General features: G+C 69.1%; 55 protein-coding genes (1 of these 55 running past the window's edge). 46 read left to right on the top strand and 9 right to left on the bottom strand.

What is annotated here, in order from left to right:
- The 8 genes from ilvB to HYZ11_15355 form a co-directional block, all read right to left on the bottom strand.
- Nucleotides 1–47, bottom strand: partial view of a biosynthetic-type acetolactate synthase large subunit gene (gene ilvB / locus HYZ11_15390; protein ID MBI3128989.1) — the beginning only. It extends 1738 nt beyond the left edge of the window; 47 of the gene's 1785 nt are visible here — the first part of the coding sequence; it begins with the start codon at nt 45–47; its stop codon lies beyond the left edge, outside the window.
- A gap of 297 nt (nt 48–344) precedes the next feature.
- Nucleotides 345–545, bottom strand: coding sequence for a YdcH family protein (locus HYZ11_15385; GenBank protein MBI3128988.1), 201 nt, complete (start codon nt 543–545; stop codon nt 345–347).
- Between the two features lie 105 nt (nt 546–650).
- Nucleotides 651–1418 carry a tRNA (adenosine(37)-N6)-threonylcarbamoyltransferase complex dimerization subunit type 1 TsaB gene (gene tsaB, locus HYZ11_15380; protein ID MBI3128987.1) on the bottom strand — a complete coding sequence of 256 codons (768 nt, stop codon included), beginning with the start codon at nt 1416–1418 and terminating at the stop codon, nt 651–653.
- Entirely contained in the window at nt 1415–2356 is a 942-nt protein-coding gene (locus tag HYZ11_15375; GenBank protein ID MBI3128986.1) for a redox-sensing transcriptional repressor Rex, read from the bottom strand. The genes tsaB and HYZ11_15375 overlap by 4 nt, the downstream gene beginning before the upstream one ends.
- A gap of 66 nt (nt 2357–2422) precedes the next feature.
- Nucleotides 2423–2746 carry an ATP synthase F0 subunit C gene (locus tag HYZ11_15370; protein MBI3128985.1) on the bottom strand — a complete coding sequence of 108 codons (324 nt, stop codon included), beginning with the start codon at nt 2744–2746 and terminating at the stop codon, nt 2423–2425.
- Between the two features lie 43 nt (nt 2747–2789).
- Complete coding sequence (gene atpB, locus HYZ11_15365; GenBank protein ID MBI3128984.1) at nt 2790–3506, bottom strand: F0F1 ATP synthase subunit A; 717 nt, start codon at nt 3504–3506, stop codon at nt 2790–2792.
- A 3-nt stretch (nt 3507–3509) separates the two neighbouring features.
- The gene (locus HYZ11_15360) at nt 3510–3917 is read right to left on the bottom strand and encodes a hypothetical protein (GenBank protein ID MBI3128983.1); all 408 of its coding nucleotides are present in this window, start codon (nt 3915–3917) and stop codon (nt 3510–3512) included.
- Nucleotides 3918–3919: 2 nt separating this feature from the next.
- The gene (locus HYZ11_15355; protein MBI3128982.1) at nt 3920–4180 is read right to left on the bottom strand and encodes an AtpZ/AtpI family protein; all 261 of its coding nucleotides are present in this window, start codon (nt 4178–4180) and stop codon (nt 3920–3922) included.
- A gap of 750 nt (nt 4181–4930) precedes the next feature.
- On the opposite strand from HYZ11_15355, the gene HYZ11_15350 reads away from it, so the two are divergent.
- The 44 genes from HYZ11_15350 (at nt 4931) to HYZ11_15135 (ending at nt 52114) form a co-directional block, all read left to right on the top strand.
- A complete protein-coding gene (locus HYZ11_15350; protein ID MBI3128981.1) occupies nt 4931–6115 on the top strand; it encodes a sigma-54-dependent Fis family transcriptional regulator in 1185 nt (394 codons plus the stop codon).
- A 19-nt stretch (nt 6116–6134) separates the two neighbouring features.
- Entirely contained in the window at nt 6135–8315 is a 2181-nt protein-coding gene (locus HYZ11_15345; GenBank protein MBI3128980.1) for a tetratricopeptide repeat protein, read from the top strand.
- 126 nt (nt 8316–8441) lie between these two features.
- Nucleotides 8442–9860: a sigma-54-dependent Fis family transcriptional regulator gene (locus HYZ11_15340; GenBank protein MBI3128979.1), complete on the top strand. Its 1419-nt coding sequence runs from the start codon at nt 8442–8444 to the stop codon at nt 9858–9860.
- A gap of 230 nt (nt 9861–10090) precedes the next feature.
- A complete protein-coding gene (flgB, locus tag HYZ11_15335; protein MBI3128978.1) occupies nt 10091–10519 on the top strand; it encodes a flagellar basal body rod protein FlgB in 429 nt (142 codons plus the stop codon).
- Nucleotides 10519–10974 carry a flagellar basal body rod protein FlgC gene (gene flgC / locus HYZ11_15330; protein ID MBI3128977.1) on the top strand — a complete coding sequence of 152 codons (456 nt, stop codon included), beginning with the start codon at nt 10519–10521 and terminating at the stop codon, nt 10972–10974. The genes flgB and flgC overlap by 1 nt, the downstream gene beginning before the upstream one ends.
- A gap of 64 nt (nt 10975–11038) precedes the next feature.
- Nucleotides 11039–11326 (top strand): flagellar hook-basal body complex protein FliE, encoded by a 288-nt coding sequence (gene fliE, locus HYZ11_15325; protein ID MBI3128976.1) that lies wholly within the window; start codon nt 11039–11041, stop codon nt 11324–11326.
- A 33-nt stretch (nt 11327–11359) separates the two neighbouring features.
- Nucleotides 11360–13012: a flagellar M-ring protein FliF gene (fliF, locus tag HYZ11_15320; protein ID MBI3128975.1), complete on the top strand. Its 1653-nt coding sequence runs from the start codon at nt 11360–11362 to the stop codon at nt 13010–13012.
- Between the two features lie 65 nt (nt 13013–13077).
- Nucleotides 13078–14103, top strand: coding sequence for a flagellar motor switch protein FliG (fliG, locus tag HYZ11_15315; protein ID MBI3128974.1), 1026 nt, complete (start codon nt 13078–13080; stop codon nt 14101–14103).
- A gap of 15 nt (nt 14104–14118) precedes the next feature.
- Nucleotides 14119–15399: a hypothetical protein gene (locus HYZ11_15310; protein MBI3128973.1), complete on the top strand. Its 1281-nt coding sequence runs from the start codon at nt 14119–14121 to the stop codon at nt 15397–15399.
- Nucleotides 15396–16799: a FliI/YscN family ATPase gene (locus HYZ11_15305; GenBank protein ID MBI3128972.1), complete on the top strand. Its 1404-nt coding sequence runs from the start codon at nt 15396–15398 to the stop codon at nt 16797–16799. The genes HYZ11_15310 and HYZ11_15305 overlap by 4 nt, the downstream gene beginning before the upstream one ends.
- A 3-nt stretch (nt 16800–16802) precedes the next feature.
- Entirely contained in the window at nt 16803–17267 is a 465-nt protein-coding gene (gene fliJ, locus HYZ11_15300) for a flagellar export protein FliJ (protein ID MBI3128971.1), read from the top strand.
- Nucleotides 17260–17817: a hypothetical protein gene (locus tag HYZ11_15295; GenBank protein MBI3128970.1), complete on the top strand. Its 558-nt coding sequence runs from the start codon at nt 17260–17262 to the stop codon at nt 17815–17817. Before fliJ ends, HYZ11_15295 begins: the two co-directional genes overlap by 8 nt.
- Nucleotides 17818–18327: 510 nt before the next feature.
- The gene (locus HYZ11_15290) at nt 18328–19986 is read left to right on the top strand and encodes a flagellar hook-length control protein FliK (GenBank protein MBI3128969.1); all 1659 of its coding nucleotides are present in this window, start codon (nt 18328–18330) and stop codon (nt 19984–19986) included.
- Nucleotides 19987–19998: 12 nt separating this feature from the next.
- A complete protein-coding gene (locus HYZ11_15285; GenBank protein ID MBI3128968.1) occupies nt 19999–20742 on the top strand; it encodes a hypothetical protein in 744 nt (247 codons plus the stop codon).
- Nucleotides 20743–20755: 13 nt separating this feature from the next.
- Entirely contained in the window at nt 20756–21208 is a 453-nt protein-coding gene (locus HYZ11_15280; protein ID MBI3128967.1) for a hypothetical protein, read from the top strand.
- A 30-nt stretch (nt 21209–21238) separates the two neighbouring features.
- The gene (locus tag HYZ11_15275; protein MBI3128966.1) at nt 21239–23764 is read left to right on the top strand and encodes a flagellar hook-basal body complex protein; all 2526 of its coding nucleotides are present in this window, start codon (nt 21239–21241) and stop codon (nt 23762–23764) included.
- Between the two features lie 967 nt (nt 23765–24731).
- Nucleotides 24732–25277 carry a flagellar basal body-associated FliL family protein gene (locus tag HYZ11_15270; protein MBI3128965.1) on the top strand — a complete coding sequence of 182 codons (546 nt, stop codon included), beginning with the start codon at nt 24732–24734 and terminating at the stop codon, nt 25275–25277.
- Between the two features lie 31 nt (nt 25278–25308).
- Nucleotides 25309–26295 (top strand): flagellar motor switch protein FliM, encoded by a 987-nt coding sequence (fliM, locus tag HYZ11_15265; protein ID MBI3128964.1) that lies wholly within the window; start codon nt 25309–25311, stop codon nt 26293–26295.
- A gap of 21 nt (nt 26296–26316) precedes the next feature.
- Nucleotides 26317–26673, top strand: a complete 357-nt coding sequence (gene fliN / locus HYZ11_15260) for a flagellar motor switch protein FliN (protein MBI3128963.1) — start codon at nt 26317–26319, stop codon at nt 26671–26673.
- A 70-nt stretch (nt 26674–26743) separates the two neighbouring features.
- The gene (gene fliN, locus HYZ11_15255) at nt 26744–27175 is read left to right on the top strand and encodes a flagellar motor switch protein FliN (GenBank protein MBI3128962.1); all 432 of its coding nucleotides are present in this window, start codon (nt 26744–26746) and stop codon (nt 27173–27175) included.
- A 369-nt stretch (nt 27176–27544) separates the two neighbouring features.
- Nucleotides 27545–28927, top strand: a complete 1383-nt coding sequence (locus HYZ11_15250) for a flagellar biosynthetic protein FliO (GenBank protein MBI3128961.1) — start codon at nt 27545–27547, stop codon at nt 28925–28927.
- A gap of 32 nt (nt 28928–28959) precedes the next feature.
- Nucleotides 28960–29688, top strand: coding sequence for a flagellar type III secretion system pore protein FliP (gene fliP, locus HYZ11_15245; GenBank protein ID MBI3128960.1), 729 nt, complete (start codon nt 28960–28962; stop codon nt 29686–29688).
- Nucleotides 29689–29704: 16 nt separating this feature from the next.
- Nucleotides 29705–29974, top strand: a complete 270-nt coding sequence (gene fliQ / locus HYZ11_15240) for a flagellar biosynthesis protein FliQ (GenBank protein MBI3128959.1) — start codon at nt 29705–29707, stop codon at nt 29972–29974.
- Between the two features lie 9 nt (nt 29975–29983).
- Nucleotides 29984–30760, top strand: a complete 777-nt coding sequence (gene fliR, locus HYZ11_15235) for a flagellar biosynthetic protein FliR (protein ID MBI3128958.1) — start codon at nt 29984–29986, stop codon at nt 30758–30760.
- A 9-nt stretch (nt 30761–30769) separates the two neighbouring features.
- A complete protein-coding gene (flhB, locus tag HYZ11_15230) occupies nt 30770–31834 on the top strand; it encodes a flagellar biosynthesis protein FlhB (protein MBI3128957.1) in 1065 nt (354 codons plus the stop codon).
- Nucleotides 31835–32058: 224 nt separating this feature from the next.
- Entirely contained in the window at nt 32059–34146 is a 2088-nt protein-coding gene (gene flhA / locus HYZ11_15225; GenBank protein ID MBI3128956.1) for a flagellar biosynthesis protein FlhA, read from the top strand.
- Nucleotides 34143–35255 carry a hypothetical protein gene (locus HYZ11_15220; protein ID MBI3128955.1) on the top strand — a complete coding sequence of 371 codons (1113 nt, stop codon included), beginning with the start codon at nt 34143–34145 and terminating at the stop codon, nt 35253–35255. The genes flhA and HYZ11_15220 overlap by 4 nt, the downstream gene beginning before the upstream one ends.
- A 17-nt stretch (nt 35256–35272) precedes the next feature.
- A complete protein-coding gene (locus HYZ11_15215; protein MBI3128954.1) occupies nt 35273–36100 on the top strand; it encodes a MinD/ParA family protein in 828 nt (275 codons plus the stop codon).
- A 9-nt stretch (nt 36101–36109) separates the two neighbouring features.
- Nucleotides 36110–36316, top strand: a complete 207-nt coding sequence (locus HYZ11_15210; protein MBI3128953.1) for a hypothetical protein — start codon at nt 36110–36112, stop codon at nt 36314–36316.
- Nucleotides 36317–36329: 13 nt separating this feature from the next.
- Entirely contained in the window at nt 36330–37073 is a 744-nt protein-coding gene (locus HYZ11_15205) for a FliA/WhiG family RNA polymerase sigma factor (GenBank protein MBI3128952.1), read from the top strand.
- Nucleotides 37074–37433: 360 nt separating this feature from the next.
- Nucleotides 37434–37760, top strand: coding sequence for a hypothetical protein (locus HYZ11_15200; protein MBI3128951.1), 327 nt, complete (start codon nt 37434–37436; stop codon nt 37758–37760).
- 18 nt (nt 37761–37778) lie between these two features.
- Nucleotides 37779–39614, top strand: a complete 1836-nt coding sequence (locus HYZ11_15195) for a flagellar hook-length control protein FliK (protein MBI3128950.1) — start codon at nt 37779–37781, stop codon at nt 39612–39614.
- Between the two features lie 207 nt (nt 39615–39821).
- Nucleotides 39822–40124, top strand: a complete 303-nt coding sequence (locus HYZ11_15190) for an EscU/YscU/HrcU family type III secretion system export apparatus switch protein (GenBank protein MBI3128949.1) — start codon at nt 39822–39824, stop codon at nt 40122–40124.
- Between the two features lie 225 nt (nt 40125–40349).
- Nucleotides 40350–41105 carry a flagellar hook-basal body protein gene (locus tag HYZ11_15185; protein MBI3128948.1) on the top strand — a complete coding sequence of 252 codons (756 nt, stop codon included), beginning with the start codon at nt 40350–40352 and terminating at the stop codon, nt 41103–41105.
- A 25-nt stretch (nt 41106–41130) separates the two neighbouring features.
- Nucleotides 41131–41919: a flagellar basal-body rod protein FlgG gene (flgG, locus tag HYZ11_15180; GenBank protein MBI3128947.1), complete on the top strand. Its 789-nt coding sequence runs from the start codon at nt 41131–41133 to the stop codon at nt 41917–41919.
- Between the two features lie 10 nt (nt 41920–41929).
- Complete coding sequence (flgA, locus tag HYZ11_15175; GenBank protein ID MBI3128946.1) at nt 41930–42652, top strand: flagellar basal body P-ring formation protein FlgA; 723 nt, start codon at nt 41930–41932, stop codon at nt 42650–42652.
- Nucleotides 42653–42664: 12 nt separating this feature from the next.
- Complete coding sequence (locus tag HYZ11_15170; protein MBI3128945.1) at nt 42665–43447, top strand: flagellar basal body L-ring protein FlgH; 783 nt, start codon at nt 42665–42667, stop codon at nt 43445–43447.
- 11 nt (nt 43448–43458) lie between these two features.
- The gene (locus tag HYZ11_15165; GenBank protein ID MBI3128944.1) at nt 43459–44583 is read left to right on the top strand and encodes a flagellar basal body P-ring protein FlgI; all 1125 of its coding nucleotides are present in this window, start codon (nt 43459–43461) and stop codon (nt 44581–44583) included.
- Nucleotides 44584–44598: 15 nt separating this feature from the next.
- Complete coding sequence (locus tag HYZ11_15160; protein MBI3128943.1) at nt 44599–45015, top strand: rod-binding protein; 417 nt, start codon at nt 44599–44601, stop codon at nt 45013–45015.
- The gene (locus tag HYZ11_15155; protein MBI3128942.1) at nt 45012–45518 is read left to right on the top strand and encodes a flagellar protein FlgN; all 507 of its coding nucleotides are present in this window, start codon (nt 45012–45014) and stop codon (nt 45516–45518) included. Before HYZ11_15160 ends, HYZ11_15155 begins: the two co-directional genes overlap by 4 nt.
- A gap of 222 nt (nt 45519–45740) precedes the next feature.
- A complete protein-coding gene (gene flgK, locus HYZ11_15150; protein MBI3128941.1) occupies nt 45741–47516 on the top strand; it encodes a flagellar hook-associated protein FlgK in 1776 nt (591 codons plus the stop codon).
- A 21-nt stretch (nt 47517–47537) separates the two neighbouring features.
- Nucleotides 47538–51221: a hypothetical protein gene (locus tag HYZ11_15145; protein ID MBI3128940.1), complete on the top strand. Its 3684-nt coding sequence runs from the start codon at nt 47538–47540 to the stop codon at nt 51219–51221.
- A 208-nt stretch (nt 51222–51429) separates the two neighbouring features.
- Complete coding sequence (gene csrA, locus HYZ11_15140; protein MBI3128939.1) at nt 51430–51687, top strand: carbon storage regulator CsrA; 258 nt, start codon at nt 51430–51432, stop codon at nt 51685–51687.
- On the top strand, nt 51677–52114 hold the full coding sequence (locus HYZ11_15135) for a flagellar assembly protein FliW (GenBank protein MBI3128938.1): 438 nt from the start codon (nt 51677–51679) through the stop codon (nt 52112–52114). The genes csrA and HYZ11_15135 overlap by 11 nt, the downstream gene beginning before the upstream one ends.
- Before the next feature lie 170 nt (nt 52115–52284).
- On the opposite strand, the gene HYZ11_15130 is transcribed toward HYZ11_15135, so the two are convergent.
- A complete protein-coding gene (locus HYZ11_15130) occupies nt 52285–54240 on the bottom strand; it encodes a tetratricopeptide repeat protein (protein ID MBI3128937.1) in 1956 nt (651 codons plus the stop codon).
- Between the two features lie 553 nt (nt 54241–54793).
- On the opposite strand from HYZ11_15130, the gene HYZ11_15125 reads away from it, so the two are divergent.
- Nucleotides 54794–57154 carry a hypothetical protein gene (locus HYZ11_15125; protein ID MBI3128936.1) on the top strand — a complete coding sequence of 787 codons (2361 nt, stop codon included), beginning with the start codon at nt 54794–54796 and terminating at the stop codon, nt 57152–57154.
- 104 nt (nt 57155–57258) lie between these two features.
- The gene (locus HYZ11_15120) at nt 57259–57630 is read left to right on the top strand and encodes a flagellar protein FlaG (protein ID MBI3128935.1); all 372 of its coding nucleotides are present in this window, start codon (nt 57259–57261) and stop codon (nt 57628–57630) included.
- The last annotated feature ends 41 nt before the right edge of the window (nt 57631–57671 follow it).

The following is a 57671-nucleotide window of genomic DNA, read 5'->3' as shown; positions in this document are numbered from 1 at the left end:
GGTTGCTTCGCTTTGGTGCTCAAGGCCTTTCCTCCACGCCAGGGCATCTGGTGGCCGCGGGCGATGGGGTGAATCCGGGAAACCGGTTTCGATGCGCTAGGGGATGATCAGGGGACGGAGCACACGGGCGCTCCATCCCCTCCCTACGATAGACTCCCTAACCCTCGAAACGGCCCTCGGATCCATCTGGCCTTGATCCTTATGGGAGGAGAAATCCGCCAAGAGGGTAGCTCCTCAATGCCCCCCCCAGGGCGGTGACGGCAACCGCGGAAGTCTACTGAATGGAGGGTTCGCGGTCAAGCGCCCTCATTCCAATGGCTTGTCGGCCCGCCGGGTTCCGGACTTTAGGTCTTTGCCAGGCACTCGATCCGGTCCTTCAGGGACAGCTTCTGTTTCTTGAGCTCCTTGATCTCCCGCTCTTCCTCGGGGGTAGGGAATCGAACGCTTTCGAGGCGGGCAATCTTCTCGTCCAGATCGTGGTGCTCGTTCTTCAGGCGGCTGAGTTCGTCGGCGGATGATGCTTTGCATTGCCCGGAAGCCTGCATCTGCCCGGTCTGCATGGCGCGCCCTCCCTGCTAGGAAGACAGTCTGCGCGGCGGAACCGCTGAGCCGCCGCTAAGAAAGGGGTTTTCGGTACTCCATGTCTGAAACTAGGCCAAAGTGCGCCCGGGGTCAATACCCGGCGGAGGCCCCCATTGAGTCATGGCGCGGGGCAACCGCCCATAGCGCGGCTCGAGGCCCGGCGGGGCGGGCGGATCCCCCCGCCGCAGCGCCTCCCGGGCCAGCCGGGCCGCCGCCGGGGCGGCCGTCGAGAACGCCGCGTGCCGGACCCGGGCATCCTCCCACGCCGACGGGAACGGCGCATCCGACCCCGCCGCCAGGATGGGGCCCCCAGCGGGGAGCGGGATTTTCGGGGGCGCATCCACGCCGTCCTCGCTCTCGCGGCGGGGGAGGCGGTCCGGCCGGGCCGGCGCGGCGAACAACGCCCAAAAGAGCTCCCCTTGCCGGGCGTCCCGGAAAGCGAGTATCCAGCGCGGAGCTTCCCCCTCCGGCGCGCCCCTCCATTCGAGCCAGGCCTCGAGCGCGAGCGCATCGAGAGAGGGGACGCCGTAGAGCGGAATCCCCAAGCCCAGCGCGAGCCCCTTGGCGGTGGAGAGGCCGATCCGCAGGCCGGTGAAGGTCCCGGGCCCGATCGCCGCGCCGATGGCGGCCAAATCCTCCCGGCGGACACCGGCTTCGCGGAGGAGCGCGTCGAGCGCCGGGAGAAGGGCCCGCGCCCCGCGCGCGCGCGTCTCGAGCTGCCGCGCGGCGAGCCTCTCTCCCTCCACGGCGAGCAGGGCGAGCCCCCCGGCCGCCCCGGAGGTGTCGATCCCCAGGATCCAGGAGCGGGCGGGGGAGGCCACGGCGTCCTCTCTCAATGGGCCCCCGGCTCCTGGGAGACGTAGAAGGCCAGCCGCTCGAGCTCGCTGCCGAGCTCGACCGTCTGCACCTTGATGTGGGGCGGCGCGGTGATCTGCGTGGGGGCGAAGTTGAGGATGCCCTTCACCCCCGCCTCGACGAGCTGGTTCGCCACCGTCTGGGCGCTCTCGCTCGGCACGGCAACGATGCCGATGCGGATGCCCGTCTCGCGGATCACCTTCGCCAGCTCCTCCATCGGGCGCACGGCCGGCCAGCCCGGCTTGAGCGGCGCGACCTGGTCCGGGAACTTGTCGAACACGGCATCGATGGTGAAGCCGTGGGCGAGGAACCCCCGATAGGAGAGCAGCGCCAGCCCCAGGTTGCCCGCCCCGACGAGCGCCACCTTCCAGACCCGGGTGACGCCCAGGATGCTGCGCAGGTTGGCCTTCAGGTCGCGCACCTCGTAGCCCTTGCCGCGCACCCCGAACTCGCCGAAGTAGGCCAGGTCCTTGCGGATCTGGGCGGGGTTCAGGCCGCAGCGGCGGGCGAGCTCGGCCGAGGAGACGACGCGGCTTCCTTCCTCCTCGATGCGGTTCAGCACCCGGGCGTAGGTGGAGAGCCGCCCCACGGTGACGCCGGGTATCCGGGACCTCGGCTCGCGGAGGCGCCCCAGCCGCTCCTGGAGCTGCCGGAGGGGGATACCCCCCTTGCGCCCGGCCGCGGCCGGGGAATAGCCCAGGTCATCGAGGAACCGCTCCACGCGGACGCCCGCGCGGCGGGCGACCTCGGCGGGGAGGGCGCGGGCGGAGGCGTCTTTCGCGAGGGCGCGCAGAGCCGAGGCGTAGGCGGCGAGGCGCTGATGGAGGTCGCGGGAGGGCTTCGGCGGGCCCTTGGGGCGCGCGGAGGGCGCTCCCCGGCCCCGCCGGGCCGGGCTCGCCTTCTTCCGCTTGCCTGCCATGGGGGCGCCGCCGGCGGGAGGCCGGGGGGAGGCGGCGGCGCCTCCCCCCGATCCTCCGGAAACCGCCTAGCCGAGGATGATGATGAGGCAGATGACGAACGTGTAGATGACCAGCGACTCGATGAGGGCCAGACCGATGATCATCGAAACGCGCAGGTCGCCGGCCGCGCCGGGGTTGCGGGCCGAGCCCTCGAGGGCGGAGGCGATGCTCCGGCTCTGGGCGAAGGCGCCCGCGGCGGCGGCGATGGCCAGGGCGAAGGAGGAGGAGATGATCCTCCACTGCAGGACCTGGGCCCCGGAAGCGGCGTCCGCCGCTGCGGCAGCGAGGGCGTCGCCAGCCAGGACCGCCAGGGCGGTGAGCGCAAGTCCGAGACTCGTCAGCAGTTTCATCCGTTTCTTCTCCTTGTGCTGGTTTTTCGGCCGGGCGCCGATGCTAGTGGGCGTGCGCGCCCTCATGCCCGTGCTCATCGTGTTCGTGGCCTTCCAGCGAACCGGCGATGTATATCATGGACAGGAGGACGAAAACAAAGGCCTGGATGAAGCTTCCGAACATGGCGAAAAGCTGCATGGCCCAGGGCAGCGGGAGGAAGATCTGCAGGCACAGCAGCATGAGGACGCCGAGGACGAGCTCCTCTCCCGTGATGTTCCCGAACAGCCGCAGCGTGAGGGAGAGGGGCCGGGCGAGGTGCGAGATGAGCTCGATGGGCACCATCAGGGGGGCGAGCCAGATGATGGGGCCGGTGAAGTGCTTGAAGTAGCCCAGCCCGCTCTTCTTGAAGCCGATGTAGTGGGTGGCGAAGAAGACGGTCAGGGCGCAGCCGATGTTGGTGTTGACGTTGCTGGTGGGCGCCATGGCGCCGGGCAGGATGCCGATGACGTTGTTCAGGTAGAGGTAGACGGCCAGGGTGAAGATGAGGGGGAAGTAAGGCTTCCCCTGCGGCCCGAGGGCCCCCTGCATGAAGCCGTTGACGCCCTCGAAGAGGGTTTCGAGCACGTTCTGCGTCCCGTAGGGGATGGTCTGGAGCGCGCGGGTGGCGGCGACCGCGACGGCGATGAGGAACGCCATCACCACCCAGGTGTAGAGGACGCCGGGGTATTCCTCGAAGGCCGGGATGAAGCTCAGGTACAGGAACGGGTGGAATTTTTCCATTCGTCAGATTCCCGCCGAGGCCGGCTTCCCGCGCAGGGCGGCGGCCGCCCCGTAGAGCGAGATGGCCAGGAGGGGGACGGACAGCCCCGCGGCGACGCCTACCGCCGACGCCTTCAGCCAGACGATGGCGCCCGTCACGGCGGCCATCAGGCCGAGGAAGCGGGCGGCGTAGAGCGCGTGGTGCCACCAGCGGACGCGGGCCGAGGCCCCTCTGTGGAATACGCGGGCGAAGTAGAGGTCCATGCAGCGGAAGTTCCCCAGCGCGAGCAGCCCTCCCAGGCCCAGGCCCAGCGCCAGGCTGGCCGAGAAGAGCGCCGCCGCCAGGGTCGAGCCGCCCAGGACCAGCCAGCCGAGCCGCTCGATGCGCCTGAGCACGCGCTGGGGCTCCTGAAGCGGAGGGAAGGGCTGCACGTTCAGCGCGCGCTCCTGAGGACTTCGATGAAAGCGGCCACGAACCCGAAAGCCATGCCCACGAGCATCAGCCAGGGGTAGGTGCCGAAGAGCCAGTCCAACCCGTAGCCCATCGCCCCGCCCACCAAGGGCGCCGTCACGAAATTCCACCCGGCCGAGGCGGCCCGCAACTGCCGCAAGCGCTCGGCGACTTTCTTACGCGCCGCCGCGCCGGAGCCATTGGGAGTGGAGGCGGGGTCGTCCGGGGGGGTGCGAGAGGTCACAGGGAAACCTCCACCGCTCGCCCCTCCTGCCATTCGTTACGGGCCGGAAACCTATCAACCCCTTCCGGGGGTGTCAAGCCAAAACCGGAAATCGAGCGGGGCGGAAACAAGCGGCGGAAGGCGGCAAAAGAGAATCGGGCGCGGCGGGCCGCGCACGCCCCCGGGCGAAGCATGAAAGACCCCCGGCAGCCGGGACGGGGCCCGGCGCTTTTGGCCTCCAGGGGCCCGTGGGAGGGGGTGGGGCGATAAGGCGCGCCGAGGACCTGCCTTTTGACGGGTCGGCCTTGAGGGGAAGCCGGCGCCATGGCGCCCGGGTTTTGGCCCGAGGCTTGCTCTATCTGGCTCGGATGATTGATTTTTGACTGAGGGCCAAAAATATACAAACATTTGATTATATGTATTTTAATGGCCATATTGGCCGGTAGGCCCGCATTGGGTCGGGAATTGGTTCAGGTCATTTTTTTGACATCCTTCAGGTAAATCATGTACATTGAAAGGATTGATGTTATAGAATTTATATTTATTTTGGGAGGCCGATTCCCCATGAGCTCGAAGCGGGCGGTGGCGTGCGCCTTTTCGGCGGTGGATGTGGAGGCCCTGAGGGACGGGCTGCGCGTGGGCGGCTGCGAGGTCGAGCCGGTGGAGCGGCTGGACCCGACATGGGCGGGCTTCCGCACCGCGGATGCCGTGATCTGCGCCCTGCCCGGCGAGGCCGAGGGCTTCCGCTCCTTCCTGGAAAGCGTCCAGATCATGCGCATCGCGCGGGAGGGCCTCCCCATCTTCTGCACCTGCAACGGTGCGGACGTGGGCCGCATCGTCGAGGCCGTCCGGGCCGGGGTGAGCGACTGCGCGGTGTGGAGAGGGCCTTCGGAGCCTCTTCCGGAGAAGCTCCTGGGCTGGCTGAGGGAGTCCGTCCCCCCCGAGGCCCCCAGCCCCGAGCCGGAATCCGGCCATTTCCACGGCATCCTCGGCCGCAGCGCCGCCATCCGCAAGGTCTTCGATCTCATCTCCAAGGTCGGCGTCACCTCCAGCACCATCCTCATCACGGGCGAGAGCGGCACCGGCAAGGAGCTCGTCTGCCGGGCCATCCACCGGACCAGCCGCCGCGCGGGCGGCCCCCTCATCCCGGTCAACTGCGGCGCCATCCCCGAGGAGCTCCTCGAGAGCGAGCTCTTCGGCCACGAGAAGGGCGCCTTCACCGGGGCCACCACCTCCCGCGAGGGCCGATTCCAGATGGCGGACGGCGGCACCATCTTCCTCGACGAAGTGAGCGAGATGAGCCCCAAGCTCCAGGTGAAGCTCCTGCGCGTCCTGCAGGAGAGCGAGTTCGAGCGGGTGGGCGGGAACAAGACCATCCGGGTGGACGCGCGCATCGTCGCGGCCACCAACCGGGACCTGGAGAAGAGCGTCGCCTCGGGCGACTTCCGCGAGGACCTCTACTACCGGCTGAACGTCATCCCCGTCCATCTGCCCCCCTTGCGCGAGCGCCGGGAGGACATCCCCCTCCTCGTACACTCGTTCATCCGCCGCTTCCAGGAGAAGGACCTGACGCCCCTGCGCTCCATCCATCCGGACGCGATGGCCGCGCTGTCCGCCTTCCATTGGCCGGGCAACGTGCGCGAGCTGGAGAACCTGATCGAGCGGATGGCGATCCTGGCCGAGCGGCCCGAGCTCCGCCTGGAGGACCTGCCCGAGCGGTTCCGGTCCTCCTCTCCCGCCGGAGCGAGGGACAAGGACTTCTCCTCGCTGGACATCCCGGAGGAGGGCATCGACCTCCGGAACTTCATGGACCGGATCGAGAACCAGCTCATCGAGCGCGCCCTGGAGATGAGCGGCGGGGTGAAGAACCGCGCCGCCCAGCTCCTGGGCCTGAACCGGACCACCCTGGTCGAAAAGCTGAAGAAGAAGAGCCTGGAGGGCGCCAAGGCCGTCTAGGCCCGGGGCGGGGGTGGACATGGGCGAAGGCTGCATCGGAACGAGAGGCCGTTGGGCGGGAGGGGCGCTCGCGCTGCTCCTCGCCTCCGCGCTCGCAGCGTCCGCCTGGGCGGCGGCTCCATCCCCGCCTCCCGCGCCGGCCGGCCAGGGAGAGCCCTCGCTCGATCAGCAGCTCGAGGGCGACCCCACGCTCCTGTTCCGCTTCGCCATCCGCGAGTTCCAGCGCGGCCTCTACCTCCGTGCGATACCGCTCCTCGCGCGCTTCGTCGAGAAGTTCCCCGACCACAGCGAGCACCAGCGCGCCTTCTACATGCTGGCGGACTCCCACTTCTTCGTGGCGAGCACGGGGGTGCCGGCCGAGCACCTGAAGGCCAGCCAGGTCTACGAGGCGGCCCTCAAGCGCTATCCCGACGCCCCCCAGATGCCGATGGCCTACTTCCGCCTGGGCCAGTCCCTTCAGACCCAGGGGAAGCCCGCGGAGGCGCAGGTCGCCTTCCGGACGCTGATCCAGAAGGTGCCGGCCAGCCCCCTCGCCCCCCGCGCCCAGGTCGAGATCGCCAAGCGCTACATGGAGCTGGGGGACCCCCGCAACGCCATCATCGAGTTCGAGAAAATCCTGCGGAACTACCCCGACTCCCCCGCCGAGCAGGAGGCCCACTTCGGCGTGGCGGACGCGATGGTCAGCCAGGGGCTCTACAGCCAGGCCCTGGTGCGCTACGAGGTCGGCAACCGGCGCTGGCCCGCCTTCCTCAAGGTGAACCCGGGCTCCCTCTACAACTACGCCGAAACCCTCTTCCAGGCCCGCCGCCAGGAGCAGGCGAAGCAGGCCTATCTCCAGATGGTCAACATCGATCCCTCGGCGGAGTATGCCCACCGGGCCCTCGCCCGCCTGGGCGACTTGTATCTCCAGGAGAAGCGGCGGGACGAGGCGGTTAAGGTCTACACGCGCGTCATCCGGCGGTATCCGCTCTCCGAGGGGGCCATGGTTTCCCTCATCCGGCTGGGGGACCTGGTCTCGGAGGAGAAGATCAAGCTGGATGAGCCCTATATCTTCCCGATGGACTTCGTCTCCGACGCTCTCGCCGCGTATCGAAAGGTGATCGAGCTCGCGCCCACCAACCAGCTCGCCGAGGTGGCCTACCTCCGGATCGCGGCCTATCACAAGAAGCGGGGGGAGTTTCAGAAGGCACTGGACACCCTCCAGGAGTTTTACAAGAAGTATCCCGCCTCCCAGCTCACCCAGAACGCCCAGTTCCTCCAGGCCGAAACCTATATGGATCAGGTGGCGTTCTACTTCGAGCGGGGGTACTTCCTCCGGGCGATCCGCACCTACGAGCATTTCCGGGCCACGGTGCCGGACCAGGTGAGCCGTCAGGCGCGCCCCTACAAGTCCATGCTCGTGGTGGGGGAAAGCTACATGCGGCTGGGCCTCTACGGCCAGGCCGCGAGGATGTTCGAGCTGATCCTGGCCGACGCCGAGGCGGTGGTGGCCCTGGGGGACGAGGCCCTTTTCCGCCTGGCCCACGCCCACCTGCTCGCGGGCGATCGCAAGCGGGCGAAGGAGGTGGCCGGCCGCTTCCTCGAAACCTTCCCCCGCAGCAAGCGGCGGGGCTCGGTGCTCGCCCTCCTGGGGGAGATCGCCTACGACGCGCGCGACCTGCGGGGGGCCTCGGCGCTCTTCACCCAGGCTCTCGGCGGGGAGCTCGACGACGAGATCCGGGGGCGCTCCCTGTTCTTCCTGGCGGAGGCGGATTTCCAGGACGGCCGTTACGCCCAGGCGGCGGACGCCATGCGGAAGGCCATCAGCCTCCACGCCCGCATCCCGGGAGAGGTGAAGCCCTTCTCCCTCGAGATGGCGCACTTCCGGCTGGGGGACATCCTCTACGAGGGCCGGGGCTGGCTGAGCGCCATGGTGGCCTACCAGAACGCGATCGAGCTGTTCCCGAGGGGCCGCCTCGTCGGCTGGGCCCAGCACCGCATTGGCCGAATCCAGGACCAGCTCGAGCTGGCCGGCCGGGGCGGCGCGCGCCCCGTCTCGGGGGGGCCGGGCCCGGCGCAAGGGCGGCCGGGGCAGCCGCGGGGGCAGGAGGGGGACGCCTTCTGGCGCGACGTGAACCGCATCCGATCGGAGAGCCGCCTGTGGGACGACCGCAACCTCTCCAAGCTGGAGCAGCTTCTGAAGGGTTCGCCCCAGAACTGATCCCGCGCCCGAATCCGCTCGAAAAGGGGCCGGGGTTGGCGCGGGTCTTCCTGGCATCCCGAGGGGGCGAAGCGACCGGGGAATCCGGTTCCCGGCTTGGGAAGCGGGTTTCGCGCCGCACCCGGAATGACAAGGAAAGACGCCCACCGCTCAAGAGGGGGTCGCGTGGCTGAGGTGTTTCTCCTGGGCCGGGAGAAGGTGTTTCCGGTCGGCCTGGACGCGGCCGCGCGCGGGGAAGGGCGCCCGGTCCTCCGGCTCCAGGCCCCGGCCCAGCTCCTGATGCGGCTGGGGGAGGCGGGGGCGGGCTCCCTCATCCTCGTCGAGGCGGGCTCGGCCCATCTCGACGCCCTGGACGTGCTGCGCAAGGTGGCCTCGCGCCAGCCCGGGGCCCGGGTGGTGCTGGTGTCGGAGGAGGCCTCCCTCGCCCTGGCCGTCGAGGCCATGAAGGAAGGGGCCTGGGACGTCCTCCAGGGGCCGCTGGACCCCGAGCGCCTCGCCCTCCTGGCGGGGAAGGCCGCCGGAGAGGGCGTGCCCGTCCCCTCCAAGGCGGAGGTGGACGGCCGGCAAGCCCTCATCACCGCCGATCCCCGGTTTCTCCAGGTCCTGGACATCGCGGACCGGGCCGCGGCAGGCAAGGCCTCGGTCCTCATCCAGGGCGAGAGCGGAACCGGCAAGGAGATGCTGGCCCGCTACATCCACCAGAAGAGCCCCCGCCGGGACAAGCCCTTCGTCGCCGTCAACTGCGCGGCCCTGCCCGAAACCCTCCTCGAAAGCGAGCTTTTCGGCCACGAAAAGGGGGCCTTCACGGGCGCGATCACGCGAAAACTGGGCCGTTTCGAGCTGGCCCACGGCGGGACCCTCCTGCTGGACGAGGTTTCGGAGATGGAGGTGCATCTCCAGGCCAAGCTCCTCCGGGTGCTCCAGGAGCAGACGGTGGACCGCCTCGGGGGGCAGAGCCCGGTCCAGGTGGACGTGCGGATCGTGGCCACCACCAACCGGCCCCTCAAGCCGTTCATCGAGGGGGGGAAGTTCCGGGAGGATTTGTTCTACCGGCTGAACGTCATTCCCCTCCACGTGCCCCCTCTCCGGGAGAGGCTGGGGGACATCCCGCCCCTGGTCGAGCATTTCGTCAAGAAGCATAATGTTCGTAATAACAAAAAAATAACTAAGGTATCCAAGGAGGTACATGAGATTTTGCGGGGCCTGCCCTGGAAGGGGAACGTCCGCGAGCTCGAGAATACCATCGAGCGGGCGGTGGTGCTTGCCCCGGGGGAGGAGTTGCGCGTGGAACATCTGCTCCTGGAGGAGGTGCCGGGGGCTGGGGCGGCTTCAGGGGCAGGTGGGGCCGTCCCCGCGTCCCATCCGCCCGGCCCGGAAGGCTCCCTGGCGGGACTGACGGTGGGGGAAGTGGAGCGGCGCCTCATCCTCTCCACCCTGGAAAAAGTGAGCGACAACCGCACCCGGGCCGCCGAAATGCTCGGAATCAGCATCCGCACCCTGCGGAACAAGCTGAAGGAGTACGAGTCCCGGATCCAGCAGGGATAGCCGGGAAAGAGTCAACTTCCTGGCGCCGGATCCGGTGCCGCAGACCTTTCCGCCGTCCGCTCCCCATCATTTTTCCGTTGAGAATCCCTTGATATTTCGTTGATATTGAAAAAGTTGAGGATTCACCTGAGGCCGATTTCAGGTTGGTATCGGATTTGCTTCCCCTATGCCCGTCCCAAGCCCCCGCTCCCGGGGAGCGGGCCCGTTTCGGTATGGATGGAGGAGCGCCAATGTCGGGGCCGAACCTCTTCAGCGACACCATGTATGCCTTCGAGCGCTCGCTCGACTTCCGCTCGGTGCGCCACAACATCGTCACCACGAACATCTCGAACGCCGACACGCCCGGCTTCAAGGCCAAGGACGTCCGCTTCGAGAGCGTGCTGAAGCGCGCCCTCGAGAAGGACCGCGGCATCGCCCTGGCGCGCACCAACCCCAGCCACATCGAGGGCGGGAGCGGGGTGGACATCCTCTCCACGGCCGCGCCCGACATCGTCAAGACCGATTCCCCCGTCGCTTCCTTTGACGGGAACACCGTCTCCGTGGACGCCGAGATGGCCAAGCTCTCCGAGAACAGCCTGCTCTATCAGGCCGAGACGGACGTGCTGGCCCGGCTCTTCTCCGGCCTGCGGTACGCCGTGAGCGAGGGAGGAAACATCTAATGGATCTCTTCCAGGCCATGCAGATCAGCGCCTCGGGGCTGACCGCCCAGAGGATCCGGATGAACATCCTGGCCTCCAACCTGGCCAACGCCAACACCACCAAGACCCCCGAGGGGGGGCCCTTCCGCCGGAAGGACGTCTTTTTCCAGAACGTGGGCCTCTCGCAGCTGGGCTCCCGCCCGGACGGCCCGCCCACCGGCTTCGAGGGCGAGCTCGACCGGCAGCTCCAGGGGGTGCAGGTGAGCCAGATCGTGCGCGATACCCGCGATCCGCGGCTCGTCTACGACCCCAGCCATCCCGACGCCAACAAGGACGGCTACGTCGCCATGCCGAACATCAACGTCATCACCGAGATGGTCAGCATGATGAACTCCCAGCGCTCCTACGAGGCCGGGATCACCGCCATCAACGCGGGCAAGGCCATGGTGAACAAGGCCTTGACGATCGGGAAGTAACCCCCAAGCGGAGAAGGAGAGGAACGTGGCCCGCATCGATCTCATCCCGGTCTCCCAGCCCCCGGTGGCGGGCAGCGCCTCCCTCCGCCTGCCCGGCGCCGGCGCCCCGCCGCCCAGCCAGGTGAAAGAGGGGGAGGGCTTCGGGCAGCTCCTCTCGAACCTGCTCGGAACGACCAACGACATGCAGATCCGGGCGGGCGAGCAGAGCCAGGCGATGCTCTCCGGCGAGAGCAAGAACATTCACGAGACCATGATCGCCCTGGAGAAGGCGAACATCTCGTTCCGCTTCCTGAGCCAGGTCCGGAACAAGGCGCTCGAGGCCTACCGCGAAATCCAGCGGATGCAGATGTAGCGGCGCGCGGGCGCCCGCCACGAGGAGAGATCGATGGGACCCACGCTAGCTCGTTTGGCCAGCCAGTTCCGCGACGTGATCGCGGACATGCCCGCCTCCCGGCGGACGGCCGTGCTCATCTTCATGGGCCTGATCATCTCCTCGATGACGGCCCTGATGATGTGGGCGCGCCAGCCCGAGTTCCAGGTCCTCTTCGCCGGGCTCTCCCAGGCGGACTCGGCCTCCATCGTCACGCGCCTGCGCGAGAAGAAGGTGCCCTACGAGCTCCAGTCGGGCGGCGCGGCCGTTCTGGTCCCCAGCGAGCACGTCCACGAGGCCCGCCTCGCCCTGGCGGAGGAGGGCATCCCCTCCGGCGGCGGGATCGGCTTCGAGATTTTCGACCGCTCCACCCTCGGGGTGACGGACTTCGTCCAGCGGGTGAACTACCAGCGCGCCCTCCAGGGAGAGCTGGCCCGCACCATCGGCCAGATCCGGGGGGTCGAGTCGGCCCGGGTGCACATCGTGATGCCGGATCGCTCTTTGTTCGCAGAGCAGCAGCGCAAGCCCAGCGCCTCGGTCATCGTGAAGCTGGCCGGAGGCGCCGTCTTGCCCGCCGGGCAGGTGAAAGCTATAGTTCACTTGGTGGCCAGCGCGGTCGAGGGCATGGAGTCCAAGAGCGTCACGGTGGTCGACGCGCGGGGCAACATCCTCGCCGGGGGCAGGCCCGAGGCGGAGGATCAGCAGCTCACCGCCACCCAGATGGAATTCAAGACCCAGCTGGAGCGCCGGCTGGAGGGCCGCGTCGAGTCCATGCTGGCCAAGGTGGTCGGCTCCGGACGAGCGGTCGCCCGTGTGGATGTGGACCTGAACATGCGGCGGGTGGAGCGCACGCGCGAGCTTTACGATCCGGAAAAGCAGGTCGTGCGGAGCGAGCGCCGGATCAAGGAAGCCTCCGAGAGCGGGCAGGCCGCGGCGGGCGGCGTTCCCGGCGTCCAGTCCAACGTCACCGCCAGCGAGCAGGCCTCCCCCGCCTCCCAGGGCGCCGGGGGCCGCTCCACCCAGAAGAGCAACCGGGTCACCGAGACCGTCAACTACGAGATCGACAAGACGATCGAGCGGGTGGTCGAGCCCACGGGCGACGTCCGCCGCGTCTCGGTCGCCGTCATGGTGGACGGCACCTACACCACGCCCGCGGGCGGCGGGGCCCCCCAGTTCCAGCCCCGCGGCCAGGCCGAGCTCACCAACTTCACCCAGCTCGTGAGCGCGGCCATCGGCATCAACCAGCAGCGCGGCGACACGGTGCAGGTGGTGTCAGTCCCGTTCCAGCCGGCCGTGCCGGAAGGAGCCGACCTGGGCGTCTCGGCCCAGCAGGAGTTCATCCTGACGCTGGTGAAGTACGTCCTGGGCGTGATCGCCTTGGCGCTGATCTTCTTCTTCGTCATCCGCCCGCTGCTGGCCTGGGTCGCCGCCCTGGAGCTGAGGGCGCGCCCGGCCCGCGAGGGCTTGGCCGCCGGGCACGAGGGGATGGCGCTTCCGGGCGGGATGATGGCGGCCCTCCAGGGGCCCCAGCCCGAGCCCGAGAAGACGCCGCAGCAGCTCGAGATCGAGGAGGGGCGCCGGATCTACGAGGAGGTCTACTCCTTCGTCTCGGAGAACCCCGAGAAGACGGCGGACATTCTTCGCGGCTGGGTGAAAGAGCGGCCCTAGCGGGCGCATAGAGGGCGGCCCTCCGGCAAAGGGCGGGCTTCGACCACAACGGGGGAACGGGATTCATGGTCAGGGCGGCTTCCGTAGACAAGCTTAACGGGTCGGAGAAGGCGGCCATCCTACTGCTCAACATCGGGGAGGAGCTGGCGGCCAAGGTCCTCCAGAAGATGGCCGAGGACGAGATCCAGCACCTGGGCAACTACATGGCCAGCATCGGCGTCGTGGCCCCCGACGCCGCCAAGAAGGTGAACCAGGAGTTCCTCGCGCGGCTCGCCGGCGGACCCACCAAGGGCTTCAACGTGGGCAACGTCGCGAGCGTCCGGAAGCTCTTGGAGGCCGCCCTCGGCGCCGATCAGGCCGAGAGCGTGATCTCCAACCTGAGCGTGCCCACCGAGGAGGCGGGCATCGAGACCCTGCGGATCCTCGACGCCAAGACCATCGCCAACTTCCTCAAGAACGAACACCCCCAGACCATCGCCCTCATCCTCGCCCACCTGGAGTCGGAGAAGTCGAGCGACGTGCTCAGCTACCTCTCCGAGGCCATCCGGGGCGAGGTGGCCTACCGCATGGCCACGCTGGACCGCATCCCTCCCGGCATCATCAACGACCTCGACACCATCCTGGGCAACGAGCTCGCGGCGAGCGGCAGCGGCCAGAGCCAGATGGTGGGCGGCGTGGCCTCGGTCGCGGAGCTGCTGAACCACGTGGACAAGGCGAACGAGAACCTCATCATCTCGAAGATCGAAGAGCTCAATCCCGAGCTCGCGGACAACATCCGGCAGCTCATGTTCACCTTCGACGACCTCATCTTCGTGGACGACCGCGGCATCCAGCTCATCCTCCGCGAGGTGAGCAACGAGGAGCTGACCATCGGCCTCAAGGGCGCGGGCGACGAGGTGAAGGAGAAGCTCTTCAAGAACCTCTCCGAGCGCGCGGCGGCCATGATCAAGGAAGACCTCGAATCGATGGGCCCGGTGCGCCTGAGCGACGTCGAGAAGGCCCAGCAGAACATCGTCCGCATCGCCAAGCGGCTCGAGGACGAGGGCAAGATCATCATCGCCCGCGGCGGCGGCGGCGATGTGTTCCTCTAACCGGGGGCCGGTTCCTTGGCCGCGCTGACCTTCAACGCCGAAGAAGTCAAGCCCTTCTCCTTCAACCGCCTGGAGAAGACGGACATCCCCGAGGAACGGCGGGTCATCTCCATCTGGCGCAAGATGCGGGAGGTGGAGGACGCGAAATCCGCCGAGCTGGCCGCCGAGCAGGCCGTCAAGGATGCCGCCGAGGCGGCGGCCGCCGCGAAGGTCGCCGCCGCGCGGGGCCCGAAGTATCCCCCCGTCAAGCCCCCCGAGCCCAAAGGCAAGGCCCCGGAGCCCAACCTGGAGTCCAAGGCCGCCAAGGCGCCCGCCGTCCCCGCGGAAGGGGAGGCCCCGGCCGAGGCGGAGCTCCCCCCCCCGCCCAAGCTCAACCTTCGGCCCCGCAAGCCGGACCGCCCCGGCTTCAAGCGCATGGTCAGCGCGGAGGAGCGCCCCAAGGGCTCCTTCACCGGCTTCGCCACCTCCTCCAAGGCGGAGCCCGGCGGCGTCCGCACCCTCATCCTCGATCACGAGCGCGAGGCCGAGGAGGAGGCCGAGAAGACCGCCGCCGAAAAACGCGCGGAACTCATGGCCCAGGCCCAGGCCGAGGCGGCGGCGCTCAAGCAGCGGGCCCAGGCCGAGGGCCAGCAGCAGGGCTACGCCCAGGGGCTGGCCAAGGCGCGCGAGGAGGTCCGGGCGGAGCTCATGCCGGTCCTCCAGAAGTTCGCCGCCGCCACGCAGGACATGCTGAACCAGCGAGCGGGGATCCTCCGCGCCTCCGAGCGGGAGATACTCGAGCTCACCCTGCTCATCGGGAAGAAGGTGCTCCACGCCGAGCTCCGGCTCCATCCCGAGGCCGTGGCCCAGGTGGTGCGGCACGCCCTGGGGCGGGCCATCGGCTGGGGGAGCGTGCGCGTCCGCGTGAATCCCGAGGACGCCGCCCTCCTGGAAGAGGTGAAGGACTCCCTCTCGGCCCAGGTGGAAGGCGTGACCATCGCCGAATTCGTGCCCTCTCCCTCCGTCGCGCGGGGCGGCTGCACCCTGGAGTCGAACCTGGGGGAGGTGGACGTCCGGCTGGAGCTCCAGCTCGGCGAAGTCGAGAGAGCGCTCCGCCAGGCCCTCGATGAGAGGCTGAGGGCGGAGGCAGAGCCGGCCGCCCAAACTCCCTCCGAGCCTTCTCAGCCCGCCGGCGGGGAGGCCCCCGCCGGGCCGCCCCGGCCTGAAGCGCAAAAGGCGCCGGATGAGGTCCAGGCGCAGCCCTACCGCCCGCGGGAGCTGGGCGATCGTCCCCCGAAGCCGGAGGGCGCGGCGTGAACCCGGTGACCCTGACCCATTACCTGGGCCGGCTCGAGAAGGTCGAGACCTCCCGCGCGCTCGGCAAGGTGATCCAGGTCGTCGGGCTCCTGGTCGAGGGCAGCGGCCCCGGCCTGCCGGTGGGCGCGGTGTGCCAGGTGGAGCCCCTGCACGGCGGAGAGCCCGTGCCCGTCGAGATCGTCGGCTTCCGCGACTCGCGCGTGCTGTTCATGCCTCTGGGCCAGGCGAGGGGCATCGCGCCGGGCAGCGTCATCCGGGCGGTGTCGAGCCAGGCCACGGCCCAGGTGGGCTCCTCCATGCTGGGGCGCATCCTCAACGGCCTCGGCCAGCCGCTGGACGGCGGCGGCCCCCTCGAGGGCCTGGAAACCCGGCCCCTCTACGCCGAGCCTCTCAATCCGCTCTCCCGGCCCATCATCACCCAGGTGATGGACGTGGGCGTGCGCGCCATCAACGGCCTGCTCACCATCGGTAAGGGCCAGCGCATGGGCATCTTCTCGGGCAGCGGCGTGGGCAAGAGCACGCTCCTCTCCATGATGGCCCGCCACACCAAGGCCGACGTGACCGTGGTGGCCCTGGTGGGGGAGCGCGGGCGCGAGGTGAAGGAGTTCGTCGACCGGGTGCTGGGGCCCGAGGGCCTGGCGCGGAGCGTGGTGGTCGCCGCGACCTCGGATCAGCCGCCGCTCGTGCGCCTGCGGGGCGCCTTCCTGGCCACCACCATCGCCGAGCACTTCCGCGACCAGGGGCTGGACGTCCTGCTCCTCATGGACTCGATGACCCGCTTCGCCATGGCCCAGCGCGAGGTGGGGCTCTCGGTGGGCGAGCCGCCCGCCACCAAGGGCTACACCCCCTCGGTCTTCGCGCTCATGCCCCGCCTGCTCGAGCGCGCGGGGGCGACCGAGCGCGGCTCCATCACGGGCTTCTACACCGTCCTCGTCGAGGGGGACGACATGGCCGACCCGGTGTCGGACGCCGCGCGGGGGCTGCTGGACGGCCACATCGTGCTCTCGCGGCGCATGGCCTCGCAGAACATCTATCCCTCCATCGACGTGCTGGCGAGCAAGAGCCGCGTGATGATCGAGATCGTGCCGGCCGAGCACCTGCAGGCGGCGGGGGAGTTCGTCTCGCTGGCGGCGGCCTACGACGAGTCGGCCGACCTGATCCAGGTGGGCGCCTACGTGCGGGGCTCCGACGCCCGGGTGGACCGCGCCGTCGAGCTCCGCCCCAAGATCCTGGACTACCTGCGCCAGGGGGTGCGGGAGGGCGTCCCGTACGAGGCGGCCGTCGCCGGCCTCCGGGACGAGGTGCTGGCCTCCGCCACCCCGGCCCGCCCGTCCGCCCCGTCCCGGCCGGGCGCCCCGGCTCCGCGCCCCGCGGCGCCCGTCTCCCCCCGGAGGGCCTAGGCCGTGCCCCGGAAGTTCCCGCTCGACGCCGTCCTCCGGCTCCGGAGGATGGAGGAGCAGAACAAGATGAAGGAGTTCGCCTCCTTCGAGCGGGTCCGGGCGCGCGAGACGGAGCAGCTCCAGTCCCTGGAGCGGCACCTGGACGGCGCCCGGCACGATCTGGCCGAACGGGTCGCGGGGGAGGGGCTCCCGAGCCAGAAGGCCCAGCTCTACCTGGCCTTCTTCGGCGCCCAGACCGCCCGCATCCGCTACCAGCAGGATCTCCTCCGCAAGGTGCAGGCCGAGGTCCGGCGCAAGCGCGCCGAGATGTCCATGGCCATCGCCCGGCGGAAAATCTACGACCGGCTGAGGGAGCGCTTCGTGGAGGCGCAGGAGAAGGAAATGAACCGCAAGGAAGCGCGGCAGGTGGACGATATCGCGTCGGTGCGCTTCATCGCCCGCTCGAAGGGGAGGTTCGGCGTTGCCTAGGATGCTCGGAGTCGCGGGAAGCCTCGTTCTTCTCCTGTGGGCGCTCCTCGCCCCGGCCTACGGCGCCCAGCCCGCCGCGCCGGCCAAGCCTCCCGCCCAGGGCCAGAAAAAGGACGACAAGGGCAAGCAGGAGACCCCCGCTGCCATCGAGGCGCGGCTGAGCGATCAACTCCTCCAGGAGCTGGAGAAGAAGCGCCGCGAGCTCGACCAGCGCGAAACCGAGCTCCGCCGGGAGGAGAGCCGGCTCCAGGAGCTCCGGGCCGACATCAAGAAGCGCATCGACACCCTGACCGAGATCGAGACGCGCATCCAGAAAGCCCTCGAGAAGACCGCGTCCACCAAGGACGACCGCATGGAGCACCTCGTGCGGGCCTACACCGCCATGGCGCCGGACGCCGCCGCCCAGCTCATCAACACCCTCGACATCGGCCTCGCGGTCCAGATCCTGCGGAACATGCAGGTGAAGCGGGCGGGCGCCATCCTGGCCGTGGTGCAGCCCGAGCGCGCCGCCCGCATCAGCGAGCTCCTCGCCAAAGCCCAGGTGAAGTAGGACCCCGTTTTCTCTCACCCGCTGAACCTACGGCATGGTCCGTCCGCAGGGACGGCCAGCCGGCCTACGGAAAATCAGTTTCAATAGGGAAATTCCATCCGCAGGGGCGGGCGGCATCGAGGTGTTTGCGTAGGGGCGGTTCGCGAACCGCCCCTACAGAAGGCGACGGAGATCGCGATGGGTCTGTAGGGGCGAACCTCGTGTTCGCCCCGGGCGGGCAATCATCCGCAGAGGGCGATGCCAAGCATCGCCCTCTGCGGACCCCCGCACCCCTCCCCCAGCCTTTCTGTCCGTCCCCCATGAGCCGGCCCATCCCTTCCTCCCTCCGGAATCTTTTTCCCCCTCGAACGCCTCCCGCGTCATCTCGCGGCGCCCTCGTGCCCTTCTTAACCGATTGAAATCATTGCGAATTAACAAATATGTGATTTTGGCATGGCTTGTGAATAGGAGGCGCCCAGCCTGATGCCCCCACCGGGCCCAGGCCTATCGGAATCGTCTGGGAGGAAAGTCATGCCGAGTGTTCCGGCGGTTTCATCGGGCGAGATTCTCGACGTGGTGGCGGCGCCTTCTTCGCCGCGCGGCGATTCCGGCTCCAATGGAGACCGCTTCGCGGAGATGCTGGCGGGGGCGAGCCAGGGCCGGGGGCCCGAGGGGCCGAGCCCGGCTCCCCCGTCCTCGGGCAAGGGAAAAGAACCGCAGGCCGCCGCCGCTCCCAAGGGGAAAGGCCCGGAGGAGGCGCCGCGCGGGGGCGCCTCCAATTCCGGCGAGGGAAAGCCCGCCTCCGCTTCTTCCGAGGCGCAACCCGGGAAACCGGCCGCGCCGGAGTCCGAGGAAGGCGAGGATACCCCCGCATCTTCCGAGGACGGGGAGAACGCCGTTCCCCCCGGCCAGGAGAAGGCGGCCGGCGTCATCTCCCAGCTCGTCGCGGCGGCGGTGCTCGGCCTCTCCCGGCTGACGGGCGGGGCCCCGGTCGCGCCCGACGGGGAGAACGGCCTGAAGCTGGGCGCGGCCGCCTCCAAGGGGGAAGGGACCCAGGGAGAAGGGCCGCGGGAGCGGATCCAGGCGAACGCGCTGGGCCTGGCGCTGGCGGACGTGGCGCTGTCCCAGGGCGAAGGCGAGGAGGCCCAGGCCGCGCCGCTGGCGGCGGAGAAGCCCGTCGCCGTGGCCGCCGCGCCGGCTGGGGCCGCCTTCACCCAGGAGACGGAGGAAACCAGCGCCGTTTCCGGTGGATTGGCCCCGGTGGACCCGGAAGAGGCGCCGGCCGCCCCGCGGGTTGCCCCCGCCGGGGGCGAGGACCTCCCCGCCCTCGCGGAGGAGGGAGAACCGCAGGCGGCCCTCCCGCCCGTCGAGGATGGCCTTTCCTCCGATGAGGCCGCGCCCGCGCGGGAGGAGGGGCGCCTTTTCGCGGAAGCCGCCCCCGAGGAGACGGCCGAGGAATCCGCTCCCCGCCCCGCGGCCGCGGCCCAGGAAGAGGCCGAGCCCGGGGATGCCGAGTGGACGGACTGGGCCCGCCCCGCCGACGCGGATGGCGCGGATGCGCCGGACGCGCCGGCTCAGATGGCCGCCGCGGCCCCGCCCTCCGGCGAGGGGGATTTCGGCCAGCCGGCGGAAGGAGACAAGCCGGGCGGGCAGCTCCTCGCGGAGCGCCAGGGAGTGCAGGCCTCCGGTGAGAACGCCAAGGCCGACCCTCCCGCCGTCCAGGCGGCGGTCCGGGACCCGTTCATGCGGACCGAGGTTCACCGCCAGGTGCTGGAGGCCGCCCTCTCGCGCATGAGCATCGCCGTGCGGGAGGGGATGGCCCAGGCGCGCATCCAGCTCGACCCGCCCTCGCTGGGGCGGCTCCACATAGATCTCCGGATGCAGGACGGGGCCATGAGCGCCAAGCTCACGGTCGAGACCGCGTGGGCCAAGGACGCGGTGATGTCCGGCCTGAGGGAGCTCCGGGAGGCCCTCCAGCGGCAGGGCGTCTCTCTCGAGAATTTCTCGGTGGACGTGCGGGCCAACCTGAACCCCGGCAGCTTCGGCCAGGACCGCGCCGGAAACCAGGGCGAGACCGCGCTCTACCTCGAAGCGGGGCCGGAGGATGAAGCCGGCCGCCCGGCCGAGCGCGGCCCGGTCTTCGCCTCGCCGTCCCTCTCGGGCGACGGCTCAATCAACATCTTCGCCTAGCGGGAGGGCGTCATGGCGGGCACCTCGGCAGTCTCCAACCCCACCGTCACGGTGACGAACAACACGGGCATCGGCGCGCCCGCCGGCAAGACGAGCGCCGAGGAGCAGAAGGCGCAGTTCTTGACCCTGCTGGTGACGCAGCTCCGCTACCAGGACCCGATGAACCCGATGCAGGGCACGGAGTTCACCCAGCAGCTCGCCATGTTCTCCTCGCTCGAGCAGCTCATCAACATCAACAAGTCGCTCGAGGGCCTCGGGAACCTCCAGAGCGCTTTCTCCCAGGGCCAGGCGGTGGGGATGCTGGGCAAGCAGGTCCTCGCCGAGGGCAACACCGTCACCGTCTCGGGCGGGGCGGCCTCGAACCTGGCCTTCTCCCTGGAGGGGGCCACCGACGACACGGTGGTCAACATCTTCGACCAGTCGGGGGCGCTCGTCGGGGTCTTCGACGCGGGGAACCGGGGCGCCGGGCTGCACACCATCGCCTTCCCGGCCAGGGACCAGCAGGGCAACCCGATGAAGGACGGCGTCTACACCTTCTCGATCCTCGCCTTCGGCGCCGACGGCCAGCCCGTCCAGGCGAAGACCTTCTCGAGCGGCATCGTCCAGAGCGTCAAGTTCGCGCAGGACGGCACCCTGCTCACCGTGGGGGCGAAGGACATCCCCCTCTCGAGCGTGGTCCAGATCACCGAGCCCGCGCCGGCCGCCCAGGTCGCGCCGCCCGCCGGCGAAGCGCCCCCGGCCGCCCCGGGCATCTAGGCAGGAGGACTTCATGAACCCGCTTCTCGCGCTCGCGGCGGTCCAGTCGGTCGGATCGCTCGTCTCGAGCCTCACGGCCCCGCCCGCCCCTCCGCTGCCGCCCGCCGGGGGCAAGCTCCGGGGCGGCGCCCTCTCCGCCCCCCAGCGCAGGGACGGCTTCGAGGAAATCCTGCGCACCGAGATGGCGGGGCGGAAGGAGAAGGCCATGCCCGTTCAGTTCGCCCCCGAGGCGGCGCAGAAGCTGGCCCAGAGGGGGACGCGGCTGGACGGGGCGCAGCTCAACCGGCTCTCGGCGGCCGCCGAGGAGGCCTCGCTCAAGGGCGCGCAGCGGGCCCTCGTCCTCATGGACGGCATGGCCTACGTCGTGGATCTCGGGGATCGCACCGTCGTCAACGTGGAAGACAAAAACCGCCTGGCCGGCCTCGGCGACCTGAGGGTCGACGCCGTGGTGGAGGCGAAATCCTAGACACCCCCCGGGGGGGGAAGGAGGCAGGAAATGGGCGTCTTGGGAGCCCTCTTCGCAGGCGTCAGCGGCTTGGACGTTTACTCGCAGGCCATCGAGGTCATCGGCAACAACATCGCGAACGCCAACTCGCCCGGCTTCAAGGGGAGCCGGGCCGAGTTCGCCGACATCCTCGCCCGGAGCCTCACCGGCTCGGCGGGCGGCAACCAGATCGGCCGCGGCGTGCAGCTGGCCGGCGTCACCCAGCAGTTCACCCAGGGGTCCTTCGAGACCACCTCGAGCGGCACCGACCTCGCCATCGACGGCCGGGGCTTCTTCATCGTGAGCAACCCGGACGGCATCTTCTACACCCGCGCGGGCCTCTTCAGCATCGACTCCGAGGGCTTCCTCGTGAACGGCCGGGCCGACAAGGTGCAGGGCGTGACCCTGGACGCCTCCGGCAACCCGAGCGGCACGCTGCAGGACCTGAACCTCACCGTCACCAACAACCCGCCCAAGGCCACCACCAAGGCGGGCTTCGTCGCCAACCTCGACGCCCGCGCGGCCTCCCTCGGCGCGGCCGGGACGGCCACCAGCGGGAGCGGGGTGGAGACGCGCTTCCAGTTCCTCACGGGCGTGAACGACGTCATCGAATGGAACGACGGCGTGGCCGACCGGACGGCGAGCCTCATCACGAACGGCGGCCTGATCAGCGGCGCGCAGAACGACGCGACGGCGGTCGCCACGGCCATCAAGACGGCCCTCGAGGCCACCAACGGCGGCGCGGCGCTCGCCGACACCTACACCGTCTCCTACAGCACCACGACCAAAAAGTTCACCATAACGAACGACACAGGGGGCAGCGGTCTAGGGATCACCCTGAGGCACTCGGTCGCGACCAGCACCGCCTCGGACGACCTGGGCTTCTCGACGGCCTCCAACGACGCCATCGCCAAAGGTTCCTCGACCACGAGCGACAACCAGGTGCAGTTCAACGTGGTGACGGGCCGCAACCAGTTCACCATCACCCTGGACGGCGCCTTCTATGTCCCCGCGCGGACCGTCACGGTCACGGCCGGGGGCTTCACCGGGGACGGCCTGGCCCAGGCCATCGAGGCGGCGATCAACAACGCCGACCAGTCCGATCAGGTGAACCGCATCCGCTCGGTCCGGGTGACCTACAACTCGGGCTCCAACGTGAACCGCTTCCAGATCGTCTCACAGTCCACGGGAGGGGAGCGGACAATCAACATCCCCTCCGACTCCAACTCCTTCACCATCCCGCCCAGCTCCATCTCGGTGACGGAGGGCACCCTCGGCGTCCTGGGCACCACCAACCTCTCGGTGAGCGAGACCTTCGCCTTCACCCTGGGGCTGAATGACAATATCGTGGCCAGCTTCGGCGGTGGTGCCGACACCAACGTTAGTCTTATCACACACGGCGGCTTGACGAACGGCACAGTTGTCACGGCCCAGCAGGTGGCAAGCGCCATCAAGGCGGGTCTTGAATTGCAGAACGGTACTTTGGATGTCTATGCCGTGACTTATGACAGCGCCACTGATCGGTTTACCGTCACGAACAACGCGGGAAACGTCCAGACGCTGAACTTGAGGTGGACTCAGGCGGCCAGCACGGCGGCCGCGACACTTGGATTTTCCACCGCGGCTGACGACTTGATCGCGGTCGCCGGCAGTACCACCAGCGACACCTCCCTCACCACGGCCCTGTCCCAGGTGAGCTCGCTCAACGTGAACGGGAGCGGGGAGTTCACGGTGAACGACCCCTCGAACCTCCAGAGCTCCACCTTCTCGACCTCGATCATCCTGTTCGACAGCCTGGGGTCGTCGCACTCCCTGAACGTCTTCTTCCGGAAGATCGGGGAGAACATGTGGGAGTACAACGGCATCATGCTCGGCCGGGACCTCGTGGGCCCCACCCCCGACGGCTCGAACGAGCAGGCGCTCTACGGGCGGCTCTGGTTCAACAACACGGGCGGCCTCGACATCGAGGACAAGTTCACCGGGAACCTCATCAACGGGGTGACCTTCCCGCGCGCCAACCGCTTCAACTTCTCGGGCGGCGCCGTGCAGAACCAGCTCGTCGACTTCGACTTCGGCAACTCGATCACCACCGACGCCTCGCTCCAGGGCGGCCTGGACGGGGTAACGCAGTTCGCCGGCTCCTCGGCGGTCATCAACCAGACCCAGGACGGGTTCACGACGGGCACCCTGATCTCCGTTTCGGTGAACCGGAACGGCAACATCACCGGCCAGTTCACCAACGGCCAGACGCGCGACCTGGCCCGGATCATCCTGGCCAACTTCAACGCGCCGGGCGGCCTCTCGAACGTGGGCAACTCGCTCTTCGCCGAGACCCAGGGCTCGGGCCAGCCCATCCTCGGGCAGGCCACGACGGCCGGCTTCGGCGTCGTGCTGGCCAACTCGGTCGAGATCTCGAACGTGGACATCGCCGAGGAGTTCGTGCGGCTCATCCGCGACCAGCAGGCCTTCCAGGCGAACGCGCGGGTCATCTCCACGACCAGCCGGCTGCTGGACGAGGTGGTGAACCTGACGCGGTAACATCCGCCGCAGGGGTCCACCCGTAGGGGCAGGCCCCCGTGCCTGCCCCGCCGAGAGGGCGGCCAATTTCGGGGTCCCCGCGCGGCCTGCCGCGCGGGGTGGGGGGGGCCGCCCCTACAGAGCGGGATGGTCAATCTGGCACGTAACCCCCGGGCAGGGCTGGCAGTCCCGCCCTGCGCGCCGCCCCTTTCCCGCCGGGGAGGGGGCGGCGTTGTTTTTTGGGGGCTCGCTGTGCGGGTGACGCGCCTATCCGTAGGGGCGAACCTCGTGTTCGCCCGATTTTGCTGGGGCGAATACAAGATTCGCCCCTACAGACCTCCCCATCCATGAACGTGCGCGAAATTGGGGTAACGGCTCCTTCTTCCGCCGGGCGTATCTTGTCCTGGGGCGGGGCTGGCCTGTCCCGGGGCGGGGCTGGCCGGGGACCGCGGAGGGGAGGCGCCCGGGGGTCCGGAGGAGAAGTCGAGGCCGTGAAAAAGGCCCCCTTTCCTCGAATTTCACCGATATTCGAGGTTTTTCGAGCTGAAAAAATCGCCCGGGCTCCTGGGTGGGGAGGGGCGGGGCGGTTTCGGAATGAGCTGAAACCGGCCTTGGGGGAAGGCTTGTTCACGATATTTCACGATATTCCAGCCCAAAAAGTCCGCCGCCCGGGGAGGGGCGGGCCTGGCCGGGGGAGGGAGGGGCGGCCGGGCGGGGGACGGGCAGGGCATGGGAATTGCTCATTTTCCACCGGACGGCTCTCCCGGAGGGCCGGAGGAGGCGGAAAATCTTTTAAATAAGATGGTTTTGAGGGATTCCGGGGAAAGTGATTGAAGTCACGTTAACGGCGGTTTAATATTTGAAATTGCCCAGGGGCGCCAGTTTGCTGACGGATTTGGCCGCGGTGCGGCCGCCCCTGGACGAGAGGCGATCCCCGAGCCGGCGCGGCCCGTGGCGCGGCGCGAAGCGAGGCTGACGAGAGGGAGCGATGGCCAAGGCCCCCGAGGCGGAAGAGGGAGCGGCGGAACACGCGCAAGAGGGCGAAGGCGCCCCCGCCAAGGGCGGCGGCGGGCTGATGAAGCTTATCATCATCGGCGCCGTGGCCCTCGTGGTGCTCGGCGGGGGCGGCTTCGCCGGCTGGTGGTTCTTCATGCGGAGCCCCGTGCCCGCGGCCGCCAAGGTGGACGCGCACGGGAAGCCGGGGGAGCCGGCGGCCGGGGGCGCCGGGATGGCGGGCCCCATTCTCCCGCTGGCGCCCTTCATCGTGAACCTGGCGGACCCGGGCGGTCGGCGCTACCTCAAGGCGACCATCGAGCTGGAGCTGGACAAGAAAGAGGGCGAGGGCGAGTTCAAGGGGCGCCTCCCCGAGATCAAGGACCAGATCAATTCCGCCCTGAGCACCAAGACCTCCCAGCAGGTGCTGGGGGGGGCCGGCAAGCAAGTGCTGAAGGAAGAGCTGACGGCCCGGCTGAACACCATTCTCAAGACCGCCAAGGTGAAGAACGTCTTCTTCACCGAGTTCGTGGTCCAGTAGCGGGCGCCGGGGTTCCGGCCGAGGTGGAGCGATGAACCAGATCCTGTCGCAAGAGGAAGTGGATGCTCTGCTGCAGGGCGTGACCGAGGGGGAGATCGACACCGCCGCCGGCGACGAGGCCGCCGCCGGGGAAGGGGTCGTCCCCTACGACCTGACCAGCCAGGAGCGGATCATCCGCGGCCGGATGCCGACGCTGGAAATCATCCACCAGCGGTTCAGCCGGCTCTTCCGGAGCGCCATCAGCGCCATGCTGCGCCGGGTGGTGGACGTCGCCCTCGTCTCGACCGACATGATCAAGTTCGGCGAGTTCCTGAAGACGCTCCCCGTGCCCACGAGCCTCCACATCTACAAGATGGAGCCCCTGCGCGGCTTCGCCCTGCTGGTGCTGGAGACGAAGCTCGTCTTCTCGCTGATCGACGTCCTCTTCGGGGGCACGGCCCGCACCCAGGTCAAGGTGGAGGGCCGGGACTTCACCCCCATCGAGACCTACATCATCAAGCGCATCGTGCTGAAGCTCCTCGACGAGCTGCGCACGGCCTGGCGGCCCGTGCACGAGCTGAACATCGAATATTCGCGCTCGGAGGTGAACCCGCAGTTCGCGGGCATCGTGCCCCCCAGCGACCTGGTGGTCGTCGTGACCTTCGAGATGGAGATCGAGGACCAGCAGGCGAACCTCTCCTTCTGCATCCCGTACTCCATGATCGAGCCCATCCGCGCCAAGCTGCACGCGGGCTTCCAGTCGGACCGCCTCGAGGTGGACCAGGTGTGGCTGAGCCGGCTGCAGGAGCGGATCATGGACTCGGAGGTGGCCCTCGTGTCCACCCTGGGCAAGGCCAAGATCAAGGCGGGCGACCTGGTGCGGCTGCGGGCGGGCGACATCATCACGCTCGAGACGGACGAAACCGACGAGATCGACATCATGGTCGAGGGGGTCGTGAAATTCCGGGGCAGGCCCGGCGCCATCAAGGGCCAGGCGGCCATCGAGGTGACTTCCCTGGTGGCCCCCACGAACAGCTAGGCGAGAGCCGGAGGCGTCAGCATGGCACGCGACGACCGTATGGATATGGGGTTGATGGACGACGATGTCGACCGGCAGGAGCGCTCCTTCGAGGAGATCGAGGAGCAGCGGCCGCAGATCCCGCCGGAGCTCGACTTCATCCGCGACATCCCGATGCGGGTGTCGGTGGAGCTGGCCCGGACGAACATCCTGGTGAAGGACCTCATCCGCCTCTCGTCCAACCAGGTGATGGAGATGGACAAGCTGGTCGGCGAGCCGCTCGAGATCTTCATCAACGATCAGCTCGTGGCCAGGGGCGAGGTCGTGGTCATCAACGATAAGTTCGGCATCCGCCTGACGGACATCGTCAGCCCGCTGGAGAACACTGCCCAGCGCTGATACAACGCGAGACGGCCCCGGGCATCCGGGGGCCGTCCTCCCGCCCGGGAGAATCGGAGGAAGGGGCGTCATGAGCGAAGGGGGCGACAAGGAGCTGGACCCGGGCGCGGATCCGGCGGCGGATCCGGGCGCGGGCATGGACCCGGGCGCCATCATGGCGGCCGTGGGGACCGAGGAGGCCGGCGAGCCCGGCTGGGCGGGCGAGGGCGGCGGGGTGGCGGCCGGCATGGACGAGGCCGGCCCCATCAACATCGACCTCATCATGGACCTCCCGCTCCAGGTGGTGGTCGAGCTCGGCCGCACGAAGATGCTCATCAACGATCTCCTGCAGATCGGCCAGGGCTCCGTCATCGAGCTCAACAAGCAGGTGGGCGAGCCCCTCGATATCCTGGTGAACGGCAAGCTCGTTGCCCGGGGCGAGGTGGTGGTGGTCCGCGAGAAGTTCGGCATCCGCATCACCGACGTCATCAGCCCCATCGAGCGCATCAAGCAGCTGGGCTAGCTCCCCGTCCGGAGGCTCCTCCGGGCGGGGTTCCGGCCCTGTCCCTCGCGCTGGTTTTCCCGCATGTCCCGCTCCGCCGGTTCCCTTGGCCGCGCCAACCCTCTGACTTGCCCGATGCTTGGGAATCGCGGCTTATTTGGCGCTCCGGCGCCTCCCCGGGCCCATATTTTCTCAGGATGAATTTTCTTAATGTTCAAGTAACATATTGATTATGAAGGTGTAACAAAAAATTTTCCTCGCGTTTCATCCGGCCTTCCTCCTCCGCGCCGAATTTTCTCCTCCTGGTACGCTCTTTGCTTTTCACTCCGGGCAAGACGCAGGCATTCCGATGGAAATGGCCCGGAACGAAAGGCTTTTTGGAGACGCCGCATGGAGAGGATCGTCGGGAAATTGGCGAGAGGCAGTGATGCCGCCCGGGGGGTGATCCTCCTCCTGGCCCTTCTCTCTCTCCTCCTCGGGGCGTGGCCGGCCCAGGGCGCCCCGGTCCTCCAGAAGGTGTTTGTCTACGCGGGCGAGGATCGCATCCGCCTGGTGGCCGTTTTCGATCAGGCGCTGAGCTCCCCCGCCCCCGAGCCCCTGGCCGAGGGCGACGGCGTCGCCTTCTTCCTGAGGGGCGCCCGCGGGGGCCGCGAGCTTCGCCACTTCGTGGTGGGGCAGGGCGGATACCGCCGGGTCGAGGCCGAGGAGGAGCCGGACGGCCTCCGCCTCACCGTCCGGGCCGGCCAAGCCATCGCCCATCTCAAGAACCGCATGGGCGTGACCGCCAGCGGGAACGCCTTCACCCTCACGCTTCCCTCCCTCGCCGGAGACAGCCTCCGGCCGGCCGCCGGGCGGGAGGCGGGGCGCGAGAGCGACATCGTCACGCCCGCGCCCGCCGCTCCCCGCGGGAAGACCGAGCCCCTGACGCCCGAGAGCGTCCTCCGCCGCTCCCTGTCCCCCGGCGCCCCCAAGACCGAAATCCCGGCCGCGCCCGTGCCGGCCCCCCGCGCGCCCGCCGCCCCGCCGATGGTCCCTGCCAAGCCCGCATCCCCCTCCGCCTTCGGCCCCGGCGAGGCCGAGGCGGTGCCGCGCGTCCAGGCGCCCCTGACCCCGGCCGACCTGGGCGCGGGCGCCCCCAGCCTCGCGGGTCTCATGGCCCGGATGGGAGGGCTGCTGGGCGGTTTGCTGATCCTGCTCGCGGGCGGGCTGGCGGCCTTCAAGAAATGGGGCGGCTCCGCGGCCAAGAGGCTGGGCGCGGGCGCGAAGGTGGTGCGCACCCTCCATCGCGTCTACCTCGCCCCCAAGCAGTCCATCGCCGTGGTCGAGGTGGCGGGCGAGATCCTGGTCGTCGGCATCAGCGGCCAGAGCATCTCCATGCTGACCAAGATCGAGGACGGGGACGCGCTCGCCAAGCTCCGCGACGGCGGGGAGGCTTCCTTCGTCGAGCAGCTCTCCCGGCTCATGGGAGGGAAGGAGAAGGCCCCGGCCCTGCCTGAGGCCCTGGAGAAGAACCCCGCCGCCTCCCTCGCCGCCATCAAGGCCTATGCCGAGAACCTGGCGGCCAAGGAGAACGGCCGCCCGGGCGGGCGCGCGAACGGCCATTCTAACGGCCGCTCCGCCTCGAACGGGCACGCGGCTCCGGCCAAGGCCCTTCCGGCCAGGCCCGCCCCGGACGGCCTCCCTCCCCTCCCGGACGCCGGGGCGGGGAAGGCGGTGGTGCGGCTCCGCGAGCGGCTGGGCCGCGCGCCCCAGTGGACGGGGGCCGCCTCGTGAACCGCCGCATCCCCGCCTTCGCGGCAGCGGCCCTGCTCGCGGTTCCGGGCGCGGCGTGGGCGCAGGCCCAGGGGGGGGCTCCCCTTGTGCTGCCCCGGCTGCAGCTCGGTTTCGGCGCGCCGGCCTCCTCGGGCGAGGTCGCGACGGGGCTCCAGATCCTGGCGCTGCTCACGGTGCTGACGCTGGCGCCCTCGATTCTGGTGATGATGACCTCCTTCACGCGGATCGTGATCGTGCTGGCGTTCATGCGGCAGGCCCTCGGGATGCAGCAGACGCCTCCCAACCCCGTGCTCATCGGGCTGGCGCTTTTCCTGACCTTCTTCTCCATGGCCCCGGTCGGGACCCGCATCCACGCCGAGGCCCTCCAGCCTTACCTGAGCGACCAGATCGACTACATGACGGCGCTCCGGCGGGCGGAGGGGCCGCTGCGCAAGTTCATGCTCCACCAAACGCGCGAAAAGGACCTCGCCCTCTTCGTGAGCCTCTCGAAGCAGGAGCGGCCGGCCACCCCGGCGGACGTGCCGACCACCACCATCATCCCGGCCTTCCTGATCAGCGAGCTCAAGACGGCCTTCCAGATCGGCTTCATGCTGTTCATCCCGTTCCTGATCGTGGACATGGTGATCGCGTCGATCCTCCTCTCGCTCGGCATGATGATGCTGCCGCCGGTCCTCGTGTCGCTGCCCTTCAAGCTGATGCTGTTCGTGATGGTGGACGGGTGGGCCCTGCTCGTGGGCTCGCTCATGCAGAGCTTCGGCTGAGCGCGGAGGAGCGGCAATGGGCCCCGATACCGTCCTGACCCTGGTGCAGACCGCCCTCGAGGTGATGCTCAAGCTCGCGGGCCCGATCCTCATCGGAGGCCTGGTGGTGGGCATCCTGGTGGGCATCATCCAGGCCGTGACGCAGATCCAGGAGATGACCCTCACCTTCATCCCCAAGATCCTGGTGACGGTGCTCATCGCCCTGGTGGCATTCCCCTGGATGCTCAACCTGATGATGGATTACACGACCAACCTGTTCCAGGCCATTCCGAAGCTGGTCCGGTAGGAGAGGGGCGTGGAGTACCTCAACGTCACGACGATCGAGTTCGAGCGCTTCATCCTGATCCTGGTGCGGGTGGGGTCCATGCTCTTCTCCGCGCCGGTCATCGGGTCGCCCATCGTGCCCTCGGCCGTGAAGGTCGCGGCGGCGGCGGCGGTGTCCATGGCGCTCTTCCCGACCGTGGGCGCGACGATGCTCCTCAAGGAGATGCCTTTCTACGAGCTCGCGGGGCTGGCGCTGGGGGAGGTGATGCTGGGGCTGGCGGCGGGCCTGCTGGCGCGGCTGTTCCTCGCCGCCATGGAGGTGGGGGCCGAGGCCATCGGCTTCCAGATGGGCTTCGGCATCGCGACCTCGGTGGACCCCACCACCCAGGCCCACACGGCGCTGCTCTCGCAGTTCCAAAGCGCGATCACGGCCCTCATCTTCCTGGCGACCGACGCCCACTACTACTTCTTCCGGGCCATCTCGGACAGCTTCGGACGCATTCCCCTCATGGGGTTCCACGCGAACCGGGACTTCTACCTGCTCTTTCTTCAGGTGTCGCGCGACATCTTCATCGTCGCCGTTCAGTTCGCCGCGCCGGCCACCGTGGTGCTCCTGCTGACGAGCCTCGCGCTGGGCATCGTGGCCCGCACCGTGCCCCAGATGAACATCTTCATCGTGGGCATCTCCGTGCAGGTGGCGGTGGGCTTCGGGGCGCTGTTCGTCTCGCTCTCGATGATGGGCCTGCTCTACGGGCAGGTCTTCACGGCGATGGGGGGGAGCCTCCTCCGCCTGGTGCGGTCCTTCTAGGGGAAGGCGATGGCGGCCGAGAAAGACGACAAGACAGAGCCCGCGACACAGCGCAGGCGCGAGGAGGTTCGCGAGAAGGGCCAGGTGGCCAAGAGCCGCGAGGTCGCCTCGGTGGCCATCCTCGCCGCCGCCGTCGTCTACTTCTACTTCTTCACGGGCGCGACCGGGGAGTCCGTCGCCCGGATGACGCGGCACTTCTTCCAGGCGGCCTCGGTGCGGCTGGAGACGCCGGACGACTTCCTCTCGCTCCTCATCATCGCGGTGGAGTCGGCCGCCTGGGCCCTCCTGCCGCTGCTGGGCTTCGTCGCGGTCTTCTCCGTCTTAGCGCACGTCGTCCAGTTCGGCCTGCTCTTCGCCCCCGAGGCCCTCGCGCCCAAGATGAGCCGCATGAACCCCCTCGAGGGCCTGAAGCGCCTCGTCGGGAAGCAGGGCTGGATGGACCTCTTCAAGTCGCTGGGGAAGGTCGCCCTGGTGGGCTACGTGGGCTACCTGACGGTGTCCGAGGCCTGGCCCGGGCTTCCCAAGCTCTCGCAGACGCCCCCGGCGGAGATCCTCGCTTTCCTGCTCGACTTCGCGACGAAGATCATCGTGCGCTCCACGATGGTGCTGCTCTTCCTCGCCGCCGTGGACTACGCCTTCCAGCGCTACGCCTTCGAGCAGAACATCAAGATGAGCAAGGACGAGGTGAAGCAGGAGTACAAGCAGCGCGAGGGCGACCCCCTGGTCAAGGCGCGCGTCCGCCAGGTGCAGCGGGACATGAGCCGCCGGCGCATGATGGCCGCCGTCCCCAAGGCCGACGTGATCATCACCAACCCCACGCACTACGCCGTGGCGGTGCTCTACGTGCGCGGCGAGATGGAGGCGCCCATGGTCGTGGCCAAGGGCCGGGGCTTCATCGCCCAGCGCATCCGCGAGATCGCCGAGGAGCACGGAGTCCCCCAGATCGAGAACAAGCCCCTGGCGCGCGGCCTCTACCGCGCCGTCCAGATCGGCCAGGCCATCCCGGCGGAGTTCTACAAGGCCGTGGCCGAGATCCTGGCCTACGTCTATACGCTCAAGCGCGAGGCGGCCTAGATGACGAGGGACGGAAGGCGCATTCGCCGGGATGAGGGCGGCCCCTGTAGGGGCGAACCTCGTGTTCGCCCCAAGCGGGCGCCGGTTGAAGAGGGCGATGACAAGCATCGCCCCTACAGACCGATCGGAGGCCGGGGTGAGGGCGCAAGGGGCGCCGCCGGCCGCACGGGGCTCGAGGTCGAAAGGCGTGAATTGCGCATGAAACCGGCCCGGGAGAGGGGAGAATGAACGAGGCGGCTGGAATCGCGAGGCTGACGCGGAACAGCGACATCGCCATGGCCCTCGGGATCGTGGGGATCCTGGTCGTCATGATCATCCCCGTGCCCGCGCCCATGCTGGACGCGCTGCTCTCGTTCAGCATCACCTTCGGCATCGTGGTGCTCCTCGTCTCCCTCTACACGACGGAGCCCCTGGAGTTCAGCGTCTTCCCCTCGCTCCTGCTGGTCACGACGCTCTTCCGCCTCTCCCTCAACGTGGCCTCGACCCGCCTTATCCTCACGCAGGGCTCCGAGGGGCCGGGGGCGGCGGGGCAGGTGATCCAGGCGTTCGGCAACTTCGTCGTCGGGGGGAACTACGTCGTCGGCCTCGTCGTCTTCCTCATCCTCGTCATCATCAACTTCGTGGTCATCACCAAGGGCGCCGGGCGCGTGGCCGAGGTGGCCGCGCGGTTCACCCTGGACGCCATCCCGGGCAAGCAGATGGCCATCGACGCGGACCTGAACGCCGGCCTCATCAACGAGGCGGAGGCCCGCCGCCGCCGCTCCCAGATCAGCAGGGAGGCGGATTTCTTCGGCGCGATGGACGGCGCCAGCAAGTTCGTCCGCGGCGACGCCGTGGCCGGCCTCGTCATCACCTTTATCAACCTCCTCGGCGGCCTGGCCATCGGCGTATTCCAACAGGGGATGCCGCTCGCCCGGGCGGCCGCGACCTACGCCATCCTGACGGTGGGCGACGGCCTCGTGGCCCAGATCCCCGCGCTCCTCATCTCGACGGCGGCGGGCATCGTGGTGACCCGCTCGGGCGAGAGCACCCACCTGGGCGCCACCATGAGTGCCCAGCTCCTCGGCCACACCCGGGCCATCGGGGTGGCCTCGGGGCTTCTGTTCGTGCTGGGGATGTTCCCCGGGCTGCCGCAGCTCCCCTTCTTCCTGCTCGCGGGCGTCACCGGCGGGCTGGCCTACTACCTCAACCAGGCCAAGGCCGCCGACGTCCAGCGCCAGGAGGAAGAGGATGTGGCCGCCAAGGCCGCGCACCCGGCCGTCTCCGCGCCCGAGAACGTGGACGCCCTGCTCCAGGTGGACCTGATGGAGCTCGACGTGGGCTACAGCCTCATACCCCTCGTGGACGCGCGGCAGAACGGCGAGCTCCTGGACCGCATCCGGTCCATCCGCCGGCAGTTCGCCCACGACGTGGGGCTGGTGGTGCCGCCGCTGCACATCCGCGACAACCTCCAGCTCAAGCCCGGCGAGTACGCGATTCTCCTCAAGGGGGTGGACGTGGCTCGGGGCGAGATCATGATGGACCACTTCATGGCCATGGACACGGGGGCGGTCGAGAGCCCCGTACCCGGCATCCCGACCACGGAGCCCGCCTTCGGCCTCCCGGCCATCTGGATCACGCCGGCCAACAGGGAGCGGGCCCAGCTCGCGGGCTACACCGTGGTGGAGCCCGCCACGGTGGTGGCCACCCACCTCACCGAGGTGGTCAAGAAGCACGGCCACGAGCTCCTCACCCGCAGCGAGGTGCAGCGCCTCCTCGACAAGGTGGGCCAGACCCACGCCAAGGTGGTGGAGGAGCTGGTGCCCAACCTCCTCTCGCTAGGGAAGGTGCAGAAGGTGCTCCAGAACCTCGTGCGCGAGGGCGTGAGCGTGCGCGACCTGGTCTCGATCCTGGAGGCCCTGGCGGACTACGCCGTCATCTCCCAGGACCCCGACGTCCTGACCGAGTACGTGCGCAGCCGCCTGGCCCGGAACCTGACCTCCCAGCACGCGGGCGAGACGGGCTCGATCAGCGTCATCACCCTCGACCCCGAGGTGGAGCGCTCGGTGGTGGGCTCCCTCCAGCACACCGAGCACGGCAGCTACCTGGCCCTCGACCCCGCCCTGGCGGACCGCCTCCTGCGCGGCATCCAGGGCCAGATGGAGCGGTTCGAGACCTCGAGCACGCCCCCGGTCCTGCTGGCCTCGCCGGCCGTCCGGGGCCACCTGAGGAAGTTCGTCGAGCGCTTCATCCCGCAGCTCGCGATCCTTAGCCACAACGAAATCGCCCCTGGAGTCCGTATCCAGAGTCTCGGAAGCGTGAGGTTGGCATGAAACGACACCTGTTCCGCGGAAAGGATCTGCGCGAAACCCTCGGCAAGGTGAGGGAGGCCCTCGGCTCCGAAGCCGTCATCTTCGCCACCCGGCGGGTGCGGGGGGCGGAGGGGGACCACTTCGAGGTGGAGGCCGCCGAGTGGAGCGAGTCCATGCCCGGCGGCGGCGGCGCGGCGGTCCCGCGCCCGGAGCCCGAGCTCCAGGCCCCCCGCGCGCCCGCGCCCCCCGCCCGCGCCCCCAAGGCGGCGCCCGCGGCCCCGGAGCCGGCGAACGGACTCTCCCCGCTCATCGTCTCCTCGGTCTACACCGAGCTCGTCGAGAGCGGGCTGGGGGAGGAGACCGCTCGCGAGCTCATCGCCCAGGCGGCGGGGAGCCTCGCCCTCTCGGAGAAGGATTCGGCCGAGCCCCTGCGCGAGCGCGTGGCGGGGCTGCTGACCTTCCTGTTCGAGGCGGGCGGGCCCGTCCGCGCGAGGCGCCCGGAGGAGGCGGGGCCGGCCCTGGCGAACTTCATCGGCCCGACCGGGGTGGGGAAGACCACGACCGTGGCCAAGATCGCGGCCGAGTGCACGCGCCGGCGCCGCCTGAAGGTGGGCCTCGTCGGGATCGAGGTCCCGGGCACCGGGGCCGTGGAGCGCCTGCGCGCCTTCAGTGCCTCCCTCAAGCTGCCCTTCCTCGCCGCCGGCTCCCCGGCCGAGGTGGACGACGCCGCCGAGCGCTTCGCCAAGGCGGACGTGGTGCTGGTGGATTCCCCCGGCACGGTGCTGGGCAATCCTTCGGGCGTCTCGGCGCTTCAGTCCTTTTTCGGTGAAGGCCGCCGCGGGCAGAACTACCTGGTGCTGGCCGCCAACACGCACCCCGACGACATGGCCCGGATGGCGGGGCGGTTCTCCTGCGTGCCGCTCCACAGGCTCATTTTCACGAAACTGGATGAAAGCAGCCGGTTTGGTGTAATCTTCGAAAGGCACATGGAATTGGGGGTCCGCGTGGCGTACTTCACGACGGGCCAGAGGGTGCCGCAGGACCTAGAGGTGGCCTCACCCGCCCGGATGGCCCGCCTGATCCTGCCCGCGGCCCACCGCCAGGGGACGGCCGTGGGGGCGCCGGCTTGAGGGGCGCGGGGGGCAGCATGACACTCAGTCAGGACAACCGGCGGATGCGGGTCCTGTCCGTCACCAGCGGGAAGGGCGGGGTCGGGAAGACCTGCGTCGCCGTCAATCTCGCCTATTGGCTCTCCAAGATGGGGGCCCGCGTGCTGCTCCTGGACGCGGACCTCGGCCTCGCCAACGTGGACGTCGTCCTGGGGCTCCGGCCCGCCTTCACCCTCGAGCACGTCCTCTCGGGAGAGAAGACCCTCCCCGAGATCATGATGGACGGCCCGGGCGGGGTACGGGTCCTGCCGGCCGGCTCCGGCGTGGCCCGCCTCGTCGAGCTCGGCGAGGAGGACCGCATGCAGGTCTTCCAGGAGTTCGACGCCCTCGCCGATCCCTTCGACTACCTCATCGTGGACACCGGCGCCGGCATCAGCCGGAACGTCCTCTACTTCAACTCGGCGGTCCAGGACGTCATCGTGGTCGCCACGCCCGAGCCCACCTCGCTCACCGACGCCTACGCGCTGATGAAGGTGCTGAGCGAGAAGGGGCGGGGCTACCGGTTCCGGGTGCTGGCCAACATGGTGGCCGACGAGCGCGAGGGCAAGGGCGTCTTCGCCCGGCTGAGCGCGGTGGCGGACAAGTTCCTGAACATCTCCCTGAGCTACCTCGGCCACGTCGTGATCGATCCGGGCATGCCCCAGGCCGTGCGGAGGCAGCAGGCGGCTTCGGTGCTCTTCCCGAAGATCCCGGCCGTGCGGTGCCTGCGGGCGCTCGCGGACCGGCTCCACAACCTCCCTCCCGACGTTTTCCCCGCGGGCCACATGCAGTTCTTCTGGCGGAAGCTCGCGGCCCAGAAGGCCTGAGGCGGAGCCATGAGCCGCAACCAGTGGATGGAGGCCCTGCCCCGCGTCGCCATCGCCTTCGGCGTCATGGCCTTCGGCGTGGCGCTGGGCGCGGCGATGGTCTCCGGGGTAGGATTGGGGCTCGCCCTGTGGCGGGCCGCCGTGGGGGCGGCGATCTTCACCGTCCTGGGCGGCTTCCTGAGCTATCTGCTCCTTCTGTTCCTCGCGGAGAAGTAGGGGGGAATCGGCCGTGGCCCCCGACGTGCATTTCGATCCGAGCGACCGCGAGGGGCTCGTCCTCCGCTACACGCCCCTGATCAAGTTCATCGCCAACCGGCTGGCCATCCGGCTGCCGCCCCACATCGACGTGAACGACCTGATCAACGCGGGCGTGCTGGGGCTGATGGACGCCATCGACAAGTACGACCCCACGCGCGAGGCCCAGTTCAAGACCTATGCCGAGTTCCGCATCCGGGGCTCCATGCTGGACGAGCTGCGCGCGATGGATTGGATCCCCCGCTCGGTGCGCCAGAAGGCGAACATCCTGGAGGGCGCCTTCGCCAAGATCGAGCAGGAGATGGGCCGCGCCGCCTCGGACGAGGAGGTGGCCCGCGAGCTGGGCATGAACATGGAGGAGTTCCAGAAGTTCCTCTCTCAGTCCGCCGGCATGGCCCTCCTGAGCCTGGACGACCTGATCGACCCCACCCACCCGGAGGACAACCGCTCCCTCCTCGATCACCTGGCCTCGCTGGACGAGGACGACCCCCAGGCCAAGCTCGCCTTCGAGGAGCTCAAGCGCATCCTCGGGCAGTCCATCGACGCCCTGCCCCAGCGCGAGCGCCTCGTGCTCTCGCTTTACTACCACGAGGAGCTGACCATGAAGGAAGTCGGGCAGATCCTCGACGTGACCGAATCCCGCGTCTCCCAGCTCCACTCCAAGGCCATCGCGCGCATCAAGGTGAAGCTCAAGCGCCTCGTCGGCGAGAAGCCCTAGGGCCTTTCTAAACCCGCGATTCCCCTTTTTTGTTGCAGGGGCGCACGGCCGCGCGCCCCTGCGGACCCGAATCCCGTAAATTGTCTGTAGGGGCGAACCTCGTGTTCGCCCTCTTGGGTCGGTCCGCGGACGCGGGGCGAATACAAGATTCGCCCCTACGGACAGAAACCCCGCCGTTCATCCCGTAAGGGCGCTCATTGAATGCCCCTGCACGGGGGGAGAGGCGGTCCGGATGGGCTTATTCGAAAATGGGTCCCTTGACAGCCGAAAAGAATGGAAATATTAGGGGAAATTCAAGGATTCGCCCTTTTCCGCCGATAAGAAAAGGGGAAAACAGGCGCCCCGGAGAAAGGTCCGAAAATGGCCGAATCCATCCATTTCCCGATGGCCACCCCGCAGACCCAGGCGGCCGAGCGGGTGGTGAACCAGCAGGCCCATCAGGCGGCCAACCTCCTCCACGCCCAGATGGCCGAGCACGACCGCCAGCGCCGCGTCCAGGCGGAGACGGTGGTCGAGGCGCGGGAGGCGGAGAACCCAAACGTGGACCAGGAGGGCCACTTCGGGGCCGAGTACCACGCCCGCAAGCGCGAGGGCGACGAGGCCGCCCCGCCCGAGGAGGCCCCTCCCGCGCCCTCGTCCCCGGGCGAGGAGGACTTCCAGGGCCGGTTCATCAATGTGGTCGTCTGACCCCTTCCTCTCCAGCCGATGACGCCGGACATCCCCATCCCGATCACGCCCCAGGGCGCCCCCGCCCCGGCGGGGGCGGTCCCGCCCGGGGAGGCGCTCCCGTTCGCGCCGGGGGAGATTTTCGCGGCCGTGGCCGGGGCCGCTCCGCCCGGCGCCCCGCCGGGCGCGGTGCAGCTCAGCGCCGGAAGCCTCGACATTCTCGTGCAGCTCCGGCTCGAGCTCCTTCCGGGCGAGGGGGTGCTGGCCGAGCTGGTGCCCCGTCGGGGGGATGAAGCCCCGCTGATCCGCATCCTCGCCCGCTCGGGCGAGGGGAGCGGCAAGCTGGAGCTTCCCTCCCCGGGGGCCATCCGGCTGGCGCCCGGGGCCGAGATCCCGCCCGCGCTGCGCCTGCTCCTGGGCAAGGGCGTGCTGGCGGGGGAGGTTCTCCCCTTCGCGAACCGGCTGGCGGCCGGGGTGAACCTGGGTGGGGTGGCGCTGCCCTTCCAGCTCGATCCACCCGCCCGGCCGGGGGACCGCATCTTCGTCCGGGGGCAGGACGGCGGCGGCGTCTTCTCCCTCCAGGTGCTGGGGCGGGGGGGACCCCGGGCGTCCACGCCCCCGGCGGAGGGGGGGCTGGCCGCCATCCTGCGGGCGGGGCCCTTCCGGGCGGCGCCGGTTTCCTCCCAGCAGGTCCTCCAAGCCCTCCAGCCGGGGAACGTGCTGGAAGGGGTGCTCCTCCGGGTGCTCCCCCAGGCCGTCCCCCGCGCATCCGAGACTCCCAATCCCGCGTTCCACGGGAAACCCGAGGCCAGCGGGCGGGCGGCGGGCCAGGCGCTCCCGGGCGGAGGCCGGGAAGGAGTCCCTCCACCCGTGGCGGCGCCCGCCCGGACGGCCCTTCTCCGCTTCCCGGGCTTCGAGATGGAGGTCCCCTGGCCCCAGGAGGCCTCGGGGGCCTTCTCGCCGGGCGATCCGGTCCGGCTCTGGGTGCGGGGGACGGCGCCCCGGCTGGACCTCCAGCTTCTCCCGCCCGCCTGGGGGAGCCGGGGAGGGGAGGGGAGGTGGGTCCCCTCGGGCGGGGCCGGGGAGCGCAGCTTCGGACCCCGGCTCCTCCAGCTCGCCGAGGGACTGGCCCAGCTTCGGGAGGCGCCCGGCGAGGAGCCCGCCCTCGTCCGGGAGGCGGGGCGCCTCCACGCGGCCCTCGAGCGGCTCGTCCTGCGGGAGGGAGAGCTGACGCCCGAGCGGGTCCGGGAGGCGTTCGAGACCTCGCTGCGGGAGCCGGGCCGCCGGGAGGCGGACGCCCCGGGCCGGGCGCCCGAGGAGGGATCGCTGCGGGAGAGCCTCCAGCGCTTCCTCCAGGCGGCGCGGGAGATCGGGCGGAACGACCCGGCCCTGGCTTCCCTGGGGGCGGGGGCCGGGCGGGCGGCGGCCTCGCTGGATTTCCTGAACGCCGCCAACGCCCTGCGCCAGCACGTGGACCAGGGGAGCTTTCTCCAGATTCCCTATGTCCTGGGCGGGGAGCGGGGGACAATGGACGTGGTGGTGCGGGGGGATCGGGGGGCCGGGAAAAAGGGCGGCCGGAAGGAGAATTACTCGGCCGTCCTCCTCCTGGAGCTGGAGGGGCTGGGCCCCCTCCGGGTGGACGCCTCCCTGGCCCGCGGCCGGGCCTCGGTGCGCTTCACCACCCCGAGCGAGCCCGTAGGGCGCTTCCTGAACGGCGAGCTGCCCAAGCTCCGGGAGGCCATCGAGAGCCAGCAGATCCAGGTGGAGAGGGTGTCGTGGGCCCAGGGGAAGGTGACGCCCGAGCCGGCCGTCCCCGCGCCGCCCGAGGCGGCGGGCCCCGAGGGGGCCGCTCCCTTCATCGACCTCAAGGTGTGAGGTTTCATCGGGGCCAAGAGGCCCCGGGAGCACATTAGCCGGGGAGAGCATCCGCCTTCTCCCTCCCCCTCCGGGGAGTGTGGGGTGGGGAAAGCCCATGGGTGGCTCCCTCCCCCTCCCGAGGGGAGGGGGAAGACAATTTTCCCGGCTAGGAAGGGTTGGTTTCTTCCGCGTCTGCTTCTGATTGAGGGAATAGGAGATTTTCTCATGGAGCCCCATCGCCGGCCGCTGCCGGTCATCCCGATGGAGGCGGTGGCCCTGCGCTACGAGCCCCGGCTCGAGCAGGCCCCCCGCCTCGTGGCCAAGGGCCGGGGAGAGGTGGCCGAGCGCATCCTGGAGCTGGCCCGCATCCACAACATCCCCATCCGGGAGGACTCGGACCTGGTCCGCCTCCTCGGAAAGCTCGACCTGGAAGCCGAAATTCCGCCCGATCTGTACAAGGTGATCGCCGAGATCCTGGCCTTCGTGTACTTCGTCAATGAAAAGTGGAAGAAGGAAAAAGCTGCATAATCCGTCAAGTTTCGGATAGGTAAATCGTTCCGGGCCCGCCGGTCGGGCCGGACATGACCTAGAAACAACATCAATCAAATGTAACAACCAATTGTATTTGAATGCATTTCCCGGCATCAGATCCAAGCGCCCCTCCTGGCACATCTCTTGCTCTGAGCACCAGGCAAAGCACCCGGGCCGCCCCCGGGACGAAGGCTCTGTCGCGGGCTTGAGGAGGAGAGAGCGGTGCAGCCAGGGGCCTACAGCGTGATCGCGGCCGCCCTCCTGCGGCAGCGCCACCTCGAGATCGCGACCAACAACCTGGCCAACGCCAGCACCGTCGGCTTCAAGGCCGAGCGGCCCGTCTTCGATCTTCACCAGACCGAAGCCCCGGCGGACGAGATCCGTCCCCTCGGCGGCGACCTCGTCCGGCAGTCCCGCTGGGCGGCCACCCTCATTAACTATTCCGGCGGAAAGACACAGCACACGGCCAACCCGCTTGACGTCTCCATCGTCGGCGACGGCTTTTTCGTGCTCCAGACCCCGGAGGGCCGCCGCTACACCCGGGCCGGGCAGTTCGCCCTGAACGGCAGCCGGGAGATCGTCTCGGCCGATGGCTTCCCGGTTCTCGGCGTTGAGGGAAGGGCCATCCGCCTTCCGGCCGGGGACAAGATCGTCATCGGCCAGACCGGCGAGGTCATGGTGGGGAACGCGGTGGCGGGCCGGATCCGAGTGGTGGACTTCCCCAAGCCCTACAAGCTGTTCAAGCAGAACGGGGCCGCCTTCTCCACCATCGATCCCCGGGAAGAGGGCACCCCCGTGGCGGCGCCGCAGCTGGTCCAGGGCTCGCTCGAGCTCTCGAACGTCTCGCCCATCTCGGAGATGGTCGCCCTCATCGAAACCGCCCGGCTGTACGAGGCATACCAGAAGATCTTCCAGTCCTTCGATTCCATGAGCGACCGGGCAGTCAACGATCTGGGGCGGACCCAGTCGATCGCCTGATCCAGCCCCCTGAGGAGGCAGAACCTTGATCCGCGCCCTGTTCACCGCCGCCACCGGAATGCAGGCCCAGCAGATCAACATCGACGTCATCGCCAACAACCTGGCGAACGTCAGCACCGTAGGCTTCAAGAAGCACCGGGCGGACTTCCAGGAGCTCCTCTACGAGACCATCATCCCTCCCGGCTCGCCCTCCGCGCAGGGCAACCAGATCCCGACCGGCCTCCAGATCGGCACCGGCGTGCGCCCCGCGGCCACGCAGAAGATCTTCACCGAGGGCGAGTTCAAGCGCACCGACAACGAGCTCGATCTCGCCGTCGAGGGAGAGGGCTTCTTCGTCATCACCCGGCCCAGCGGCGAGACGGCCTACACCCGCTCGGGCGCCTTCAAGCTCGACAGCACGGGCCGGCTCGTGACGAGCGAGGGCTTCCTCCTCTCGCCGAACATCACCATCCCGACCACCGCCCTCAAGATCACCGTGGGGACGGACGGCACCGTCTCCGTCCTCACGGCGGGGGCCACCACCCCGACCCAGGCGGGCCAGATCACGCTCGCCCGTTTCCCCAACCCGGGCGGCCTCAACTCCCTGGGGCGCAACCTCTTCGGCGAGACAGTGGCCTCGGGCGCCCCCACCACGGGCAACCCGGGCGTCAATGGCCTGGGGACGCTCGTCCAGGGCTTCCTCGAGAACTCCAACGTCAGCGTGGTGGATGAGCTGGTGGCCCTCATCGAGGCCCAGCGCGCCTACGAGATCAACAGCAAGGCCATCCAGACCAGCGACGAGATGCTCCAGGTCGTGGCCAACCTCAAGCGGTAAGGGACGGATCATGCGCCAGACGCTGCTCGCAGCCGCTCTCGTCCTCTCGATGGCGCTCCCGCTGCCGGCGGAGGGCCAGGGGGCCCCGCGCTTTCTCGACGCCGGGGACGTGGCGGCCGAGGTGCGCCGCTTCGTCGCGGCCCAGCTCGGCACGGGCCCGGACCGGGCCGAGGTGCGCTCGGTCCAGCTCCAGGGGCAGCGGGTCCTCCTGCCTCCCGGGCGGGTTTCGCTCGAGGCGGAGCTGCCGCCCCAGGGGCGGCTCCTGGGCCGCACCCCGCTGATGGTGGTGGTGCGGAACGAGGCCGGCGCGGAGGTGCGCAGGCTCTGGGTGACGGCCGAGATTGCGGTCTACGCCGGCGTCCCCGTGGCCCGCGTGCCCCTCGGCGCGAACCAGGTGGTGGACGCCTCCTTCTTCGAGATGCGCCGCAAGGACCTGGCCTCGCTGCCCCCGGACGCCCTGACCCGGATGGAGGATCTCGAGGGCGCGCGCCTGCGCCGGGCGCTGGCGCCGGGCGAGGCCGTGCGCGCCGCCGAAGTGGAGCTTCCCTACCTCGTCCGCCAGGGCAGCCTGGTGCGGATCGTCGCCCGCCGGGGCGGCCTGATGATGACGGCGGTGGGCAAGGCGCTCGATTCGGGCCGCAAGGGCGAGGCGATCCGCATCTTGAACGTCGACTCCAACAAGATGGTCCAGGGCCGCGTGGTGGAAAAGGCGGCCGTGGAAGTTCTTTTCTGAGCGGGGGAGGATATGCGGAGCCGGTTGGGGAAGGCGCTTCTGATTCTCGCGGTGGCGGCCCCCTTCGGGGGATGCGGGGGCATGTTCTCGGCCGGCGGTGGAGAGCCCGCCCCGCCCGCCCGCACCGATCCCGCGGCGCCGGGCGCGCCCGTGCGCCGGGTCGAGACCTTCCGCCGCGGGGTGACGGCTCCGCCCTCCGCCGCGCCCACCGAGACGGCCGCCGCCAGCCGGGCCTCCCTCTGGAGCGATACGAGCCCCTTCCTCTTCCATGACCGCCGGGCCATGCGGGTCGGGGACGTGCTCACGGTGGTGATCAACGAGTCCTCCAACGCCAAGAAAGAGGCGGACACCGAGAACAAGCGCTCCTCCGACCTGGCTTTCACGGTCCCGTCGCTCCCGGGCTACGGGAAGATCCTGGCCACCCCCAGCGGCGGCCGGGGGCGGCGCTTCAACCAGGACGACACCCTGCGCGCCACCTCGCGGAACGACCTCACGAGCGAGAGCGAGATCGAGCGCACCGACACCATGAACGCCACCATCGGGGCCCGCGTGGTCGAGATCTTTCCGAACGGAAACCTTCTGATCGAGGGGCGCCGCGAGCTGACCACCCACAAAGAGACACTCATCGTGACGGTGAGCGGCATCGTGCGCCCCGAGGACATCGACACCAACAACACCGTCCAATCGAAGAATCTGGCGGACGCCCGGATCGTCTACACCGGCGACGGCATTCTCGCCGAGGCCCAGCAGCCCGGCTGGCTCGGCCGGGCGGTGAACATCCTTTGGCCTTTCTAGGGGATGATTCGATGCGGAAAACCATGACCCGGGCGAGCCTGCTGCTCGCGGCCTTCCTCGCCCTCTCCCTGGCGGCGCCGGCCGGCGCCCGGGCGGCGCGGTTGAAGGACGTGGCCTCCGTCTCGGGGGTGCGCTCCAACCAGCTCCTCGGCTACGGCCTGATCGTGGGCCTGGACGGCACGGGCGACGGCAACGACCCCTCCTTCACGGCGCAGAGCCTGGCGAACCTTCTCAAGAAGCTGGGAATCAACATCCCGGCGACCGCCTTCAAGGTGAAGAACGTGGCGGCCGTGATGGTGACGGCGGACTTCCCGCCCTTCGCGCGGAGCGGCTCCCGCCTGGACGTGACGGTCTCGGCCGTGGGCGACGCCAAGAGCCTGCTCGGCGGCACCCTCCTGCTCACGCCCCTGCGGGGGGCGGATGGGGAGGTGTACGCGGTGGCCCAGGGCCCGGTGTCGCTCGGCGGCGGCTTCGCCTTCGAGGGCGGGACCGGCACGGCCGTCAAGCGGAATCATCCCACCGTGGGCACCATCAGCGGCGGCGCCTCGGTGGAGCGGGAGATCCCGGTGAACTTCGCCGCGCAGAAGAGCATCCGGCTCGCCCTCCATCAGCCCGACTTCACCACGGTGGCCCGTGTGGTGACCGCCATCAACCAGACGTTCGGCGAGGGCGCGGCCGTCGCCCGCGACTCCGGCACCGTGGACGTCGACGTCGCCAAGGTCTCGGGCGGCGCGGTGAACGCCATGGCCCAGCTCGAGCGCATCGAGGTGGCCACCGACCAGCGGGCGCGGGTGGTGATCAACGAGCGGACGGGCACCATCGTCATGGGCGAGAGCGTGCGCATCTCCACCGTGGCCATCAGCCACGGAAACCTGAACATCGTGATCCGGGAGGAGTCCCAGGTCTCCCAGCCGGGGGCGTTCGCGCCCGAGGGGGCCGCCACGGTGGTGGTGCCCCGCTCGGAGGTCACGGTCAAGCAGGAGAAGCGGAACATGGTCGTCCTGGCCCGGACGGTGAGCATCGGCGACGTGGTGCGGGGGCTCAACGCCATCGGCGTCGCCCCGCGCGACCTGATCGCCATCCTGCAGGCGCTCAAGGCGGCGGGCGCTCTCGACGCGGAGATCGCGCTCCTCTAGGGGCGGGAGGACAGGATGCCGGCCGAATTCCCAAACCTCAGCGGCCTCAAGCTCCAGCAGGCCATGCCCCAGCCGGGGGACGGCGCGCCGGAGCTCGCGCGGCGGGCGGCGAAGGGGGGGGACGAGCGGGCCCTGCGGAAGGCGAGCCAGGAGTTCGAGGCCATCTTCGTGAACCTGCTCTTGAAGGAGATGCGGAAGTCCATGCCCAAGGGCGGCGTCTTCGAGCGGAGCATGGCGCGGGAGTGGTTCGAGGGGATGCTGGACGAGGCCGTGTCCAAGGAAGTGGTCAAGGGTCCGGGCATCGGCCTGGCGGGGCCCCTCTTCGAGCAGATGCGGCAGGCGGGCGAGAAGGCGGCCGCCCGGGCGGCGGGCGCCCAGCCCCCGAAGACCTTGGCCCCGGCCGGGCCGGAGAGCGAGGAGAAGGAGCCATGACGAAGGCGATTTCGCGCCTGGTCGAGATCCTGGAGCAGGAGGCCCGCCTGTACGGGGAGCTCACGGTCCTGCTGGAGAAGGAGCGGGAGGCCATCCGGGCGCTGGACATGAGCCGCCTCGAGGAGCAGCTCGGCGCCAAGGCCATCCTCATCGGGCGGATCCAGAAGCTCGAGATCGAGCGGGGGAGCCTCGCGGCCACCATCGGCCGGGAGCAGGGCATCGCGGGCGGAGCGGAGTTCCGCCTCCTCGACCTGGTGCGCCGGGCTCCTGCCCCCTGGGCGGGGCGGATCATGGAGGTCCGCCTGCAGCTCCGTGAGGCGGTGGAGCGCGCGAACGAGCACAACGAGGGCAACCGGTTCCTCGCCGAGGGCCTCCTCGGCACGATGAACGGGATCATGGAGCACCTCAAGGAGATCATCTCCGGGCCTTCGGTCTACGGGCGCGGCGGCCGCAAGGGCGCGCCCAGCAAGGCCCCGGGGGATTTCCTCCGGCAAGCCATCTAGGGGGGAATCCCGGCCCCTTCTCCTCAGGGCCGGAGGCAGTTCTCCCTCTCCCTCTGGGAGAGGGCCGGGGTGAGGGTGGACGAGGCGGCGCGAGCAACTTCCCTCACCCCCTTCCCCTCTCCCGAGGGGAGAGGGGAAGGGGCATCGTGAATTCCCTGGCAGCCTTTTGGGCGGGGGCGTGAATCCGCAATTTGGTTCGGTCTTGGGGAAGCGGAGGAGCCGATGGGCCTTCAATCCATCCTGAACCTGGGGAAGAACGCGCTGAGCCAGAATCAGGTGGCCCTTCAGACCATCGCCCACAACATCGCCAACGCGGGCGTGGAGGGATACTCGCGCCAGGAGGCCATCTCCGCGAACACCCCGCCCACCCAGCACAGCTTCGGCTTCCTGGGCACCGGCGTCCGGGTGGAGACCATCCGGCAGGCGGCCGACCGCTTCCTGAACGGGCAGATCGTGAACATCAAGGCCGAGCTGGAGGCCTTCCGCGCCCGGGGCGAGGCCATGCGGCTGGCCGAGACCTTCCTGAACGAGGGCACCTCGGGCACGGGCATCAGCAGCGCCCTCGTGCGCTTCTTCACGACGGCGGAGGCCCTCGCGGCGCGGCCCGAGGGCTCGCCCGAGCGGACGGACTTCCTGAACGCGGCCTCCAACCTCGCCCAGGTGTTCAACACCACGGCCAGCTCCCTCCAGGAGCTCCAGGTGCAGGCCGACCGCGACATCGTCCGGAACATCGCCGAGGTGAACGACCTCGTCGGGCGCATGGCCGACCTGAACGCGCGCATCCAGGTGGCCGAGGCCGGGCAGCACTCGGCCAACGACTTGCGCGACGAGCGCCAGCGGGTCCTGGAGCGCATGAGCGAGCTGGTCGGCGTCACCGCCATCGAGGATCAGGACGGCTCCTTCCTCGTCATCGCGGGCCGGAGCTTCCCGATCGTCCAGAAGGGCGAGGGGGCCAAGCTCAAGGCGGTGGAGAACCCCGACAACGTGGTGGGCACCATCCCCCCCGTCGCCCTGAAGCAGGTGCAGTTCGAGAGCCTGGGCGGGGAGCTCACCGACATCACGTCGCGCATCACGACCGGGCAGATCGGCGGCCTGCTCCAGTTCCGGGACGGCACCATCGGGCGCCTCCTCGACGACCTCAACAACATCGCCGCGACCATCACCAACGAGGTCAACATCATCCACCGCCAGGGCTTCGGCCTGGACGGCAGCACCAATCTCGACCTCTTCAACCCGCTCAAGATCAGCGTGGACCCCTCGGGCACGAACAGCCGCGACCAGGCCTCGAACAACCCGATGGCCCAGGCCGTGCTCTCGGACTCGCGCATCTTCGACCCCACGGCGCTCACAGGGGCGAAGTACACCATCAAGTTCACCTCCTCGACCAGCTTCAACGTCATCGACGCCGAGACCGGCCTCAAGCTCGACGCGACGAAGGTCTCGCTCAACGGCGGGCCCTTCGGAACCGACGCCTCGGTGGTGGACTTCGCCTACTCGGGCACCCAGGTTTCGGTGGAGTTCGAGGGGCTCCGGGTGACCATCCAGAACTTCGCGGGCACACCCCAGAAGGACGACTCCTTCACCGTCTCGGTCCGGAAGGACGTGGCGCGGACCATCGCGGTCAACCCCGTCGTCCTGGGCGACATCAGCAAGGTGGCGGCGGCGGGCATGCCGGGCTTCCCGGCCGACAACACGAACATCCTGGCCGTGGCCGACCTGCGGGGGCGCGCGGTGGCGCAGCGCCGCTCCTCGACCCTCGGCGACAACCTGAGCTCCATCCTCTCGACCTTCGGCACCGAGGCCCGGGACGTGCGGGGGCGGGAGAACCTGACGGAGCAGTTCGCCGACACCCTGAAGGAGGCCCGCGAGAGCGTGGCCGGAGTGTCCATCGACGAGGAGCTGTCGAACATCGTCCGTTACCAGCAGAACTTCGGCGCGACGGCCCGGATGATGTCCATCACCTCGCAGCTTCTCCAGGACATCATCGAGATCGTCTAGCGCATCGCGGGAGGCTGAGGCATGGTGGCTCGGGTGACGGCGGCGCAGCGCTTTTCTGTAGCGCTGCGTAACATCCTGACCAGCCTGGACCGCGTGCAGAGGGTCCAGGAGCAGATTGTCACCGGCAAGCAGCTCCTCCGGCCCTCGGACGACCCGGCGGGCTTCTCCAAGGTGACGAGCCTGCGCGCCCTGATCAGCGACAGCGTCCAGTTCCGCAAGAACATCGACGCCTCGAAGGGCGCCCTGAACGTCACCGACCAGACGCTCGCCAGCATCCGCTCCCTCGTGGGAGAGGCGCGCACCCTGGCCATCGGCCAGGCGGGCGCCCCGGCCGACGCCACCACGCGCGCGGCCACGGCCGCCCAGGTGGCGCGCATCCGGGACAGCATCCTCGAGCTCGCGAACACCCAGGTGGGCGGGCGCTTCATCTTCGCCGGCACGGCCGTCACCACCCGTCCCTTCACCGCGGACGGCGCCTATCTCGGGAACGACGCGGCCCTCCTCATCAACCTGGGCATCGCCAACCCGAGCGCCCTCAACGTGGCGGGGACGGAATTCCTGACGACCGGCCTGAACCCGGACCTCTACCGCATCTCGGCCCTTTCCAAGAGCACGGCGGCCGTCAGCGACCGCTATCTCATCGACACCGCGGGCGCCGACGCGAACAACGCCATCGCCGTCAAATCCTCCCCCTCCGGGACGGTCATCCCCGTCACCTTCGCCGCCGACATGGGGGCGCCGGCGGCCGGCCTGGGCGCCGTGGACCTGAACGTGGCGGGGGGAGGTCTCACTGTGGGGCGCGAGTACGCCTATGTCGTCTCGGCGGTGGACTCGACGGGGGAGAGCATCCACAGCGCCCCCGTCACCCGCCCGGTGGGAGCCGGGAACAACGCGGTCAACTTCTCCTTCGACCGCGTGGCCGGGGCGGTCTCCTACCGCATCTACCGGCTGGACGACACTGAGTACGCGGCGACCGGAGCGGCGGGCCTCGAAGGCACCGACTTCGAGCAGCAGGACAGCCTCATCGGGACCGTGTTCGACCAGGGCCCCTCGGGGCCCGCCAGCTACACCTTTACCGACACCGGCCAGGCCCAGCAGGCGGGGCAGCGGGCGCTCGGCACGTCGAGCGCCTCGCGGACCTTCAGCGGGACGCAGCTGGCCAGCCTGGTCCAGCTCCGCGTCAACAACAGCCTGAAGGAGGTCACGAACGCTACCCGGACCATCCGCATCGTCGAGGGCAACGGCCTGCGCTCGGCGGATATCACCGTCGCCACCGGCCTCAAGACGGGCCTCGCGCTCGCCTCCGAGCTCCAGACGGCCATCAACGCCTCGGCGGCCCTCTCGGGCTCCACGGCGGGGGGCGGCGCGGGCTACACGGTGGCCTACGATCCCTTCGCCGACAAATTCACCATCACGGCCGGCTCGCCCGTCACCGAGATGCAGGTGGACACCGCCCAGGGCGGCCTCGCCGGGCTGATGGGCTTCACGGCCTCCGGGGCGGCGGCCGCCTCGGTCACCTCGGACGCCACGGCCACCGGCGTGAAAGTCGCCTACGACACCGCCAAGGACATCTTCAGCTTCCGGGCCTCGGGCACGGCCCCGGACAAGATCCAGGTCTTGAGCGCCGCGACGAACCCGCTCAGCACGGCGGCGGGCATCCTGGGCTTCACGGTGGACTCGGCCCAGGCGGCGGAAGTGACCTCCAACGTCAAGACCGCCTTCAACATCATCTCGGGGACGAACGACACCTTCTCCGCCCAGGTGGACGGGGGGACGAACACCTCCATCACCATCCTCGCCAACATGGCGGCGCCCGCGTCGGGCCTGGCGACGGCCGAGCTGAACTCCCCCGGCGGCTCGCTTGTGGTGGGCCGGCAATACGCGTACGCCGTTTCCGCCGTGGACGTGACGGGGGAGAGCATCCACAGCGCGCCCGTCACCCGCACCGTCACCGCCGGCAACAATGCCATCAACTTCACTTTCGACCGGGTGCCGGGAGCGGTTTCCTACCGGATCTACCGGCTGGACGACACCGAATACGCGGCGACCGGCGCGGCGGGCCTCGAGGGGACGGACTTCGAGCAGCAGGACAGCCTGATCGGCACGGTCAACGACCTCGGGAACGCCGGCCCGGCCAGCTACACCTTCCTCGACACGGGCCAGGCCCAGCAGGCGGGCCAGCGCGCCCTGGGGACGGCGACGGGGAAGAAGGTGTTCACGGGCGAGGACCTCGCGGGCATCCTCGAGCTGCGGGTCAACAACCAGATCAAGCAGGTGGCCGCGGGCGCCACCTCCATCCGCATCCTGGAGGATGGGGGGGTGCGCTCCGCCACCGTGAGCATCGCGGCGGGCACCAAGAGCGGCTTCGCCCTCGCCACCGAGCTCCAGGCCGCCATCAACGCCTCCACGGTTCTCACGGGGTCCACCTCGGCCACTCCCCCGGGCGCGGGCTACACCGTCACCTACAACGCCGTGGCCGACAAGTTCTCCATCCAGGTGGGCTCCCCCGGCGCCAACGTCGGGGTGGACATCGCGCAGGGCGGGCTGGCGGCGCTGATGGGTTTCACGGCGGCGAGCCCCTTCGCCGCCACGGTCACCTCCGACGCCGCGCGGACGGGGGCCAAGGTGGATTTCAACGTTTCCTTCAAGGACTCCTTCACCGTGTCCTCGCCCGCCCTCGGCGCGGCCTCCTCCATCACCCTCGCCGCTGGGGGCACCGACATCCTGGGCACCCTCAACCTGGCGGCCGGGGCGGGCGCGGCGGCCGACTCCACCCGGCTGGCGGACCTGAACGGCGGGCGGGGCGTCGCGGCGGGCTCCATCTCCATCACCAACCGGGCCGGCCAGACCTTCACCGTGGACCTCTCGACGGCGGTGACCGTGGACGATGTCTTCACCAAGATCGAAGCCACGGCGACCGGGGTGAAGGCCTCCGTCTCGGCGGACGGGAAGCGCATCGTCCTCAAGGACACCAACTCGCCCCAGGTGTCGAACCTCATCGTCCGCGAGGTGGGGACCTCCACCACGGCCTCGGACCTGGGCATCAAGGCGGACGTGCCGGGCGACATCGTGGGGCTGGACGTCGACCCCGCCGTCTCCTCCCGCACCCTCGTCTCCGCGACGCGGGACGGGGCGGGCATCCTCCTCGGCACGGTGGATGTGGGGGGAGCCGAGGTGAATCTGGCGCTCGGCGGGAAGATCACGGTCGCGGACCTCCTCTCGGCCATCAATACCGGAGCGGCGGGGACGGCCGAGGCCTCCATCAGCGCGGACGGGCAGCACCTGCGGTTCCGCTCGCTCGATTCCTCCAAGAGCGCGCTCATCACCGACGTGTCGGGGCGCTCGGCCCAGGAGCTCGGCTTCCAGGGGGCGAACAACCTCCTGGGCCTGCTCCAGACGCTCGAGGAGGCCCTCCTGCGGAACGACGGCGAGACCATCGCCCGCACCCTCGACGTGTTCACCGACGGGCTGGAGCGGGTGGGACTGGCCCAGGTCAAGGTGGGGCAGGTGACCCAGCAGTTCGACCGCTTCAAGGCGCAGCAGGAGGAGGTGCAGGTCTCCTTCACCGAGGTCCTCTCCAGCGTCGAGGACGCGGACATCGTCGAGGCCATGACGAGGTTCTCGATCTTCCAGAACACCCTCCAGGCGGCCCTGGCCTCGAGCGCGCAGATCCTCCAGGTGCAGCTCCTCGACTTCCTGCGATAGGGGGATGACGCCTTGATTGGCCATTTCCTGTCGTTCACCTATGTAGGGGCGAGGCATGCCTCGCCCCTACGGAACAAAGAGCAGGTCCGCCGCTTGGGTCCGGCCGGCCGCCTTGTGCCGGGAGAGGGCGTTGTGTCATCTTTGAGCGCGGTTCCGCCGGCTTCCAGGCTCGGGGCAGGCGCCCGCCGGCCGGCGGAAGAGGGGCCGCGTGCTCATCCTGACCCGCAAGATCGGGGAAAGCATCATGGTCGGCGACCAGGTTCGCGTGGTCGTCGTCGAGGTGAAGGGACGGCAGGTGCGCCTCGGGGTCGAGGCGCCCGGCGACACGAAGATCTACCGCGGCGAGATCTTCGAGCGCATCCAGGAGGAGAACCGCCGCGCCTCTCAGGTGCCGGCCGATGCCCTCAGTAAAGTCTCCAGCCTTTGGTCCCGCATCCGCTCCGGAGGGGGCGGGGATGCGGGTTGAGACGACGCGCTTCGGCGCCCTCGACCTGGCCGAGGAGAGGCTCTACCGCCTCGCCGAGGGCCTGGTGGGCTTCCCCTTGCTCAAGCGCTTCCTGCTCATCGAGAGCGGGGAGGGGGGTCCCCCCTTCAAGTGGTTCCAGTCGGTGGACGAGCCCTCGCTCGCCTTCATCGTCCTGGACCCCGAGTGGCTCGTGCCGGGCTACCGGGCGGAGCTGCCCGCGGCCGCCTTCGAGCGGCTGGGCGCCGCGCCGGGCGAGGCGGAGGCCCTGGCCATCGTCACCATCCCCGACGACCCCCAGGAGATGAGCGCCAACCTCAAGGGCCCGCTCCTGTTCCACCCCAAGACCCGCCAGGGCGTGCAGCTCGTCCTGGACGAGGAGCGCTTCGCCCTGCGCCACCCGATCCTGCCCTCCCTCTCGAAGCGGTAGATCAAGAACAGACCAATAGGCCCTGCTCTGTAGGTGCGATATGCCCCTACGAATTCCCTTCGTCCATTCGATGGATTGTCCCTGAAAATACGTAGGGGCGAGGCATGCCTCGCCCCTACAGATGAAAAGCGGACGACGGGATCCGTAGGGGCGGCCCGCCAATCGCCGCGCTATTTCCCCTCGCATTCGGCCAGCTGCGCCCGGGCGCCTGCGTCATCGGGCCGGAGCTTGAGGAGCCGCCGCCAGCAAGCCGCCGCCTCTTCGTGCCGCCCCTGCCCCTGGAAGAGGGCGGCCAGGTTGCGGTGGGCCTCTGGGTACTCCGGGTTCAGCTCGGCGGCCTGGCGGTAGCTCGCCTCGGCCTTCTCGCCCTTGCCCAGCGCCGCCTGAACGACGCCCAGGTTGTTGTGGGCCTCGGTGAATGCCGGGTGAACGGAGACCGCACGCAGGTAGAGCCTTTCAGCCTCTTCCAGCTGGCCCTGAGCGGTCAGCAGGTTGCCCAGGTTGTTCATCGCGTCCCCGGAGAAGGGATTGATCTCCAGTGCCTTGAGCAGGGACGCCTCGGCTTGCCCCATCTTCCCCTGGGCGTGGAGAACGAGGCCCAGGTGGGCGTAGCAGGGAGCGGAGGCCGGCTTGAGGGCGATGGCTTGGCTCATCAGATCATGCGCCGCGTCGAAGTGCCCCGTCTGATAGGCGATGAGGCCCAGGGAATGGAGTGCGTCCGGATGCTGGGGCTCATGGCGGAGGATGAGTCTCAAGAGCGCCTCCGCGTGCGCGAGCTGGCCGGCTTGATGATGGAGAAGGGCGGCTTTGAGAGCTTCCGGGATGTTCGAGGGGTCGAAGTCCACCTGCACCTCCGCCTCCCCGTGGGCTCCCGCGCCTTTTCGGAGGACATAAATGTGGCCCGCGACGGGATGCTTGCCCTCGACGCGGATGACACACTCCTCGCAGAGAGCCACGGAGAAGCCATGCTTTTCCGCCAGGCAGCCGATGTATCCTTTCGAGTGCGAATAGCGTCCAGACGAGCGGAGGAAGAAGCCCTCGCCGGCGAACGATTCGACCGAGAATGCGAGCAGCCCCCCGTCCTTGAGGGCGCCGTGAGCGGCCCCGAAAACAGGCGCCAGGTCGCCGGCATAGATGAGAACGTCCGCGGCGCACGCCAGGTCCAAGGCTCCCCTTTCGGCGCGGAGCGCGTCCACGAGGTCGCCCGCCGAGAGATGGTCATACACGCCCTTCTCGCGCGCCTTCTCGATCATGCGGGGGGAGAGGTCCACGCCGTCCAGCCGGGCGGCCAGGCCCCGGAACAGGGGGCCGCACAGGCCCGTCCCGCAACCCATGTCCAGCACCCGCCAGGAAGCCTTCTCCACCTTGGCCACTCTTCCAACGGCCTCCCGCAGCAGCGCGGGCGTACGGTAGCGCAGGCTCCCGATCAGATGCTCCTCGAAACGGTCGGCGTAGCTGTCGAAGAGGCTGGCGACGTACGCCTTGGGCGCCGTCTGGGTGGCCTCCCCCCGCAGGGCCGCGAGGACGTGTGAAGCGTCCGGGTCGTCCGGCCGGATGCGGAGGAGGGCCTCGTAGGCCTCGATGGCTTCGGCGTGGCGGCCCAGGCGCTTCAAGACAGTGCCCATGTTCTTGAGGGAGTGGAAATAGCCGGAGTCCGCGGCGAGGGCTTTGCGGAAATAGCCCTCCGCCTCCCGGAAGCGGCCCGAATCGAGGTGGAGCACGCCCATGTTGTTGAGCGCGGCCGCGTGGCCGGGCTGCAGTTGGAGCGCTTTTTCGAAGCACTGGCCCGCCTCGTCGCGGCGGCCCATATGCAGGAAGACCAGCCCCAGGTTGTAGAGGTAGTCGGGGACGTGGGGATTCCGCGCGACGGATCGGCTCTGGAGAGAGAGTGCCGTTTCAAGGTCCCGCCGCAGGAAGGCGGCGACCCCCAGATGGTGCAGCGCGAACGCGCTGTCCGGCTGGGCCTCTAGAATCCTGCGGAGAAGGCGCTCGGCCCCATCGAGATCCCCGGCCCGGAGAAGGCTCTGGGCGTCCTCCTCCAGCTTCGCGGGGGAGGGGGCGGGCGAAGGCTGCGAGCCTGCCTGGGGGCTGGTCCGCGGGGTCAAGGTGGCCTGCTTCCCGGTCACAAAGTGCTCCTTCACGATGGGGGAGCGGAAGGTCCTCTTATTTCATAATCCATGAATTTTCAAGCAATTTTGGTGCCGAGAATTTTCTGGAAAATGACCCGATTTTCCTAACAAATAGTCAGCGAAACCCGGAAATTTTTGCCACGAGAGCGCATCGGGTATTCGTCTTATTATCGTCTTCTGGTTGTCTCCCCTTCCCAAAATCTCTACGGTGGATGGCCCTGCCGCCATGAGCCTTTTCCGGCCCAAATCCCTTCATCCCGGCCCTGTTCTTGTTATTCCGAAGGGCTCGGAATGACAAGATGAATCCGCCGCGGATTGGGACTGCTACCGGCCCGGCAGCGCCTTTTCCGCAGAAATCTTGCCTCCTCCCCTAAAGGTTGAACCCCAGCGTGGCGATAAGGGACCCGTAATCTTGTATGCGGTCCCACCCAAAGAGGAGGAAGGCGAGAAAGAGGTGACGTTCGGCGTAGGAATCAGCTGGAAGAACCGGAAACATCCCGGACGGCGGGCAAGGAAGCCCGCCCTCACCACCATCAAGGAGGATAGGTAGATGGGCCTTCGGATCAACCAGAACATCGCCGCGCTGAACGCGGCCCGGAACCTGCGGATCACGGACGGCTCGATGTCCAAATCCCTCGAGCGGCTCTCCTCGGGCTTCCGGATCAACCGGGCCGCCGACGACCCGGCCGGCCTGATCATCAGCGAGAACCTGCGCGCCCAGGTCGCCGGCCTCGGCCAGGCCATCCGGAACTCCAACAACGCCGTCAACCTGGTCAAGACCGCTGAGGCCGCGCTGGACGAGTTGCTCAAGCAGGTCCGCTCCATCCGCACCCTGGCGCTGGACGCCCTGAACACCGGCGCCTCCGACGCCGTGGCCCGGGCCGCCGACCAGACGCAGATCGCCTCCTCGGTCGAGTCCATCAACCGTATCGCGAACACCACCCAGTTCGGCAAGATCAAGCTCCTGAACGGCTCCTCGGGGGTGCGGGGCTCCACGAACGACGTGGAGCTCCAGTTCGTCAAGGGCACCACCAAGACCGTGGCCGGCACCTTCGACGTGGCCATCTCCCAGGCCGCGACCAAGGGAACCCAGACCTTCACCATCAAGAACGAGTTCGAGACCGGAACCGCCAACGCCGACATCAACCTGGCCGCGAGCGAGTTCGCCTCGTTCCAGGTCGAGTTCGGGGCCTCCACCCTGACCGACGCCGAGCGGGCCGCGCTGGGGCAGTCCCTCGCCGACGCCGGCGTGGGGGACGACTCGACCGTCTCGGGCGTCACGGTCAAGTTCGACAAGACGACCGCCACGGCCAGCGTGGCCATCGACCAGGCGGCGGGCAACTTCACGGCCAACGCCATCGACTCGAAGCTCACCGACGCCCTGAACGGGACCAAGCTGGGCAAGGCCATCGAGTTCAACGAGGACTCGGCCGACGCCGAGAAGTTCAAGCTCTCGGGCCTCTTCGCGGGCCTGGTGTTCGACGTCCGGGACCTCACCATCAACAGCTCCACCGCGGGCGCCGTGGGCGGCGACGGGGGCTTCACGGCCAACACCAACACGCTTCAGGGCAACGCGGCCGTCGCGTTCGCCAACACTGAGACCGGGACCCTCACCATCGACTTCGCCGCGGCGTTCGCCTCCGGCACGCTGGATTCGGCCCAGAGCGCGGCCCTGGGCGCGGCCCTCGCCGCGGCCGGCCTGGCCACCCAGAACAACCTGACGGGAACCGACATCTCCGACCTCGACGTGGCGTTCACCGAGGCCACGGCGACCGCCGTCATCACCGTGACAGCCAACGGCGCGGTCAACGCGGCGGACCTCGTCGCGGCCCTGGCCGGCACGACCGTCGGCCGGTTCGTCCACTTCGCCGACAACGCCGGCAAGCTCGACGTGATCGCCTCCATCGGCGGCGCGACCGTCCAGAGTGGCGGCGCCGCCGGTCAGTTCGGCTTCAACACCCTCGCGACCTTCAACGCGCCGGTGGACCTGGCCTCGACCGAGCGGGCCACCCTGGGCAGCGCGCAGGGGCTGGCCGCGGCCGACATCAAGGTGCTGGGCGAGACCCTCACGGTCAACGACAGCACCGTGGTCGAGATCGCGAGCGGCACGGCGCTGACCTCGGTCGTGTCCCTGATCAACTCGTCCTTGACGGCCGAGGAGATCGAGGCCAAGGCCGCCTTCAAGGCCGACACCGCCTCGAGCGACAAGAACGAGCTCACCGTCACCAACAACGAGTTCGGCTCGGTCACGACCAAGGTCAAGTCCACCAAGGCGGCCGCGCTGCCCTTCCACCTGGGGATCGGGACGAGCAACGTCTCCGTCACCGGGAAGGACGTGGCCGGCACCATCAACGGCGTGACCGCTTCGGGCTCGGGCCAGTTCCTGACGTTGACCTCGGCCGGCGACAACGCCGACGGGATTCAGGTCAAGTTCACGGGCACGGCCACCAAGACGGGGATCAAGGTCACCGCGACCCAGGACTCGCTCGTCTTCCAGGTGGGCGCCAACTCGGGCCAGACCGTCAAGCAGGCCCTCGACGACGTGCGGGCCAACAAGCTGGGCCTCAAGGCCACGGGGCTCCTGACCACGGCCAAGAGCATCTCCGACATCGACGTGACCACGGTGGACGGGGCGAACGACGCGCTGAAGCTGGTGGACGACGCCATCAACCAGATCACCACACTGCGCGGCAACTTGGGCGCCTTCCAGGCGAACGTCCTCGAGTCGAACATCGCGAGCCTGGGCGTGGCCCAGGAGAACCTGGCGGCCGCCGAGAGCTCCATCCGGGACGCGGACTTCGCGGACGAGACCGTGCAGTTCACCCGGAACCAGATCCTCCTGCAGGCGGGCACGGCCATCCTGACGCAGGCCAACGCCATCCCGCAGGCGGTGCTCCAGCTCCTCCGGTAAGGAGAGAGGCCGCATCTAGCAGAAGGCAGTAACAGCGCCTCCGCGGGGGGCCGGGGCCAGGGAGGTCCCGGCCCCCGGGAGGCGGACATCCGGGGGGATACATCATGATAGAAGGCAACGTGATTGCCCCGGTTGCCTCCGGCGAGCCCAGACCGGCACCCACGGTCGTTGCTCCACTCTCCACCGGGGGAGGGCCGCAGGCGGGCCCTCCCGTTCAGCAGAATCCGGCTCCTCCCGTCCAGATCTCCGGGACGGAGGCGAAGGCCCTGGCCAGGGAACTGAGCGAGCGGCTGGACGTGAACCGATTCCGGGTCGAGGTTTCGGTGGACGAGGAGACGCGCTCCTTCGTTTTCTCGATCTATCACAGCGGGACGGGCAAATTGATCCGCCAGTTCCCGCCCGAGGGAATTTTGTTCATGGCCGAGCAGCTCAAGGCGGCCAGCCCGAGCGGCGTTTTGCTGGACGAGCAGGTCTGATCGAGACTCCGGAGTGGCGGGGGCGCCTCCGGGCGCCCCCG

This window comes from Candidatus Tectomicrobia bacterium, from assembly GCA_016192135.1.
In the GTDB taxonomy this organism is placed as follows: domain Bacteria; phylum UBA8248; class UBA8248; order UBA8248; family UBA8248; genus 2-12-FULL-69-37.
The sequence above is the reverse complement of the archived record's forward strand: the minus strand, read 5'-3'. Positions and strand labels throughout refer to the sequence as shown.

Bases quoted from the DNA above. Each gene is read 5' to 3' on its own strand.
- HYZ11_15160 (MBI3128943.1), top strand. From the start codon at position 44,599: ATGCCGGCCGAATTCCCAAACCTCAGCGGCCTCAAGCTCCAGCAGGCC.
- fliN (MBI3128963.1), top strand. From the start codon at position 26,317: ATGGCACGCGACGACCGTATGGATATGGGGTTGATGGACGACGATGTC.
- HYZ11_15250 (MBI3128961.1), top strand. From the start codon at position 27,545: ATGGAGAGGATCGTCGGGAAATTGGCGAGAGGCAGTGATGCCGCCCGG.
- flgK (MBI3128941.1), top strand. From the start codon at position 45,741: ATGGGCCTTCAATCCATCCTGAACCTGGGGAAGAACGCGCTGAGCCAG.
- fliM (MBI3128964.1), top strand. From the start codon at position 25,309: ATGAACCAGATCCTGTCGCAAGAGGAAGTGGATGCTCTGCTGCAGGGC.
- fliG (MBI3128974.1), top strand. From the start codon at position 13,078: ATGGTCAGGGCGGCTTCCGTAGACAAGCTTAACGGGTCGGAGAAGGCG.
- fliF (MBI3128975.1), top strand. From the start codon at position 11,360: ATGGGACCCACGCTAGCTCGTTTGGCCAGCCAGTTCCGCGACGTGATC.
- HYZ11_15345 (MBI3128980.1), top strand. From the start codon at position 6,135: ATGGGCGAAGGCTGCATCGGAACGAGAGGCCGTTGGGCGGGAGGGGCG.
- HYZ11_15210 (MBI3128953.1), top strand. From the start codon at position 36,110: ATGAGCCGCAACCAGTGGATGGAGGCCCTGCCCCGCGTCGCCATCGCC.
- flgA (MBI3128946.1), top strand. From the start codon at position 41,930: ATGCGCCAGACGCTGCTCGCAGCCGCTCTCGTCCTCTCGATGGCGCTC.
- HYZ11_15270 (MBI3128965.1), top strand. From the start codon at position 24,732: ATGGCCAAGGCCCCCGAGGCGGAAGAGGGAGCGGCGGAACACGCGCAA.
- HYZ11_15165 (MBI3128944.1), top strand. From the start codon at position 43,459: ATGCGGAAAACCATGACCCGGGCGAGCCTGCTGCTCGCGGCCTTCCTC.
- HYZ11_15370 (MBI3128985.1), bottom strand. From the start codon at position 2,746: ATGAAACTGCTGACGAGTCTCGGACTTGCGCTCACCGCCCTGGCGGTC.
- HYZ11_15195 (MBI3128950.1), top strand. From the start codon at position 37,779: ATGACGCCGGACATCCCCATCCCGATCACGCCCCAGGGCGCCCCCGCC.
- flhB (MBI3128957.1), top strand. From the start codon at position 30,770: ATGGCGGCCGAGAAAGACGACAAGACAGAGCCCGCGACACAGCGCAGG.
- HYZ11_15280 (MBI3128967.1), top strand. From the start codon at position 20,756: ATGAACCCGCTTCTCGCGCTCGCGGCGGTCCAGTCGGTCGGATCGCTC.
- HYZ11_15285 (MBI3128968.1), top strand. From the start codon at position 19,999: ATGGCGGGCACCTCGGCAGTCTCCAACCCCACCGTCACGGTGACGAAC.
- fliQ (MBI3128959.1), top strand. From the start codon at position 29,705: ATGGGCCCCGATACCGTCCTGACCCTGGTGCAGACCGCCCTCGAGGTG.
- flgB (MBI3128978.1), top strand. From the start codon at position 10,091: ATGTCGGGGCCGAACCTCTTCAGCGACACCATGTATGCCTTCGAGCGC.
- HYZ11_15190 (MBI3128949.1), top strand. From the start codon at position 39,822: ATGGAGCCCCATCGCCGGCCGCTGCCGGTCATCCCGATGGAGGCGGTG.
- flgC (MBI3128977.1), top strand. From the start codon at position 10,519: ATGGATCTCTTCCAGGCCATGCAGATCAGCGCCTCGGGGCTGACCGCC.
- HYZ11_15290 (MBI3128969.1), top strand. From the start codon at position 18,328: ATGCCGAGTGTTCCGGCGGTTTCATCGGGCGAGATTCTCGACGTGGTG.
- HYZ11_15275 (MBI3128966.1), top strand. From the start codon at position 21,239: ATGGGCGTCTTGGGAGCCCTCTTCGCAGGCGTCAGCGGCTTGGACGTT.
- HYZ11_15340 (MBI3128979.1), top strand. From the start codon at position 8,442: ATGACAAGGAAAGACGCCCACCGCTCAAGAGGGGGTCGCGTGGCTGAG.
- HYZ11_15170 (MBI3128945.1), top strand. From the start codon at position 42,665: ATGCGGAGCCGGTTGGGGAAGGCGCTTCTGATTCTCGCGGTGGCGGCC.
- HYZ11_15155 (MBI3128942.1), top strand. From the start codon at position 45,012: ATGACGAAGGCGATTTCGCGCCTGGTCGAGATCCTGGAGCAGGAGGCC.
- HYZ11_15350 (MBI3128981.1), top strand. From the start codon at position 4,931: ATGCGCATCGCGCGGGAGGGCCTCCCCATCTTCTGCACCTGCAACGGT.
- HYZ11_15200 (MBI3128951.1), top strand. From the start codon at position 37,434: ATGGCCGAATCCATCCATTTCCCGATGGCCACCCCGCAGACCCAGGCG.
- HYZ11_15385 (MBI3128988.1), bottom strand. From the start codon at position 545: ATGCAGGCTTCCGGGCAATGCAAAGCATCATCCGCCGACGAACTCAGC.
- HYZ11_15375 (MBI3128986.1), bottom strand. From the start codon at position 2,356: ATGGCAGGCAAGCGGAAGAAGGCGAGCCCGGCCCGGCGGGGCCGGGGA.
- HYZ11_15220 (MBI3128955.1), top strand. From the start codon at position 34,143: ATGAAACGACACCTGTTCCGCGGAAAGGATCTGCGCGAAACCCTCGGC.
- flhA (MBI3128956.1), top strand. From the start codon at position 32,059: ATGAACGAGGCGGCTGGAATCGCGAGGCTGACGCGGAACAGCGACATC.
- fliN (MBI3128962.1), top strand. From the start codon at position 26,744: ATGAGCGAAGGGGGCGACAAGGAGCTGGACCCGGGCGCGGATCCGGCG.
- HYZ11_15120 (MBI3128935.1), top strand. From the start codon at position 57,259: ATGATAGAAGGCAACGTGATTGCCCCGGTTGCCTCCGGCGAGCCCAGA.
- HYZ11_15215 (MBI3128954.1), top strand. From the start codon at position 35,273: ATGACACTCAGTCAGGACAACCGGCGGATGCGGGTCCTGTCCGTCACC.
- atpB (MBI3128984.1), bottom strand. From the start codon at position 3,506: ATGGAAAAATTCCACCCGTTCCTGTACCTGAGCTTCATCCCGGCCTTC.
- HYZ11_15145 (MBI3128940.1), top strand. From the start codon at position 47,538: ATGGTGGCTCGGGTGACGGCGGCGCAGCGCTTTTCTGTAGCGCTGCGT.
- HYZ11_15135 (MBI3128938.1), top strand. From the start codon at position 51,677: ATGCGGGTTGAGACGACGCGCTTCGGCGCCCTCGACCTGGCCGAGGAG.
- HYZ11_15125 (MBI3128936.1), top strand. From the start codon at position 54,794: ATGGGCCTTCGGATCAACCAGAACATCGCCGCGCTGAACGCGGCCCGG.